Source organism: Dongia sp. (assembly GCF_041918875.1).
Lineage (GTDB): Bacteria > Pseudomonadota > Alphaproteobacteria > Dongiales > Dongiaceae > Dongia.
The window spans coordinates 228,084-285,754 of the sequence record NZ_JAYRUV010000001.1 but is presented as its reverse complement, the minus strand read 5'-3'; the positions used below and the strand labels follow the sequence as shown (position 1 = coordinate 285,754).

General features: G+C 60.9%; 38 protein-coding genes and 1 tRNA gene (2 of these 39 cut by a window edge). 20 read left to right on the top strand and 19 right to left on the bottom strand.

Features of this window, described 5'->3' with window-relative positions:
- A protein-coding gene (locus ACE3TY_RS01210) for a PAS domain-containing sensor histidine kinase (RefSeq protein WP_374650124.1) crosses the window boundary here: on the top strand, positions 1 to 1,096 show its end. The gene continues 1,829 nt to the left of window position 1, outside the view; only the last 1,096 of its 2,925 coding nucleotides appear in the window; the start codon falls outside the window, past its left edge; its stop codon occupies positions 1,094 to 1,096.
- On the opposite strand, the gene ftsH is transcribed toward ACE3TY_RS01210, so the two are convergent.
- The 3 genes from ftsH to glmU form a co-directional block, all read right to left on the bottom strand.
- Positions 1,093 to 2,934, bottom strand: coding sequence for an ATP-dependent zinc metalloprotease FtsH (ftsH, locus tag ACE3TY_RS01205; protein WP_374650123.1), 1,842 nt, complete (start codon positions 2,932 to 2,934; stop codon positions 1,093 to 1,095). The two genes, ACE3TY_RS01210 and ftsH, sit on opposite strands and share 4 nt — an antisense overlap.
- Positions 2,935 to 3,007: 73 nt before the next feature.
- Positions 3,008 to 4,828, bottom strand: coding sequence for a glutamine--fructose-6-phosphate transaminase (isomerizing) (gene glmS / locus ACE3TY_RS01200; RefSeq protein ID WP_374650121.1), 1,821 nt, complete (start codon positions 4,826 to 4,828; stop codon positions 3,008 to 3,010).
- 29 nt (positions 4,829 to 4,857) lie between these two features.
- Positions 4,858 to 6,225 (bottom strand): bifunctional UDP-N-acetylglucosamine diphosphorylase/glucosamine-1-phosphate N-acetyltransferase GlmU, encoded by a 1,368-nt coding sequence (gene glmU / locus ACE3TY_RS01195; RefSeq protein ID WP_374650119.1) that lies wholly within the window; start codon positions 6,223 to 6,225, stop codon positions 4,858 to 4,860.
- Between the two features lie 149 nt (positions 6,226 to 6,374).
- Between glmU and gph the strand changes: the two genes are divergently transcribed.
- Positions 6,375 to 7,055 carry a phosphoglycolate phosphatase gene (gph, locus tag ACE3TY_RS01190; RefSeq protein WP_374650117.1) on the top strand — a complete coding sequence of 227 codons (681 nt, stop codon included), beginning with the start codon at positions 6,375 to 6,377 and terminating at the stop codon, positions 7,053 to 7,055.
- On the opposite strand, the gene ACE3TY_RS01185 is transcribed toward gph, so the two are convergent.
- Positions 7,046 to 7,873: a DUF3108 domain-containing protein gene (locus ACE3TY_RS01185; protein WP_374650116.1), complete on the bottom strand. Its 828-nt coding sequence runs from the start codon at positions 7,871 to 7,873 to the stop codon at positions 7,046 to 7,048. The two genes, gph and ACE3TY_RS01185, sit on opposite strands and share 10 nt — an antisense overlap.
- A gap of 194 nt (positions 7,874 to 8,067) precedes the next feature.
- On the opposite strand from ACE3TY_RS01185, the gene ACE3TY_RS01180 reads away from it, so the two are divergent.
- Positions 8,068 to 8,142 (top strand) — tRNA-Val (locus ACE3TY_RS01180).
- Between the two features lie 1,109 nt (positions 8,143 to 9,251).
- Here the strand turns inward: ACE3TY_RS01180 and ACE3TY_RS01175 are convergent.
- Both ACE3TY_RS01175 and ACE3TY_RS01170 read right to left on the bottom strand, forming a co-directional pair.
- Entirely contained in the window at positions 9,252 to 10,313 is a 1,062-nt protein-coding gene (locus ACE3TY_RS01175; RefSeq protein ID WP_374650114.1) for an ImmA/IrrE family metallo-endopeptidase, read from the bottom strand.
- Position 10,314: 1 nt separating this feature from the next.
- Positions 10,315 to 10,635, bottom strand: coding sequence for a helix-turn-helix domain-containing protein (locus ACE3TY_RS01170; protein ID WP_374650112.1), 321 nt, complete (start codon positions 10,633 to 10,635; stop codon positions 10,315 to 10,317).
- Between the two features lie 145 nt (positions 10,636 to 10,780).
- Between ACE3TY_RS01170 and ACE3TY_RS01165 the strand changes: the two genes are divergently transcribed.
- The 4 genes from ACE3TY_RS01165 to ACE3TY_RS01150 all read left to right on the top strand — a co-directional run bounded on the left by ACE3TY_RS01165 (position 10,781) and on the right by ACE3TY_RS01150 (position 13,585).
- Positions 10,781 to 11,497, top strand: a complete 717-nt coding sequence (locus ACE3TY_RS01165) for a multiubiquitin domain-containing protein (protein ID WP_374650110.1) — start codon at positions 10,781 to 10,783, stop codon at positions 11,495 to 11,497.
- Complete coding sequence (locus ACE3TY_RS01160) at positions 11,472 to 12,638, top strand: ThiF family adenylyltransferase (protein ID WP_374650109.1); 1,167 nt, start codon at positions 11,472 to 11,474, stop codon at positions 12,636 to 12,638. The genes ACE3TY_RS01165 and ACE3TY_RS01160 overlap by 26 nt, the downstream gene beginning before the upstream one ends.
- Entirely contained in the window at positions 12,635 to 13,099 is a 465-nt protein-coding gene (locus ACE3TY_RS01155) for a DUF6527 family protein (RefSeq protein WP_374650108.1), read from the top strand. Before ACE3TY_RS01160 ends, ACE3TY_RS01155 begins: the two co-directional genes overlap by 4 nt.
- A gap of 105 nt (positions 13,100 to 13,204) precedes the next feature.
- Complete coding sequence (locus tag ACE3TY_RS01150; protein ID WP_374650106.1) at positions 13,205 to 13,585, top strand: hypothetical protein; 381 nt, start codon at positions 13,205 to 13,207, stop codon at positions 13,583 to 13,585.
- 279 nt (positions 13,586 to 13,864) lie between these two features.
- Here ACE3TY_RS01150 and ACE3TY_RS01145 read toward each other — a convergent pair whose 3' ends face one another.
- The 4 genes from ACE3TY_RS01145 to ACE3TY_RS01130 are packed head-to-tail and all read right to left on the bottom strand — an operon-like array spanning position 13,865 to position 17,559.
- Positions 13,865 to 14,488, bottom strand: a complete 624-nt coding sequence (locus ACE3TY_RS01145) for a hypothetical protein (protein ID WP_374650104.1) — start codon at positions 14,486 to 14,488, stop codon at positions 13,865 to 13,867.
- On the bottom strand, positions 14,463 to 15,653 hold the full coding sequence (locus tag ACE3TY_RS01140; protein WP_374650102.1) for a helix-turn-helix domain-containing protein: 1,191 nt from the start codon (positions 15,651 to 15,653) through the stop codon (positions 14,463 to 14,465). The genes ACE3TY_RS01145 and ACE3TY_RS01140 overlap by 26 nt, the downstream gene beginning before the upstream one ends.
- Positions 15,650 to 17,005, bottom strand: a complete 1,356-nt coding sequence (locus tag ACE3TY_RS01135) for a 7-cyano-7-deazaguanine synthase (RefSeq protein WP_374650100.1) — start codon at positions 17,003 to 17,005, stop codon at positions 15,650 to 15,652. Before ACE3TY_RS01135 ends, ACE3TY_RS01140 begins: the two co-directional genes overlap by 4 nt.
- On the bottom strand, positions 17,002 to 17,559 hold the full coding sequence (locus ACE3TY_RS01130; RefSeq protein ID WP_374650099.1) for a hypothetical protein: 558 nt from the start codon (positions 17,557 to 17,559) through the stop codon (positions 17,002 to 17,004). The genes ACE3TY_RS01135 and ACE3TY_RS01130 overlap by 4 nt, the downstream gene beginning before the upstream one ends.
- Before the next feature lie 193 nt (positions 17,560 to 17,752).
- Here ACE3TY_RS01130 and ACE3TY_RS01125 point away from each other — a divergent pair, with 193 nt between their 5' ends.
- From ACE3TY_RS01125 to ACE3TY_RS01110, 4 genes are all read left to right on the top strand, one after another.
- Entirely contained in the window at positions 17,753 to 18,580 is an 828-nt protein-coding gene (locus tag ACE3TY_RS01125; RefSeq protein ID WP_374650097.1) for a type IV toxin-antitoxin system AbiEi family antitoxin, read from the top strand.
- The gene (locus ACE3TY_RS01120; RefSeq protein ID WP_374650095.1) at positions 18,577 to 19,449 is read left to right on the top strand and encodes a nucleotidyl transferase AbiEii/AbiGii toxin family protein; all 873 of its coding nucleotides are present in this window, start codon (positions 18,577 to 18,579) and stop codon (positions 19,447 to 19,449) included. The genes ACE3TY_RS01125 and ACE3TY_RS01120 overlap by 4 nt, the downstream gene beginning before the upstream one ends.
- A gap of 64 nt (positions 19,450 to 19,513) precedes the next feature.
- Entirely contained in the window at positions 19,514 to 20,398 is an 885-nt protein-coding gene (locus ACE3TY_RS01115; RefSeq protein WP_374650093.1) for a phage exclusion protein Lit family protein, read from the top strand.
- Between the two features lie 757 nt (positions 20,399 to 21,155).
- Positions 21,156 to 21,575 carry a hypothetical protein gene (locus tag ACE3TY_RS01110; RefSeq protein ID WP_374650091.1) on the top strand — a complete coding sequence of 140 codons (420 nt, stop codon included), beginning with the start codon at positions 21,156 to 21,158 and terminating at the stop codon, positions 21,573 to 21,575.
- A gap of 1,224 nt (positions 21,576 to 22,799) precedes the next feature.
- Here the strand turns inward: ACE3TY_RS01110 and ACE3TY_RS01105 are convergent.
- Complete coding sequence (locus tag ACE3TY_RS01105) at positions 22,800 to 23,213, bottom strand: hypothetical protein (protein ID WP_374650089.1); 414 nt, start codon at positions 23,211 to 23,213, stop codon at positions 22,800 to 22,802.
- 302 nt (positions 23,214 to 23,515) lie between these two features.
- Between ACE3TY_RS01105 and ACE3TY_RS01100 the strand changes: the two genes are divergently transcribed.
- From ACE3TY_RS01100 to ACE3TY_RS01070, 7 genes are all read left to right on the top strand, one after another.
- Positions 23,516 to 24,892 carry a MobA/MobL family protein gene (locus ACE3TY_RS01100; protein WP_374650087.1) on the top strand — a complete coding sequence of 459 codons (1,377 nt, stop codon included), beginning with the start codon at positions 23,516 to 23,518 and terminating at the stop codon, positions 24,890 to 24,892.
- A 239-nt stretch (positions 24,893 to 25,131) separates the two neighbouring features.
- On the top strand, positions 25,132 to 26,748 hold the full coding sequence (locus tag ACE3TY_RS01095) for a hypothetical protein (RefSeq protein WP_374650085.1): 1,617 nt from the start codon (positions 25,132 to 25,134) through the stop codon (positions 26,746 to 26,748).
- A gap of 261 nt (positions 26,749 to 27,009) precedes the next feature.
- Positions 27,010 to 27,453 (top strand): hypothetical protein, encoded by a 444-nt coding sequence (locus ACE3TY_RS01090; protein ID WP_374650083.1) that lies wholly within the window; start codon positions 27,010 to 27,012, stop codon positions 27,451 to 27,453.
- A gap of 101 nt (positions 27,454 to 27,554) precedes the next feature.
- Positions 27,555 to 29,084, top strand: a complete 1,530-nt coding sequence (locus ACE3TY_RS01085; RefSeq protein WP_374650081.1) for a hypothetical protein — start codon at positions 27,555 to 27,557, stop codon at positions 29,082 to 29,084.
- A gap of 181 nt (positions 29,085 to 29,265) precedes the next feature.
- Complete coding sequence (locus tag ACE3TY_RS01080; protein WP_374650080.1) at positions 29,266 to 30,147, top strand: hypothetical protein; 882 nt, start codon at positions 29,266 to 29,268, stop codon at positions 30,145 to 30,147.
- Positions 30,148 to 30,217: 70 nt separating this feature from the next.
- Complete coding sequence (locus ACE3TY_RS01075) at positions 30,218 to 30,769, top strand: hypothetical protein (protein WP_374650078.1); 552 nt, start codon at positions 30,218 to 30,220, stop codon at positions 30,767 to 30,769.
- Between the two features lie 446 nt (positions 30,770 to 31,215).
- A complete protein-coding gene (locus ACE3TY_RS01070) occupies positions 31,216 to 32,493 on the top strand; it encodes a tyrosine-type recombinase/integrase (RefSeq protein WP_374650076.1) in 1,278 nt (425 codons plus the stop codon).
- Between the two features lie 505 nt (positions 32,494 to 32,998).
- On the opposite strand, the gene ACE3TY_RS01065 is transcribed toward ACE3TY_RS01070, so the two are convergent.
- The 7 genes from ACE3TY_RS01065 to ACE3TY_RS01035 form a co-directional block, all read right to left on the bottom strand.
- Positions 32,999 to 44,581 carry a calcium-binding protein gene (locus ACE3TY_RS01065; protein ID WP_374650074.1) on the bottom strand — a complete coding sequence of 3,861 codons (11,583 nt, stop codon included), beginning with the start codon at positions 44,579 to 44,581 and terminating at the stop codon, positions 32,999 to 33,001.
- Between the two features lie 53 nt (positions 44,582 to 44,634).
- Positions 44,635 to 45,240, bottom strand: a complete 606-nt coding sequence (locus tag ACE3TY_RS01060) for an imm11 family protein (protein ID WP_374650072.1) — start codon at positions 45,238 to 45,240, stop codon at positions 44,635 to 44,637.
- A gap of 129 nt (positions 45,241 to 45,369) precedes the next feature.
- Positions 45,370 to 46,182 (bottom strand): DUF4261 domain-containing protein, encoded by an 813-nt coding sequence (locus ACE3TY_RS01055; protein ID WP_374650070.1) that lies wholly within the window; start codon positions 46,180 to 46,182, stop codon positions 45,370 to 45,372.
- Positions 46,179 to 46,685, bottom strand: a complete 507-nt coding sequence (locus tag ACE3TY_RS01050) for a hypothetical protein (RefSeq protein ID WP_374650068.1) — start codon at positions 46,683 to 46,685, stop codon at positions 46,179 to 46,181. Before ACE3TY_RS01050 ends, ACE3TY_RS01055 begins: the two co-directional genes overlap by 4 nt.
- 82 nt (positions 46,686 to 46,767) lie before the next feature.
- Positions 46,768 to 48,186 carry an HlyD family type I secretion periplasmic adaptor subunit gene (locus tag ACE3TY_RS01045; protein WP_374650066.1) on the bottom strand — a complete coding sequence of 473 codons (1,419 nt, stop codon included), beginning with the start codon at positions 48,184 to 48,186 and terminating at the stop codon, positions 46,768 to 46,770.
- Between the two features lie 303 nt (positions 48,187 to 48,489).
- A complete protein-coding gene (locus ACE3TY_RS01040) occupies positions 48,490 to 50,715 on the bottom strand; it encodes a type I secretion system permease/ATPase (RefSeq protein ID WP_374650064.1) in 2,226 nt (741 codons plus the stop codon).
- Positions 50,716 to 51,587: 872 nt separating this feature from the next.
- Entirely contained in the window at positions 51,588 to 54,932 is a 3,345-nt protein-coding gene (locus ACE3TY_RS01035; RefSeq protein WP_374650062.1) for an Ig-like domain-containing protein, read from the bottom strand.
- 345 nt (positions 54,933 to 55,277) lie between these two features.
- Here ACE3TY_RS01035 and ACE3TY_RS01030 point away from each other — a divergent pair, with 345 nt between their 5' ends.
- A complete protein-coding gene (locus ACE3TY_RS01030; protein ID WP_374650060.1) occupies positions 55,278 to 56,147 on the top strand; it encodes a LysR family transcriptional regulator in 870 nt (289 codons plus the stop codon).
- Between the two features lie 20 nt (positions 56,148 to 56,167).
- Here ACE3TY_RS01030 and ACE3TY_RS01025 read toward each other — a convergent pair whose 3' ends face one another.
- Positions 56,168 to 56,560, bottom strand: coding sequence for a GFA family protein (locus ACE3TY_RS01025; protein WP_374650058.1), 393 nt, complete (start codon positions 56,558 to 56,560; stop codon positions 56,168 to 56,170).
- Between the two features lie 243 nt (positions 56,561 to 56,803).
- Between ACE3TY_RS01025 and ACE3TY_RS01020 the strand changes: the two genes are divergently transcribed.
- On the top strand, positions 56,804 to 57,671 hold the beginning of the coding sequence (locus ACE3TY_RS01020) for a VTT domain-containing protein (protein ID WP_374650056.1). It continues 1,325 nt past the right edge of the window; the window shows 868 of its 2,193 coding nt (coding positions 1–868); it begins with the start codon at positions 56,804 to 56,806; its stop codon lies off the right edge, out of view.

Genomic DNA, 57,671 nt, shown 5'->3' with positions numbered 1-57,671 from the left:
GCGCATCGCCCATGTCGGCAACTGGTCGCGGATCATGGCGACCGGCGAGGTCAGCTGTTCGGACGAGGTCTATCGCATTTTCGGCCTGGAACCCGGCAGCATCCCCTTCACCGTCGATCTGATGCTGTCGCGCGTGCATCCGGAAGACCGGCCCAAGGTCGTCAAGGATATCGAGCGCACGGTCGCGAACCCGGCGCCTTTTCTCGTCGAGCACCGCATCGTCCTTGCCGACGGTTCGACCAAGACCATACGCCAGCAGGGCGAGGCGATGCTGGACAGCGACGGCAGGCTGGTGCGCCTGGAAGGCATCGTACTCGACATCACCGACGTGAAGGCGCGCGAGCAGGCGCTCAATCAGGCGCGCATCCGGGCCGAAACGGCCGACCGGGCCAAGACCGAGTTCCTGGCCAACATGAGCCACGAACTGCGCACGCCGCTCAACGCCGTGATCGGCTTTTCGGATGTGCTGGCGCAGCAGATCCTGGGGCCCATCCCCACCGTCTATACCGAAAGCATCGACGCGATCCGTAGCAGCGGCCATCACCTGCTGGAGATCATCAGCGACCTCCTCGAAATGTCGCGCATCGAAAGCGGCGAACGGTATCTGCAGGAGTTCCCGTTCGACGTCCGCTCCGCCATCCACGAGTGCGGGCGGCATTTCTCGGCCCAGGCGCAGCGCGACGGCATTGCGTTCACCATCGACGATACCGGCATGCTGCCCACTCTGCTGGGCGAGGAGCGCGCGTTCAAGCAGGTTCTCGGCAACCTGCTTTCGAACGCGCTGAAATTCACGCCGCGCCACGGCCGCGTGACCGTGACGGCCGCCAACGATTCCGACGGCGGATTGCTGATCGCCGTTTCCGATACCGGCAAGGGGATCGATGCCAAACTTCTACCCAAGCTCGGCAAGCCCTTCGCGCAAGGCGAATCGAGCCTGTCGCGCCGCTATGGCGGCGTGGGCCTGGGCCTTGCCATCAGCCGCCGCCTCATGGACATGCATGACGGCCGGCTCGAGATCACCAGCGCGCCCGGCGCCGGCACGCGCGTCATCATGATCTTCCCGCCCGAACGCGTCCTCTCCGACAATACGCGCTAGGAACTGGTTTCAGCCGGCAGCGACCTGACGGCAGCGACCTGGCGGCGCAATTCATCGCCGCTCAGCGTTTCCTTCTCCAGCAGCAATTGCGCAATCCGCTCCAGCAGCGGGCGCTTCGCCTGCAGGATCTGCAGCGCGCGCTGGAAGGCATTGTCGACGATGCCGCGTACCGCCACGTCGATCTCCCGCGCCGTCTCCTCGCTATATTGCCGGGGCGTGCCGAAGGGCGATTGCCCCTGGCCAAGATAGGTTTGCGGCGTCTCGTCGAGGGCCACCTGCCCGATCCCCTCATGCATGCCGAAGCGCATCACCATGCTGCGGGCGATATCCGTGGCCTTGACCAGATCGTCCGCCGCCCCCGTCGACAGCACGCCGAACACGAGCCGTTCGGCGGCGCGGCCGCCCAGCAGGACGGCCATGCGATTCTCAAGCTCCTCGCGCGTCATCAGATAGCGGTCCTCGGTCGGCCGCTGGATCGTGTAACCGAGAGAGCCGATACCGCGCGGGATGATCGAGACCTTGTGCACCACCTCGTTCCCCGGCAAGGAAAGCGCCAGCAGGGCGTGGCCGATCTCGTGATGGGCGACGATCCTGCGCTCCTGCGGGTTGAGGAGGCGGTTGCGCTTTTCGAGGCCGGCCACGATGCGTTCGATCGCCGCGGTGAAATCGGCCATGGTGACATTGTCGCCGCCGCGCCGCGTCGCCAGCAAGGTCGCCTCGTTGACGAGATTGGCAAGATCGGCGCCCGTGAATCCCGGCGTCAGGCCCGCGATCTCGTCCGCCACGACACCGGGCGCGAGCTTGGCCTTCTTGAGATGCACGTTGAGAATCTGGACGCGCCCGACCCGGTCGGGCCGGTCCACCAGCACCTGCCGGTCGAAACGGCCGGCGCGCAGCAAGGCGGGGTCGAGGATTTCCGGCCGGTTGGTGGCGCCCAGCAGGACCAGGCCCTGGCTCGGATCGAACCCGTCGAGTTCAGCGAGGAGCTGGTTGAGCGTCTGCTCCTTTTCGTCATGGCCGCCACCGAAGGGAAAGGCCCCGCGGGCCCGGCCCAGCGCATCAAGCTCGTCGATGAAGATGATGGCCGGGGCATTGGCGCGCGCCTGTTCGAAGAGGTCGCGCACGCGCGCGGCCCCCACGCCGACGAACATCTCGACGAATTCGGAACCGCTGATGGAGAAGAACGGCACGCCGGCCTCGCCGGCAACCGCCCGCGCCAGCAAGGTCTTGCCCGTGCCGGGAGGCCCCACCAGCAGGATGCCCTTGGGCATGCGGCCGCCGAGGCGGCCATACTTGGCTGGATCCTTGAGGAAATTGACGATCTCCTCCAGCTCGGCCTTGGCTTCGTCGACACCGGCCACATCGGCGAAAGTCACCTTCGTGTCGGTTTCCACGAAGACTTTGGCGCGGCTCTTGCCGATGGTCATGAAGCCGCCGCCGAAGCCGGCCTTGTCGGCGAAGCGGCGGAAGATGAGCGCCCAGATGCCGAAGAAGATCAGCGCCGGAGCCACCCAGGAGATGATCGTGCGCAGCAACGAATTCTCGGTGGCGCCGGTCACCTTGACACCTTGGGCGGCGAGTTCGGCGGCTATCGCCGGATCGACCCGGGTGGTGACGAAGGATTGCGCCTTTCCGGTCGCATCGGCCCGCAATGTGCCCTGGATATAATTCTCGGTGACCGTCACCTCGGCCACCTTGCCGTCGCGCACGAGTGTCTGAAATTCGCTGTAGGGTAGCACCTCGACAGCAAGATACTGCGCCAGGAAATATTGCAGGGCGAAGACACCCAGGATGGCGACGACGAAGTACCAGGTGTGAAGCTGCGTCTTCTTGTCCATGCTGCCGACCGTCTCCAGGATAGCTGTGCCGGGGCAGCATGGTGCCCCGGCATGGTCCGGTCAAGCGGCGCCCTTATTCGACCGTGACGCTTTTGGCCAGGTTACGCGGCTGGTCGACATCCGTCCCCTTGGCGATCGCCGCATGATAGGCGAGGAGCTGGACCGGAATGGTGTAGAGGATCGGCGATACGAAGGGATCGACCTTGGGCAGTTCCACGACCGCCATGGCGCGGCTGCCCAGCTTGCGAACGCCTTCGGCATCGGACAGGAACACGACCCGGCCGCCGCGCGCCATCACTTCCTGCAGGTTCGAGAAAGTCTTGTCGAACAGCTCGTCCGTCGGCGCCACGACGATGACCGGCACGCTCTCGTCGATAAGGGCGATAGGCCCGTGCTTCATCTCGCCCGCCGCATAGCCTTCGGCATGGATGTAGGAGATTTCCTTCAGCTTCAGCGCGCCTTCCAGCGCCACCGGATAGGAGGTGCCGCGCCCAAGGAAGAGCACGTCGCGCGCCTCGGCGACCTTGAGGGCGATTTCCCGGAGATGCGCATCGTGGTTGAGAATCTCGGCCACCCGCGCCGGCACTTCAGTCAGCGCCGAGGAAAGCTCGGCTTCGCGCGCCGCGTCGATGGCGCCGCGCGCGCGCGCCGCCGCCAGCGCCAAACAGGCCAGGACCACCAGCTGCGTCGAGAAAGCCTTGGTCGACGCAACGCCGATTTCCGGACCGGCCAGCGTGTGCAGCACCAGATCGCTTTCCCGGCCGATCGTGCTTTCGGGCACGTTGAGGACCGAGATCACCTTCTGTCCCAGCGATTTGGCGTAGCGCAAGGCAGCCAGCGTGTCGGCGGTCTCACCCGATTGCGAGATGACGAGCATGGCGCCGTCCGGGTCCATCGGCGCCTGCCGATAGCGGAACTCCGAAGCGACATCGAGATCGACCGGCAGGCGCGCCACGCTTTCCAGCCAGTATTTGGCGACGAAGCCGGCCAGATGCGCGGTCCCGCAGGCAACGATGGTGAGGCGGCCGACCTTGGCCAGATCGATCGGCAAGGACGGTAGTTGGATCCGCCGTTCCAGCGGATTCATGAAGGCCTGCAGCGTGTCGCCGATCACCGTCGGCTGCTCGGCAATCTCCTTCATCATGAAATGGCGGTAATTGCCCTTGCCGATGAGGGCACCGGAAAGAGCCGTCTGAGTCACCTCGCGGTTGACCCGGCGGCCATCGTTATAGATGACGGCACCATCCATCGAGAGAACGGCCCAATCGTCCTCCTCCAGATAGCAGATGCGGTTGGTGAAAGGCGCCAGCGCCATGGCGTCCGAGCCTAGGAACATTTCGCCGTCGCCGTAACCCACCGCCAGCGGCGAACCGCGCCGGGCGCCGACGATGATATCCGGCCGCTCGGCGAAGAGGATCGCCAGCGAGAAGGCGCCGTGCAGGCGGTTCATCGCCCGCTCCATCGCCTGTTCCGGCGTATGGCCATGTTCGAGATAGTGCGTGAGCAGATGCGCCACCACCTCGGTATCGGTATCCGTGCCGAACTTCTTGCCGAGCTGCGATAGTTCGTCGCGGAGCTCCTGGAAGTTTTCGATGATGCCGTTATGGACGATGGCGACCTTGTCGGTCGCATGCGGATGGGCATTGTTCTCGGACGGGCGGCCATGGGTGGCCCAGCGCGTATGGCCGATGCCGATCGTGCCGGTCAGGGGCTGCTTCTCCAGCACGGCGCCGAGATTGCCGAGCTTGCCTTCCGCGCGGCGGCGTTCGATGCGACCGTCCACCAAGGTGGCGATGCCGGCGGAATCGTAGCCGCGATATTCCAGACGCTTGAGGCCGTCGAACAGCAGGGGAGCCACTTCCGCCTTGCCGATGATGCCGACGATACCGCACATGGATGCTTAACTCCTGCTGCAGCCGCCGCTTATTTGCGGCCGGCTTTTTCCTGTTTCAGTTTCTGCCGCTGGGCACGGAAATCGCGCGCGCGGCCAGCGCGCGAGATCTGTTCGGCGCGGCTCACGGCGATGGCATCGGCTTCGACATCGCGCGTGATGACGCTGCCGGCGCCGACGATGGCGCCGTCGCCAATCCTGACCGGCGCCACCAGCGCCGAGTTCGACCCGATAAATGCCTCGGCCCCGATCACGGTGCGCGCCTTCAGATAGCCGTCGTAATTGCAGGTGATGGTGCCGGCGCCGATATTCGATTTGGCGCCGATATCGGCATCGCCCAGATAGCTGAGATGATTGGCCTTGGCGCCCGCGCCGACGATGCTGTTCTTAACCTCGACGAAGTTGCCGATATGCGCGCCCTCGCCGATTTCGGCGCCGGGGCGCAATCTGGCGAACGGACCGATGACGGCGCCGCTGGCGATCCTGGCGCCTTCGACATGGCAGAAGGCACGGATCTCGACATCGTCGGCGATCTCCACGCCGGGCCCGAAGACGACATTGGGGCCGACGATCACATCGCGCCCGAGTTTCGTATCAGCGGCGAAGAAGACCGATTTGGGATCGGTGAGCGTCGCCCCCTCCTCCATCGCCAGCGCCCGGCGCTGGTCCTGGAACAGGGCTTCCGCAATGGCGAGTTCGGCACGGCTGTTGACGCCCATCAGCTCGGCTTCGGGGGCTTCGACCACCGCGCAGGCACGGCCGTCGCGGCGCGCCAGTTCGACGATGTCGGTAAGATAGTATTCGCCCTTGGCATTCTTGTTGTCGACGCGGTCAATGAGCGGCCACAAGGACTTGCCGTCGATCGCCATGACGCCCGAGTTGCAGAGTGTGACGGCGCGCTCTTCCTCGCTCGCTTCTTTCCATTCGACAATGCGGTCGAGACCGCCTTTCTTGTCGAGGATGAGGCGCCCATATTTCGCCGGATCGGCCGGCCGCATGCCGAGCACGACCACGGCCGGATTGTCGGCGGCCGCGCGACGCGCGACCAGGGCCTGAAGGGTTGCCGTCGAGATGAACGGGCTGTCGCCATAAAGGACCAGCACCGTGCCGGCAAAATCCCCCAGCCGCGCGCGCGCGCAGCCGACGGCATGGCCGGTGCCCAGTTGGTCGGCCTGGATGGCGATGGGCAGCGGCGCCACCTCGGCAGCGACCCGATCCATGCCGGGCGCCACCACCACGACATTGAGCGCACTGCCGAGCGGTGCCAGATTGGCCAGGACATGGCCCACCATGGTGCGCCCGGCGATGCGGTGCATGACCTTGGGCAAGGCCGATTTCATGCGCGTCCCCTTGCCGGCGGCAAGGATGATGGCAGCGGTCGGTTGCGAATTTCCGGACATTGATCCTGTCGATCCTAGATTTGCCGGCACCCGAAGCCGCCGGCCCCCACTTGCGATGCGGGGGAAAATGCCATATCCACCGCCGGCAATCCAATCCCCTCTCATCGACCTCATTCGAGGCCCAAAATACGGGCGAAAAGGGCGGAATTATGGCGTGGCGGCAATTTCTGGTGTTCGACCTCGATGGGACGCTGATCGATTCGGCCCCAGATATCGCCGATGCCGTCAACGTCCTGCTGGGCGAACTGAACCGGCCGCCGCTTGCCCTCGACGCGGTCAAACCGATGATCGGCGACGGCGCGCCGGTCCTGCTGGCGCGCGCCCTGAAGGCGTCGGCCATCGAGCTTGACGCAGCCGAATTGATGCCGCGTTTCAAGGTGCATTACGAAGCGGCTTCCACCAACCGCACGGCGCTCTATCCCAAGGTGCGCGAGACGCTCGAGGCCTTTCGCCGCGAGGGCCGGCATCTGGCGCTCTGCACCAACAAGCCCAGCGCCGCCACCATGATGGTGCTGGATCATTTCGACCTGTCGCCGCTGTTCCACGCGGTCATCGGCGGGGATTCCATGAAGGAGCGCAAGCCCGCCAAGGAGCCTCTGCTGGCAGCGATCGCACGTGCCGGCGGCGACGCCGCGCGCGCCGCGGAGATTGCCGTGATGATCGGCGACAGCCACACCGACCTCGCGACCGCCAAGGCCGGCGACGTGCCGGCGGTGATCATTCACTCAGGCTATGGCAGGCCCGCCGACCGCGTCACGCAAGGCGCCTATCATGAAATCGCGCGCTTTGCCGATCTCCCCGCGCTGCTGGGTGAGCTCGATCAGAACTGAACGTCGACCAGGTCGAGCACCATCACGCCCAGCGCATTTTGCGCCTCGATCCGCACGGGGATCGCCGGCAGGCCGGTGACCGCCGGCGCCAGCCACAGGCGCGCCGCCTGCGGATAGAATTGCGATTGCCGGGCCGCCGCCGAAAAGCCCTGCAGCAATTGCGGCTCGGCGCGGCATTCGGTGGCGGAGCCGTCGTAATAGGATTGCTGCATCGGATTGAGATCGACGAAGCCGCCCTGGGCCAGGATGAGGTCGTAGCGCCGCACGCCGTCGAACAGTTTATAGGTCCCCTGGCATCGATGCGTCCTGGCGAAGTCGGCGACCATGGCCACGATCGCGCTGGCCGGGTCCATCGTGCCGTCGGCGAAGCCCTGCGCCGCCGCTTCCTGCGCCTGGCGGGTGAGCGGCTGGGCGTCGATACCGACCTTGCCGCCAGCGCCATAGGTGAGCGTCACCGCTTCCTGCCTGCCCATGATCTGCGAGACGGAGCGGAACTGCCTGGGTGCCGCCTTCTGGTTCTTCAGCGCACCCGAGGCGTTGATGCTGGCGGCATAAGGATAGAGCAGGCGGAAATTGCCCGCCGTCTGCCCATCGGCCGCGATGCTGTAGCCGCCATTGCCAGGCACCGTGCCGGCCGGCAGCGTCACCGTCGTGTTGAAGGAGAAGACCGGCAGGCCCGCCATGTAGCCGGCATAGGTCAGAGTGACCGGCCTGGCGGCGCGGGCCGGGCTGAGCGCTCCGGCGCTGAGGGCAAGACAGCCGGCGGCAAGGCCCAGGAGGACCAATCCGGCGAGCACCGGCTTCGAAAGGTAACGCATTGACTGACCTCGACGATCGGCGCGGGAGAGATACCATCAACTCGGGCGGTGGGAGGCATCTGTCAAGCCCGCCGTCGCTTCCTCACGCCAGCGTGACCGGGTGCCCGGATTGAATTGACATGGGATGACGCGGCAGCTAAACAACGCGCCCAGACGCCAGCGGCCAGCTCTCGACAGGCCGCGTCACGGCAGGCGGGTGCGTAGCTCAGCGGGAGAGCACTACCTTCACACGGTAGGGGTCACAGGTTCAATCCCTGTCGCACCCACCATAAAATTCGCAGAAATCTGCCGTTTTTTAAGATCCCCACGCTCCGTCGAACTAGAACAAAATGTGCCCAAACGCCCGCAAACCCCGGTGCACGCCAGTATAATCCGTGCAAAATCCGTGCACCCACCCTGCTCGTTCCGCTCTTGTTTGCGACAGCCACTGCACGCTCGCGACTTCCTAATTTCTCGTTGGCACGAGGCTGAACGCGAAGCCCAAGACTGACCATCCAGCCGCAACAGAAAAGCCGTCCACCGACTTTCCGAGGCGACTTTCGTGGTGACTAGTGTGGGGACTTGCGCGTAAACGGTGCAGACGGGTTGGCATAAAGGTGGCTTGTGACACCACCGTCAAAATTGCCGGATGTCCCGAATCCGCAGCCGATTCTGCTGCGCCGCAACAAAGACCAATTTTTCGCTTGGAATTGGGGTCTTGTGTGCGAGATTCCTTTAAAGATGAGGCTCTGCCACATGAATGAGACTGAGTAGTGAAGGTATGGCGAAATCGTGCGGTCACCTCGGCAGTAAATTGGAACAAATCACGAATTCCATTCTGTCATCCCAATGAGGGTTAGGCTGCATGCTCGCGGATCTCCGCCAACACAGCTTCAGCAGCGAGCCACGTCCGATCGAACATTTACGATCTCCGTAAAAGGTGAATAGGTTTGCTAAACCGTTATAGGGGTTAAACCCTGTCGTGGGTTCGAATCCCATCCCCTCCGCCATTTTCCTTTTAAATCAATGCATTAATTGCCGCATCAATGTCACGAAACGTGGCGCTGTGCGACGAAGAACCGTTGCAGTGTGACGATTTTTGTGACGATTCATTTCGCTTTTCGTTCCTCAGAATAAGCAGCCGATGGGGAAAAACCGGGCGATATCGTCACTGTTCGTTCTTGCACGTGCCTGCCGACACCTTACTCATTGGCATACGTTTCCTTGGGTTTTGTGGCAGTTGTGTGCCTAGTTGATGAGGTCCGGCAGATACGCCGAAAGCACGCAAGCGAGAGCATGGATGGCCAGTTCCGATGTGACGAGATTTGTGCTGACCAACGTCGAAGCGCACCAAAGTGCAGCGGTTTCTAAACGCTCGAATTGACGCTGTAGTACAGCATCAATGGTGGCGACAGCCTGCCGGACAAGCCGGTCTCGCGCGCATCCCGTCTGTCGGAGCGGGGCGCGGGCGGCGCGGTAGGGATGATGATTTTGCGTGAGCGCTAATCGTTATGGGATAGGCCGTGCAAATCGGCATGTCCGCGCCTGACCAATTGCGCCAGCGGCTCGTCGCCATACGCTCAGAGAGCCGCTGCTTGGAAGTGCGGTTCTCGTCCAGGTCTGCGTCCTCGTCTTCTTCGGCAAGCTCCGGCCAGAGCAGGATGAGCGCATATCCCCTCTGCTGATGAAGGACCTGTTCGAAGAGCGCGGGAAGGGGTTTGCCCCAGTCGAACTGGAGCCACTGGCCGGCTTGTGTTTCGACAAGACCCGATAAATCGTCGCCGCCCGCGGGCCTGCGCCAGTAGATTGACAGGTGGGGGACGGCGTCGCCTTCCGCAACGGAGAGGCGCGGAAATTTCAATCCCTTGTAGATGCGCTGAACTTTTCCCTCGTGGACGACCGCAAGCGCGATCGGTTCCTCGTGGAACTGCGCGTAGGCGCGGGCGGCTGAGTCCTTGCTGACCTCAAAATCATCATGCAGGGCGAGGACGTGCTTGAGGTCGGGGTCGCCCGTGCGGGCGAGATAGGGGCGCAGGAGCGGGGGCGGCATCAGCATCAGGGCGGAAAACTTGTTCGCCTCGACTTCCATGCGCGCATAAGCATTCTGCTCTGCCGTTGACCACAGGCGCATGTCGTCGCGCGAACAGAGGAAGGCATCGCCCTTCACCGGCTTGTGGGTCGGGATCAGGAAATGACCAAGCTCGTGCCCGATCGTGAACCGTCGCCGGCCGCTGCGCGCATCCTTGCTGACGAGGATGATGCCCTTGGTCCGGTATTGATCCATCAAGAGGCTGCCCTCAAAGCCCGCCGTTTCGAGGACGGCGATCTCTTTGATGTCGAGCGCAGCGGCGAGTTCTTCGATCGGCACGGGATAGGTCAGGTCCGGCTCGGCCTTCAGGATCTTGGTGACCAGACCCTCGGGCGATCCGGTGCCGTCGAGATCGAGCCTGGTCACCTTCATCTCAGTCGTCCTTGACCTTCAGACGCTCAATCATGTGCTGAATCATATCGAGGTCGCGCTCCGAGAGGTCCTTGAGTTCGCGGTACATGCCGAGGACGCGCGACCCTTCCTCTTCCGCTCCGGGGTTTTCACCGACGAGATCGATCACCGCGACTTTGAGGTGGTCGGCGAGCTTCGTCAGAAGCTCTAGCGATGGGTTTTTGCTGCGGTTCTGTTCGAGATCCCAGATGTGGGCTTTCGATACGCCCGCCGCGTCGGCGAGCTCCTGCAAAGACAGACCTTTTTTCAGTCGGAACGTCCTGAGCCGTTCGGCCAATGACATATGCACCTCTAAGGTATTGATTCTAGCCGTGGATCTTTCCGTATACGATTTTGTACCAGAAGAGTTGACAAAGGGCAACATACAACTTAATCTGTACGAAAGCGTCGTAATTCGCGGCGCGTCTCAACAGATTGGGGGGACCCCCATGACCATCGCCGATACCGCAGAGAATCCCGCCACCACTGCCCGCAGCTCCTTCACGGCGCAGATCGCCGACGAGTCGTTCCAGTTCCGGGACGTCGAATTCGACGACCGCAAGGTGACCGGGGCGCAGATCGCCGCCGCCGCCGGGGCCTACCTGGCGACCGACTACGTCGTCCTGCTCCACCTGCTGAACCACGAGATCGAAACCGTCCGGCCGAACGAGCTGGTCGATCTCCAGATCGGGCCGCGGCTGTTCGTCATCAAGGGCGACGGCACCGAGCGCTTCTTCGTCGACGGCCTCGCGCTGGAATGGCCGCGCAAGTCCCTGACCGGCGGCGGCATCAAGTTTCTGGCGGGCAAGGACGAGGATCTCGACCTTCTGCTGGAGCGCGAGGACCAGCCCGACAAGGTGATCGACGACGATGATGAGGTCCGCATCGGCGCGCCGGGCGTCGAGAAGTTCCACACGCGTCCGGCCCAGGTGAAGGTGACGATCATCGTCAACACCCGCCCGAAGCCCTGGACGAAGAAGAGGATCTCGTTCGCCGAGGTCGTGGCGCTCGCCTATCCGACGCCGCCGGCCGGCGAGAACATCGTCTACACCGTCGGCTATTTCGACGGCCCGCCCCACCGCCCCGAAGGCTCCCTGACCGACGGGGAGTCGGTCCGCGTCCGCGATCAGATGGTGTTCGATGTCAAATTCACCGATAAGTCATAATCCCGACCTGCAGCGGCTGGTCGCTGAGGGTTACGAGATTGAGATCGTTGCGGACCACCTCGCGGTCCGCAACGTTCCCTTCGTGAATGCCGAGCGGCAGGTCCGCCGCGGCACGCTTGTCTCGGAGGTCAACAACACGTCACGGACGCCGGGCACGCACGTCATCATGTTCGGCGGCGGCATCCCGTGCGACAAGAACGGGCGGCCGCTCGAGAAGATCATCAGCGACAAATCGCGCCGTGCGATCTCCGAGGCCCTGTTCGTCGATTGCTCCTTCTCGAGCAAGCCGCCGGGAGGCCATCCCGACTACTATCAGAAGGTCATCGCCTACGTCGCGATCCTGCAGAACGAAGCGCAGGCCATCGACCCCGATGCTACGGCGCGGACGTGGCGGGTCATTCCCAACGAGAATACGGATTCGCCCTTTGCCTACCTGGACACGGCATCGAGCCGGGCCGGGATAACGGCGGCGGGGCGCAAGCTCAGGAAGGACAAGGTCGCGATTCTCGGCCTCGGCGGCAGCGGCTCCTATGTTCTCGACCTGATGGCCAAGACGCCCGCCGCCAATATCCACCTGTTCGACGGCGACAAGTTCGGGCAGCACAATGCCTTCCGGTCTCCGGGCGCGCCGTCCCTTGAACAGCTGCGCGCCATCCCTTTCAAGGTTGACTACTGGGCCGAATTCTACGGCTGGATGCACCGCGGCATCATCCCCCACCGGGTGGCGATCACGGCGGCCAATGTCGATCTGCTGCACGGCATGGATTTCGTGTTCATCTGCGCCGATGCCGGCAAGGACAAGGAAGCCATCATCGAAGCGTTGGAGCGGGAACGGATTCCCTTCGCCGATACCGGCATGGGGCTGGAGCTGGCCGGGGACACGCTGCACGGCATGCTGACCGTCACGACGAGCACGCCGGAAAAGCGCGACCATGTCCGCAAGCGCGTCTCCTTCGTCGGGGACGGGCACGAGAATATCTACGCGCAGAATATCCAGGTCGCCGATCTCAACATGATGAGCGCGGCCATGGCGGTCATCAAATACAAGAAGCTGTGCGGCTTCTATGAGGATCTGCGGCACGAGCATTTCACGAACTACACGATCGCCGGCAACTCGATGATCAGCGAGGACCGGACATGAAGCCGCCGGTCGCGCTAAAGCATGCCTTTGTAGACTCCGCGCCCGAGGTGCTGGAGGAGGGCGTCATCTACGTGTCGATCCGCCACCGGACCGCTATGCACAAGTGCTGCTGCGGCTGCGGCAGCGAGGTCGTCACGCCGCTCGGGCCGACGGACTGGGTGCTGATCTTCGACGGCTTGTCGGTGTCGCTCGACCCGTCTATCGGCAACTGGAGCCTGCCGTGCCAGTCCCACTACTGGATCAGGAACAACAAGGCCTATTGGGCGGGCGCATGGTCCGAGGAGCAGGTCGCTGCCGGACGCCGAAGGGACAGTCTGGTAAAGCATCGTTATTACGAGAAGGCTGCCGATCCATCGCCCTCTGCGCCGGCGCGCGCGCCGGAACCCGCGCCCGCGCCCGTGCGGCCGGGGCTGCTCGCGCGTGTAAGCGACTGGCTCGCCGCGTGGGGGCGGGGGAACTAGGGAAGGCGTCATGGGCGAGGGCATAATTTCAGGCAGCTGCGTGATGCGATCCTCGCCCTGAGCCGCGCGCGCGAATGGGAGGTTGCCCGCAAGGAGTGGAGCCTCGTGGACATCAGCGAGGCGGACGAGCCGGGAACCTGCCTGTGCGGGCACTTCCCGATCATCGAAATCTGCACGATCGCCAACCGCGTCACCGGAGCGCGGGCCGAGGTCGGCAATCGCTGCGTCAAGCGTTTCCTTGGCGTGCGGTCCGACCTGATCTTCACGGCGATCAAACGCATCCGCAAAGACATCACGAAGAGCCTGAATGCGGACGCCATTGCCTTCTTCAACGAGCGCGGCCTGTTCACCGGCTGGGAATACGTGTTCCTGCAGGACACCATGGGCAAGCGGCAGCTTCCGCCGGCTCAGATCGCCAAACGGCGCGCCCTCAACGAGAAGATTCTGAGCGCTGTAGGAAAGCGCGGTTTCCAGGGACCGGATTGATAGGTGGCTTGAGCGCCTCCCGGCGGGGCCGGGCTCTACAGCGCTGAGCGCCGCGGAGCCGATGTCTTCGCCCATGCGGGTGACGATCCCTGGCGGAAGAAGGCAAGGGACCGGGGGTGCTGCCCCCGCCCTTAGCACGCGTTCTTCCGGCCGGGCAGGACCGCGGCCGGCTGCAGGGCGGTACGCCCCGCCCGGCCGGCAGTCTGGCCCGCCGCTAACGCGTACCGACCCGGCTCCGGTTCTCGGCGAAGGCCAGCGGTACAGGGGCCTGCACCTGGCTCATGACGAGACCGCCGGCGTGGCCGCCTGCCGCACGACGCGCGGCAGGCTGGGGCACGCCCCGGCTGCCTCCGAGCCGATCAACGCCACCACGTCGTTCAGATACTCAGACGGAACGCGCATCCGGCCTTTCTGCAGTGCATTGAGCATCGCCTCAGCGTGGGCGGGCCGGCCCAGTACCGCAGCTCCCAGGAGCCATTGCGCAGTGCATCCTTGGACAATAGCGGGGAAATGCTCGGCGCACATGCGCCGCGCCTTCCGTTCATCAATGACGGCTACGCCGCCGTGCCGGACGGCGATGGCGATCGTCGCGGCTTCGCCGTCGTCGAGCGTGCTGCCATAGGTGCCGTCGATGAGCGCCTCGTAGGTTTTCATCGCCACGGCGTCGAGCGTCATTCGTTCGACAAGGCCGGCAGCGACCAAAGCATCCAGCTGAGTGCCATCGTCGTGGCCGAATTGGGCGCCGAGCGCCAGTTCGTTGCCGGCATTTTCCGGAACGATGATCCGGCGTTCGGTAAGTTCGATAATCCGCCGCGCATGGCCGCTCGCGTTGAGACCAATCACAACGCTCGCATCGGCAATCAATATTGCGTCCGGATCAGCGGGGAATGCGGACAAGCTCATCAGCTTCGCTCTCCTCGCGTTCCGCGCCGTCCAGAACTTCCCTTATACCGTGAAGGTCGAGCTGAAGCATGCGGGCAAGCTGGCCTTCGCTGTAGAGCTCTTTCTTCCATGCTTCGCGCGCTAGAAGAGCAAGGCGCGGCGGCACCGAGCCTCCAGACAGACTGTTGTACGACGGGCGTTCCGGCGCGTTGCCCAACACCTGAACCATATCCTTGTCGCTGATCCCGCCGTTCGAGACGAACCAGTCCCACGTTCCGCGCCGTGCAAGGCCCAGCTCTTCGAGGCGGCGCACGATGGCCTCGCGCGAGACGCCGAACGCGTGGGCGAGCAAGATGACATGACGGCGGGTCAGATGCGTTTGACCCGCAGTGATTTCGGCAAAGCGCTGGCGCACTTCGCGGCCGGGCGTCAGAAAGCAGCGTTGGAAGATATTGGCGTAGCGCTCTTCGCGCGATGCAAAAAGCTCATCTTCAGTCAGCACTTCCGCCTCGCGCCGGGTCGATATGAAATGAGCTGCCTCATGCGCGCCGCTTTGCGTCAGGCGTTCGTGCGGGTGGTTGGCGTTCAAGAGGATGCAGGCACCGGCCCGCTCGTCATAGGCAAACAGGCCTGCGATCTTGCCGGGGAGCCGCCGAACATACACGCGCACTCCCAGCTGGAGTTCGAGAATGGAGACGATGTCCGTGACAGGCCCCGGACCGAGACCGAGCCAATCCCGCAGTTCCTGGGCATGCTGTTCGGCCTGGGAATAGAGATCGCCGGGCAGAATCGGACGTTCGGGAGGATAGCGGCGCTCGCGCACGACACCTAGTGCGTCCTCCAGTTCAACTTCCGCCCGCACAAGGTCATTGAGAAGCCGCGTTGCCTGTTCGACTGCGTCGTTCTCGCTTTCGTGCAGCTTGCGAAAGCGCGGCACCATATCGAGATGCACGGCGGCGCGGCGCAGAATAGCATTGGCCGACGTACCATAGGCCACCGCAAGCTTTTGCAGCTCGTCCATCTGGATTCGCCGTTTTCCTTGCTCAATAGCAACAATCGTCGTACGCGCGACACCAATGAGGGCGGCGGCGGCGGCTTGCGTAATCTTCCGGCCTTCGCGCGCAAGCCGGAGGCGTTCACCGATCTCCGCGTCCGAAATGCGCCCTTGTGATTCAATCATGTTCATGCTCGCGTCCATTGCCTCAGGAAGGAACGCGCTCCCTTATCCTGCAAAAAGTCATTCCACTCTGCGGCATGTCGTCCGAGTACATCTCGCAGTGCAGCCTCTGCAGCGGCAGGCTGCATATTCAGCGACGGACCTAAAAGCAGGGCGTGGCGACGAAGGACGGACTGGTGAAGTGGCAGAACGAGATCAGCCATGTGGTCAAGATGTTGCGTGCCCGCTATCGCATACTGGCGTAAAGCCCGGCCCCGCAAGGGGAAGCCCGGCTGGACCGAATCCTCGAACGTCGCAGCGCGCAAATCGCTGCAGGCATATATGCTGTCATCATCAGTCAGCCCGGCGGCATGGATGCTCATTCTGCGCAGCATGCAGGCGGCGCAGACCCCGCACTGAACGAGCCGTCCATTAAGGGAGCAATGCCGGGCATTCTGCCAGCATGAGTGCGTTTCCTGCCAGTCGTCGCTGCCTGGCAGCGCCGCATAAGCCTTCAGCGTCTCGCCCTTCGTGTGCCAAATTCGCGGAAAGACAAAATGGACCGGACGTTTCAGGAGTGCGGCCAGAAACCGCTCCATGCGCATCGTGAAGAGGGGATGGCTGCGAAAGTCCGGATAGGCCTGCGCCGAAGACGTGACGAGCGCGGGCCCGAATATGCCTTGGCCGCTTTCGGGAAGGACAATCTCGGAAGCGTGCGCCAGATAAGCGGCAATGCCGCTGATAAGCGCGAACTTGAACCCGCGGCTACGGGCGCTCGTCTCGCCGGATGCTTTCACGTTGTAAGGCACAGCAGTGAACGGAAGCGGTTCGCCCGGTTCGGGGCATCCGCCCGCCTTGGAACCGACCCGCACGCGGACCAGCCGGCGGCCGAAGGCCTTTGCGGTCAGCCCGGCTACGGCGCGGGAATCCATCCCGTCACTGAACGCGATGACGGCATCAGTCGTGATGCTGAACTGGAGGCAATCCTGCTGCGGTCTCGGCGTTTCACCGGTTCTTTGAACAAACTCAAACGTCCAGTCGTCGCCGGTCAGGAAGGAGGCGGCGTCCCGCAGGGCGTCCCAGACGGCACGGTCGCTCCACCGCGCCGGTTCCAGCACCGGCACGCGCAGCGTGAACTCACGTCCCCAACCGAGTTTTGGACGCAGGAAACTGCGGTCCGCGTATTCGATGGACGCAGCGACAACCATCGCGTCGTAGATCACCGGTTCCCACTGCGCGAAGGCGTAGGACTCTAGGGCTGCCGTCGAACAGGTGAAATTCTCCTCCAGATTAAAGGCGGACCGGCCCTGTCGCGCCCAGCCTGAAGGGATGACATCAATGGCGTGTGCAGGCACCCGTACCTTGTAAGCAGCGGCCGTCATAGGGATGGGCCCTCGTCAATACCAGTCTGTCGAGGTAACCCTACCCCGCTTCGCGACGGCGGGCCGGCAGGCGTTAGAAGCGCAGCGGCGATGCCGCTGCAATCCAGCCTTCCGAGCGCCTCATCAAGGCGCGTGCGTACCGTGCGGCTCGCCTGTGCGCCCGCTTCACGCTGGTAGTGTTCGTCGATCCCGCGCACCGGAGCGCGGGCGATGTCTTCCAGCGCTGCGGATACGGCAAGGGCCGTCCCGGCTTCGCCGTTCACACCGCTTGCCGTCGCCTCGATGGCGCAGTCGATCAGGCTGTTTGCGGCGGCGGAGCGGGGATGACGCGCGCGTAGCGTTTCGAGTTGTTCGATGCGCATGCCGGGGAACAGCGTGTCGCTGTTCATGATGTCCCGAACAGCGGCAATGGGCGCTCCCTGAATGTCTTTCTTGAGCGCGTGTGCGAGTGCGCCGCACACCTCATCGGCCGTATGAGCGAGGTTTGCCGCCCACCGGGCGGCAGTCTTCCAGTGGGGGCGCATATTGAGGCTGCGGTGGGGGCCATCACTCATGTCGATTCTCTACGTCAGAAGTATACTTCAAAAATGCTGACAATGTCAAATCTTGTAGTTTGATCTAATGGAGGCCGTTCCTGTTGAGGAAATCATGCTGTGTTTTCCGCGTTATAAGCGGATTCTAAGAAATGAATTTCCAAAATTACGCATTTCATGTTGATATATCCGCGCTAAAAGCGGATAATAGGATATGGTTCACGATCAACGATCAGCCCTGTCCACCTATATGTCCGGCCTGTTGTCGCGCGGCGGGGTCGTCTTCACGGGCAGCGAGGCGACGCAGACCCTCAATGTCGGGAGGGGCGCTTTCCTCGACGCGGCCGAGCGCCTGCAGAAGCGCAAGGCGCTGCTGAATCCCCGCCAGGATTTCTATGTCGTCGTGCCGCCGCAGTTCGCATCGTGGGGGGCGCCGCCGCCGCCCTGGTACCTCGACGCGCTCATGCGTCATGTCGGCGAGGCCTACTATGTCGGTCTCCTGAAGGCCGCCGAGCTGCACGGCGCGACGCACCAGGCCGTAATGGAATTCCAGGTCATCACGGCGCGGCGTCTGCCGAAAATTCGCGCCGGGCGCAACCTGATCGCCTTCTATTACCGGAAGGACATGGACGGCGTCGCCGCCGGCATCGAGGAGCGCAAGACGGACACAGGGATGATGCGCGTCTCCGGCGCGGCGCTGACCGCCCTTGATCTACTGCGTTATCCGCAGGCAGGGGGCGGCCTTGATAACGTTGCCACCGTTCTCAAAGACCTTGGCGAAAAAATCGACGACACGCTGCTCGCCACACTGTCGGCGGCCACCGAGCGCCCGGTCATCCAGCGGCTCGGGCACCTGCTGGACCGTCTGGGCCATAGCGCGCGCGCGGAAGCGATGCACGCCGCCGCCGCCGCGCGCGGGCCTTTCAGATGGACTGAGCTTGATCAGGCCGCCGCGCGCGATCCGGACTTCGCGCCGTCCATACAGGAACGGGATGAGCGCTGGCGTATCCTTGTCAGGCGCGCCCCGGAGATCGACGAATGATCCCCGCCCAGAACATCGTCGCCTGGGGCACTGTCGCGCCATGGGCCGACCAGCGACAGATCGAACAGGATCTGATCATCAGCCGGGCGCTCGTGGATATATTCAGCGATCCGGCCTTGCGCGCGGCGCTGCGCTTTCGCGGCGGGACCGCGCTGAACAAGCTGCATTTCGCAGCGCCGCTGCGCTATTCCGAAGACATCGACCTCGTGCGCACCTCAGCAGGACCGATCGGGCCGATCCTCGACCGGCTGCGCGCGGTGCTGGAGCCCTGGCTCGGGCGCGCGCAGTTCGAACAAAGCCCGGTTGCGCCCAAGCTCCGCTTTCGCGTGGAGCCCGAGGATGGCAGCGGCGTACCCATCCGCCTGAAGGTTGAGATCAATACGCGCGAGATCGAGGCTTTCGACGCCGTCGCGGGAATGCCCTTCAGCGTCACCAATCCCTGGTTTACGGGCACGACGACCATTCCGACATTCTCCCCGGAGGAGATGCTGGCGACGAAACTGCGTGCGCTCCTGCAGCGGGAGAAAGGCCGCGATCTCTTTGACCTTTCCCATGCACTGACCTCGTTTGCTGGGCTCAGTGAGGAGCGCGTCGTTGAGTATTTCGGGCGCTATCTAGCCCTCTCGGGGCAGGCGATTTCCCGCGCGCAGGCGCAGGAGCGCATGTTCGCCAAACTCGCCAATCCACGCTTCCTTCTGGATATGCGGCCCCTCCTGCCTGCAGAGCAGGCGCAGGCCCTTGATGACGCCGCCGTGGCCGCTGCCTTTGCGGCTGTCTATATGCGCTTCATAGACCGGCTGCCGGGTGATACGTGGGCGAGGACGGATGAAATGAAGAAACGGTTCGGGCTTGTCTCGGAGGCGGGATAACGGGCTTTGCGAATGAAGCACGCGGGCTCAGGATTGCGGGCACCGCAAGATAAGGAAATACCCTTTGCCAACTACCAAGCAGATCACCGAACCGTTCTTTCGCCGTACCGCGCATGCGCCGCTCAATATTGCGCCCGAGCGCGGCCCGCAGCTTGCGGAAGAGATATTCGGGTCGGGAAGATGGGATCTGCTTCCGAGCGAGACGGAGGCGAACTTCTATGCCGTGCCTGCCGACAAGGCCATCTATCTGTCGTATGCGGGCCTTGCGAGCCTATGGTGCGTTGCCTATGCGGCTTACCATGCAGCGGACATTGCCTCCCGGTCTCAGCGCCAACCAACTGCCGGGCGCACTGAGATCGATATCGGGGCGGAGTCTGCAGAACGCAAGATTTCCGCGCATGTTGCCTATGCGAAACTGCTTTTCCGCACGGACCGGGATTGGCCGGAAGACCTTCCCGCGCCGGCACCGGAAGCCGATTTCAGTAGTCCCGCCGGGCGCGTCAACAATGTGTTCTATGGCGCCCTTAGCTGGATCATGCTCCATGAGATTGCCCACGTTCACCAGCAACACTCGGCACTGATCCCGGCCCACCTTCGTGTGCGTCAGGAATTTCAGGCGGACGACTTTGCCACGCGCTGGATTCTCGACGACGCCGGCAACGGGCTCTATCGCGAGTTTCGCGTCCTGATGATCGTTGTCGCCCTGACCTGGCTATTCCTGCACGAGGACACGGTGGGCATCGGTAAGGACCATCCGGCCACAATTCTGCGCTTTCGCGATGCGGGCGCCCTTTTCAAGATGGGCGACCGGAGCGCCGGGCTTGAGAATGCCGGCTACGTCCTGAAGGCTCTGCTCGATCCCGCGACGCCGGCACCCTCGTTCAACACTTCGACCGAGGTTTTTGAATGGATCAGTGACCGGCTGGAAATCCTGTTTCCGGCGGCATGAGGCCGGACGGACAGACGGCCCAAACTCTTACCAGCGCAATGGAAAATAGCTTCGCTCGCCGGAGGCCCTCGATCCCGTCGCTATACTCCTCCTCCGGGTGCCTGCCCTCGGGCGGGCCGGTCTCGCTCATGCGCTCTTCCCGTCGCTTTGCTCCTCCTCAGGGCGCACTTTGGTTTTCGGGTCCTGAAGCCTGACTGTGGTCAGGTTGGAAAATTATAGCGGTCCCGCAATCAAATAGCGGTGCCCAGCTCCATCCTCTCCGGTGCGCCATTTTATCAATAAGTTAGATACGCCACCGTCTTCGGCCTCACCCCCAAAATACTTACTGGTATGGAAAGGGTTGCCTCCCTGTGTAGATGGGAGGTTCATATTCGCGTCATGCGCAATGATATCAAGGCGATGTCGCGGCTATGCCGGAGTCAAACCGGCGCTCTCCATAACGCGGATTATCAGGTCCGGGCCCTCACCCGCTGCATTACGGGCAAGCAACTGGACCCCAGCCTCCTATTCAAACGCAAGATATAAGCCACGGGTGAGGCATTGTTCCCCAGAATGCCGGCATGGCGGCGTCGATCCGTAGAAACTTGCGGACTTCACTCCAGAAAACCACCTTGTCCCCATTGATCCAATATCCGGATGGACTGAGGAACGGATTCTGGCTGACCACCGGCTTCATACTCCCTGTCCTGGTGTGATTTTTCATGCCTGAAGACCGTGCCGGCGGCCCCGGCAATTGGTCGTCGCATGGAGACACTAGATGCGAATACAGATTGCTGAACACAACAAGACTGCCATTGAGGAACGGCTCCTCGCCGTCAATGGCAAGGCGACAAGCTTCACGGTGACAGCCTTTAGCGATGTGCAAGATGTCGTGGAAGAAGCCGAGGCGCTCCTCGGCGTCTTGCCCAAGGCGCAGCGCCTTGGAGCCACTTGTTCCTACCAGCCTGCGGGCCCGACCGCAAAAAGCTATCGATTCAGTGCCAAATCCACGCGGCTCCATCTTGTCCGTGAATCGGCAGGCTGGTATCTGCTTGGCGTCACCGAAGCCCTGGTCTATCCGCGTTCCGGGCGCAAGCTTATTGTCGAGATTTCGGCTGAGCAGGCCAGTGAGATCCAGCGCCGCGTTGTTATCGGATTTGTGGTGCGGGAGCCGGTGACGCCAAGGCTCGCGGCCTGATACCGCCCCCATTTGGAGGAATTTGGCCGGCATGCCACCGTCGGCCAAATCTTCGCTCTCTGCAGATTCATTTGTGAGTGCAGCCCGTCATCCAGGACCCATCCACCCATGCACTTCATTTACGTCACTGTGGCAGTCCTATGCGGCAGCAACGCTCCTCCTTTCCATCACGCGGCAATTGCACGAAAGCGTCGGCAAGCTTCTTGACCAGCGCTGAGAGTTCGTGAATCAAAGTTGCAGCATCGTACTGACCCGGTATGGGGCCGGTGGTGATGCAATGCTGCGAATTTCCGCTGTTGCGCACTTTATTACACTGAGATCGCTGCACAGATCCTGGGGTTCGCGGGGCCCCTGACCTCAACATCTTAAACAGCCAGTGCCGTAACAATGACGTCCTGGACTGTTACGTCCTCTTCCAGTGCCCGCAATTGAATCGCCCGCCGCTCCTTGTCGCCCCGACTGACCTCAGCTCGTTATCAAGGACGCGACCATGCCGGCAAGGATCCGCGTGACCTCCACGGTGCCATTGCAGCAGCCGAAATTCTGAGGAGAGGAACGATACTGCCGAGTCGTTTCGCCGGCCGGTCGTTGCCGCCCACCGGCTCGAGCATACTCCGGCGATGGCGTCGATAACAACCCTTGTGCAAGCAATGCGCGATAGACGAGGACCTGAACATCCGTGTCAGCATCGATCGCGCGACGATGCAGTTCCGCTCGTTCCCAAGGCCACACTCGGATGGCGAGCTGCACCCTCTCCGCGCCTTGCGAGGTCGGCCGTGCTGCTTCCGATGGGCGCTCCCTTTCCTGGCGAGGCGACTCACCCAGCTTCCGTTGTTTCCCTTTTCTCGAGCTCCCTCTCGGTCGCGTTCCCTTCGCCCGCGCAGATTTCGAGGGATTGCACTTCTCTCCTTCCTTCACTTTCAAAGCCATCAATCTCTCTCCCATTGCAACCGCGATCGGTGAGAGTGATCTACGGCACAAATTGCAGATCCCAACAGGAATTTTTTGTTGTTCGTCGCTCCATTGATCGCTTCTTGAGTAGATGGACGTTGCTGCCATAGCACCCTTATGGTAGGCACTGGGTAACGCCCTTGACCCGGAAAACGCTAACGAGGCCATCGGCATTGCAGCCGCGGATTTCTGCAGCGAGATCTGCTGGTACTGCTCTGCCACGCCAGACCCTCACATCGGGGTCGTACCGGAATTTGAACGCGCTCTTCAGTTTCAGGCGCAAATCCCCTGCGGAATCTGTGCAAAAGCGAGCTCGATCGATTCCATTTCTGACGGGGCGGCTGTCAATGCGTACGTCGATTGCGAGCTCGCCTGAGGATTGTCCGTATCGACCGGCACCGTCTCATTTCTGCGCTTTCGGAGGCCCGCATCGATCATGGCGGCATCGATCTTCGGAAGCTCCGCGCAGTCCTCGGCTAGGAGCAGGTGGAATTCAGCGAGGGAGATATCACCACGAGCATAGCAAATTGCATTTCCGGCAATTCGGTACTTCAAGAAATTTTCTTTGCCCCGTGCCGACTGCTGAACGCGCGCGCCGTGTCTCGCCCGTCGAAGTGCGGTCTGCTCCGCCTCCACTGCAGCTTGTTCCGCTTCGCGAATGAGTTTTTTGAGCGCTTTTCGAGTCATGAAGATTGATATAGTCGCGCAATTCCGCACCACAGAATTATTTCCAAATAGGGCAGCATTGCCAATGCACCGGCCACCCCATCGACCCGCCAATGATGGGTCCAGCGTGGAATTGCGCCGCCTGACTCCAACCGTATTTCATGGCGCGATCGCGTTACAAACGTGCGAAGTAGCGGATAGTCTCGCCAGTCCGGTTCTTCAGGATTTTGAACGCAGCGCCAGGGCCGAAGGCAAGTTTTTTCCCCAATTATCGGCGCACTGACGATTTCGTAGCTGAAGCGGAATTGCGCTTGGCGACATCCATGGCGCTGATCCCAAGCCAGTTCCTGCACCCCGATTCGCCCACGCCTGCCTTCCCCAGCTTCTCCGAGCCCGGCCCCTTGATCGGCGCGCCAGCGACGAGCAAGCGCAATCACATTCTGCACTGCGCGCAGAATGTGATTGCGTCATTTCACGATCGGCCGGCAAAGCGGGTTTCCACGAATATATGTCTTCGGGCGTTCCAACTAGCTCGTGACATGCCCATGGCTATCTGCTTCTTCCGAATCGACATCCTGAAGGCCGCCAATGGCGATTTGCCCACCGGCATGGCTGCCTACATTTCCCGCTCCAATCTCCGGAGCGCCGTGACCGGCGAGCACTTCCGGCACCGATCGAAGAAAGAGGATTTGGTCTTCAGCGACATCATGCTTCCCGCCGGCGTTGATCCGGCCTTCAGGAACCCAGAGCACTTGTGGTCCGCCATGGAGCGCGCAGATATCCGCTCGACTCCCAAACGCACGGGCTCCGGGAAACAGACCAAAGCCGAGTACCAGGCGCTTCTTGGCCGGATCGACAATCCGGCCAAGAAGCGCTTGTCGCGCGAAGAGATGGTGCCAGCCTGGTGCGACAATTCCCAACTCGCCTACCACCTCACCCTGGCCTGTCCGCATGAACTCAGTGAGGCGCAGAACGTTGCCCTGGTCCAGAAGTTCATCGGGGAGGAACTGCTGCCTCTGGGCCTCATCGTGCAGTTCGCAGTGCATCGGCCGGATGAGTCTTCCCCCCTGAACTGGCATGCTCACCTGCTGGTCGGCACCAGAGAAGTTTCCGGTAGAAAGGTGGGCAACAAGATCCGAGGCGTCTTCGCCAACTTCGCAAACAAGACCGATGGCAAGGGCTTTGTTTCCGAAGGGGGCGGCTGGCCGGACAGATGGGCGGCGTTCCAACTCGACTACGCACGCAAGCTCGGCATTGAGGTTGAAATTCCCGAGAAGGCGGCAATTCCAGAGCCGCATCGGGGCAAGACTGTGCATTTACCGGAGAGCGATGCCGCCACCGCTTGGGCCGAGACGAAGGCTGATTCCAGGAACGCGGTCCAGCAATCCGACGTCCTCATCGAGCTCCTGGTAGAGACCCGGGCCACCTTTACGGCCGACGATGCTCGTGCCGTTCTGCAACGGCACAGCATCGCTGAAGAAGCGGCAGATGCACAAATTGCAGCGTTGCAGGAGTCGCCTGAACTCGTCCCGCTGTTCAATCGCCGGGATGGTCGCTTTTCCGGCCGGTTCACGACTCAGACTGCGCGCAATCAGGAGATGAGAATCCGAAAATTCGCCAGACCTTGGCCTGGCAGACTCTCTCCGATCCCAGCCAGTGCCAATTGGCGCAAGGGGCCATCGACCTCGCTCGGCGCCTAATTCGCCCGAAGCGGCAAGAACTCAAAAAGGCACTCCGCGATTTGGCCGAGCCAGCCGGGCTGACCGTCTTGAAGACGTCAAGGATTGCGGATTCTACCTTGCTGGGCCTCGACCGGCTGGCCCGACGATCCGGCGCCCGGGTTGTGAATCTCGCGCCAAAGCGGACCGGTACAGGGCGATTCAGGCGTCTCGTGACCCTGATTGCGTCGGCATTGCGAGGGCAGACAGTCGGGACTGACTTGACCTGGGACAAGAAGACATTGGTGTTCGTTCATGATGCCGACCTAATCGGCGCCGCGTGCGCCGACCGCCTCCTGTGCAGGGTCGCTGAGACCGGCGCGCGTCTCATTCTTCTGGGGCGATCAGCCCCTCGCCATGCGCTTGGTCGCAACGGAGCATTTGCCATTCTGGGTGATATCTTCATGCCGAGGCTAGAGCCGGATGAAGGCCCGATCGATGAGATCGACGACTGGCCGGTCTGGCTCCAGCCCTTGCCCTCAGACCTTCGCCAGCCCTCGCTGGCGCTGGCGGCGCTTGGTGACCCGCCGCCGCACAAAAGTCAGAAAGCGGTGACTTCAGTCCAATATCACGCCCCTCGGCCTTGGCGCTGGCCCGGCGCCGGCATCGGCGACGTCCTCAATCTCTCCTGCCGGTCTGACTGCGACCATATTTTCACACGCTTGACATCCATGGCCGCCGAACAGGCTTTTGCCGTCTACAGGGGTCTCCCTAGTGTCACTGACTCGTCCGCAAAGCCCAGTTCCCATCCGCTAGCCGCCTTGCGCCGCTCCCTGCATGGGCATTTCCGTAAAGTGGGACTTGAATCCATTCGCGGCGGGGTGGACCTGGAATGTTTCAAGCTTCTTCCGCTCAAAAGCGAAGACAGAATGCGACATCTCAATGAACTCGCGCCTTCTCGGGGGCACGTGGATGTCCGCGCCCTGCTCGCCAACATCGATGCCATTGATCTTGCAGATTGGCAGGAGATTGCCGCGAGGATGGCGCATTTCAGCCGAGGCACATTTGCCGCAATTCGCGATAGCCTCCATGATCTTGCATCAAATCACCCGCGCGAGAACATCCAGCACGCTGTCTCCGTTGCTCTCGCGCAGATCTACGTTATCGCCAAGGACGCCGGTCAGGATCTCGAACCCGATACGGACCGGAATGACATCTGGTCACTGATTCCGGCAGCGAGCCGAATCCTGAGTGCTTTGCGCTACGACGACCATGACGGCACTATCGCACCGTCCCTCGCCTTCTCACTGCCAACCTTTATTGAGCGCAATCCGCAAGCTCAGTGCACGGAGGCACGCCGAGTTTCGCAACCGCTCCAGTATCCCACGCCACAATCCACATCGCAGTCCATTGCCAAAAGCAGCGCGACCCCGCAGATTCGCAAATCGGCGCTCCAACCATCTCCGGATCGTCGCCCTACGACGGCAACACCCAACGCGCCTGCCAGCTCCCAGCCGGCGCTCCTGCCGTTCGCTACCCGCCTCGCCGATCTGTGCCAGAACCGCATCGTGGCCAAAGACAGGGCCTTGCAGTTGCGCTTGGCCGAACAGATCGCCTCGTTGCCGCAGTCCGACGACACGCAGAGGAAGGACACGTCACTGCATGACGCTGCCGTGTCCGCCGCCACTTACCTCCGGGTGACGCCGCATCTAAGTCCGATGGTGCTCGCTTCGTATTTCGAGCTCATAAGGACGGAGCTTCTCAAGATGGGACTTATTCCTGTCGAAAACGACGCCAACGTGACAGATGTGGATTTCCCGCAGGAACCAGGAGCGGTCCGGACCGCCACGGCTCGGTCACAGTCTCCCCAGCAGAGGATTGACAGCAGGAAGCTCTAATCGCCGTTTCGGTCATATGCGATATGCGGCAATGGTCGCTGCTCACGGGGCCACGATTGGTGCTGCAGGCCGAAAGTCAAAGGCATGCTGCCGCCTCTTGGATAAGCATCGATTCCGCTCGTTCAGCGCCAGGGGAGGAACAGCGAGAAGGCAGCGTCGCCGCCGCCGCGGGATGCGCGGCGGCGAGCACTGCCCAATGGCAGAAGCTCGGCAAGAGATTCTCAACAAGAGCATTTCTGGCGCGCATACGAGGACAATTGTATGCAGCACATGCAACGCATCACTCCCGAAAATTCTGGAATCACCCTCCACAAGACTTGGCATGACCCGAACGGCCGCATGCGAGTCGTCTGCTCCGCGGTTGACGACGCAACACTTATGCGCCTTGCCGCCGGCGCCGACGAGATCGAGATTCGGCAGGCTCCCGGCGCCAACCCGGTCAGCCCAGACATGGTCGCACAACTGAACTTTGCACTCGTCGCGTTGCCTCTTCTCTTGGGCGACACGATGCAGAATTCCGGCGCAGCGTTGAGGCGCCTCAGATTGGTGCTAAGTGATAGGCTCGCTCGCATTCGCATCAGACACAATCGCCACGTTCTCGCCCGCCGCATCCGGCGACCAAGCGAAAATGGCGACATCCTTGTGCTTGTCTTAGTGCTCGTAAGCCGCCGTGTCAGCGGCTGTGACTGGTATCTCGACTTCTAACCGGATGGCGCGCCGCCGTCACTCAATCCGACGGCGGCGCCTCGCCGTTCCATCACCACAACAGGCAGCGCGGCCATAGCCGCGCCCCAGAAGGTCCGTTCATGGCATCCCAAGTCATCAATGTTTCGGCGGCAACGATCGATGATATCCGTCGGCACCGCACCTTCCCCCGCGCCCACGCTTTCGGCATTCGCGACCAAGAGCTCCAGACTGTTCTCGCACCAAATCGTTCGCCGGCTCTACGCGTACATGTCGACCCGCTTGTCCATTTTCCTGAACTGCGTTCGCATTACGTCGACGATTTCTATGCGCTGCTCCTGACCAGCTGCGAGAAGACCGGCGAAGTGGCGCTACCCCAGATGCTGCCACAGCCGCTGGTCGCCCAACAGCTCAACCTTGCCGAGGCGGCACTGCTTGAACTGCCGGATCTCAGCGGCCACGACAGGCTCGACATCGCTGCGGGTTTCGCGCGGGCGCGAGATGCACAGCCGGCTATTCGCATACCCCGCACTCGCCTGCCTGTGGGCGCGGAGATTGAGGTGCTGGCAGAAGCACACGGGTTGCAGAAGCTATTGGCACCGGCACTCCGCCCGCTCGATCGGAAGCTCACACGACATCATGCTCACTTGCGAGCAAGCGGGCTCGAGGCAGCGGTCTTGCGCCTCGGTATGCAAGCCGAGTTGGGCGCCAAGCTGCAACTGGATCCAGTGGGAAACACCCTCGTGCCCAGCCTCAAAGGCGAGACCCGGGGGCGCCTGATCGATCTCTGGCGGCGGACAGGGAACCGGCTTTCAGCCTTCCAGGAAATGATGGAGAGCCAACACGAGGCTACCATCGAGAACCGAAACTGGCTGAACCTTTCTCGCCTCGAATTTGTGCAGCGAGCGCTGCTGGACGGATTGCCGGGATGTGAACATGCTGGCAAGTTGCGCACCAACGACGTCGAGATTCGCTCCGCCTATGATGGGCAAAAGCGATCGTTCTCTCTTGACGACGCAGGTGTCCAGCAGCAGTACGATGCCTTCACCCAGATCTTCGACAGCGCGCTGTGGCACGGAGTTCATCCGCTGGTCCGCGCTGCCATGGCGCAGATAGCTTTCCTGCGGTTGCGGCCCTACGCGAAGATGAATAGCCCTTTCGCCCGGATGCTGCTGCAGGGCTTGCTCCTGGAAAGCGGCCTGCCGGCGCTGCCCCTCGACGCCATACTGGTGTGGCAACGGGACCGGTACCTGGAAGCTCTCGATCGCGGCAGCGCCCAAGGCGACCCGCGTGCCTACCTGACTTTCCTGCTGGGGGCCTGCGATCAGGCAATTCGCCTCGGTCGACGTATACTCACAGCCCTGACACCGGAATGCGCCGCCCTCCGGGAGGCATTTGCCCCTGACGCGGGGCAACGCCTTGCCATCAAGCTCGCCGAGTTCGCGGGTTCGATGGTCTTTGGACCGGATCCGCAAGCTATCCGGCGTACGGTTCATGGCACGGAATTTTCCTGGCGGATCGGCGTCCTCGACCAGTTCGATGAGGTCGATGTTGCGCGCTTCAGTTTCGATCTCAGCGGGTTCCCGAGCGAACGCGCCTGGTCGAACAGGGCGGCCCGCACCTTGATGTCCGCGCCGATGGCGCAGTTCTAACCGCCTATTCGGCTTCAGCCAGCTTGTTCACTTGTGAACTTGCCCACAAGCCGGGCAGCGCCCATCGCCGCACCATCGAACGCAACGGGCATCCAGCCATTTTCTGTACCCAGCGCCAGGCGATACCGCCCAGACGCCGGGCAGCATCTGTTTCAGTTCAGTCCTTTCCGGGAGTTGTCCAATGGCCAACCAGATTATTGCCTGTCCCCATAGCCTGCTCGCGGCATTGCGCCCCAACATGCGCTATCAGAAGGTAGAGGGAACAGGCATTCTACGATTCAATCCCTTCGGCCCATATCAATCCGCCCGAGCTTACGCAATCCAGGTCGAGGATCCGCGGCTATGGATGTCCGAGACTCGCAGCGGCAACTGGGAATCTTTCGTTCTGCTATTGACGGCCGACGAGAAGCTGGATCCCGCTTGCCAGCCAATCCCATTATCGGAAGATCTCGTGCTCGAGTTCTTGGACCGTATTGTGCCGGAACTCGCCACAATTGCTGACCTTCAATGGCATGACCTGCTGGCCTTGGCCGCGGCCGTCGACGAGGCAAGGAAGGCAGCAAACCAGGTGCCGCTATCCCGGCTGGAGCGGCCAGCGTCAAATTCCTACGAAGAGAATCTCTGCGTCGTGGCCGCACTCGCGCAGGCGCAGCTTGGAGCTCGTCTCGCGCACTTTGATGGAGCCTACACCAACTTGCGCGATGACGCAGTCAGGCAGGGGATGATGCCCATACTGCGCATCCATGGCACGCAAGGCGCTGTTGCCGATTCACTTGATCTCGAAGCCAGTGGACGTAGGGCAGAATATGCCATGCGTGACGATCTCGATCTCCTCAGGCTCTTCCGACACCGACGGATCGCCGCGGGCAATTGCCGTGCACTCGATATCGTACTGAGCGGCGGCTGGGACCACGAAGTTCCGGCCACCAGGATGGCGAAGCCGGACTGGCCGCGCTGGTTGTTTCGGTTGGCCGAACAGCGCCTGGGTCGAGATCTGTCAGAGTTCTGCTGCGGAACACCCAAGATGCGATCGGTTCCGATATTCCGCCGGCTGTGCCAGTAGAAGAGATCAGCGCGGTTGTCGGTGATTTTTGTACGGCCTTCGATCGCCGGCTCATGGGGCGTGCCATCCAGTGATCCGTGCCGCTCTTGGTCTCTTTGAGGTCACCCGCATTCAACCCTTTCCGAAGGACAATGCGCGGATGGCTAGGCTCGTCTTCATTGCATTGCTTGACAGCATGGGATTCTGGGCACTCCCACTGCCACTGGCCTTGCACCGTCAGCGCCACGCCCTTGCATCGATGCTCGAGGGATCTGCCGCGATCGGCACACCGGACCATCTCATCGCGTTCATGATGACAGTCTGCGAGGAGGCGCTTGCAGCCGGAAAACTCATGCTCCACGACGCTATGCAGGAGCGTCAGAGGCTGCATGACGCTCTCACGCGGGCTGGCGTGCCAGGCGATCGAGCGGTTTGTACGACGCTTGAGCTGTTGGCCAACGCCTTTGTGAACACTCGACACGATACTGACTTTTGGAATGCGGCGTTTCAGGAGGATGCAGCCGAGCTGCATCGCCTCGGTCTCATCGATCGGCTTCGTCTCGGATGGAAGACCTATTGGTCGTCCCCAGTCGCGCGCGAGCTGGCTGCCTTCCGACCTTGGCGACAGGTCTCGATGGACTGACTCTGAGGGGGCCGCAACGGGCCTTTGGGATGACAGCACATGTGGGGGCTACGATCATCACGGCGCAGCATCATTTAACCAATCGATACAATGGCAGTATTTTGCGCGACCAACCCGCTCAGGTCACTCCGGCGCAGACATAGGCCGATGCGTTTTCGGAAATCCAATATCCGGGGCATGAAGCAAATGGCCCACCCTGTTTTGACTCAAAATGACGCCCCGTCGGAGAACTTTCGCGGGGCGGTGATCACGCTCGCCGGAACCGGGTTTCGATGGCCGCTCACCCAGGTGGAGCTCGCCATGACCCTGAAAATGGGGCCTTCAACTCTTCGCAATCACCTTCGTCGGCTTCGAGGAACTTTCCCAGACGCCGATCTCTTCACCGGTACCGATCGCTCCAAACGCTTTGAGCACCATCATTATCTTCTCATTATCGGACTTCTATCATGTCACTCACGGTCTGTGTCCCGCCAAAGCGCAAGAAGTTCTACATCCGCGGCACGGTCCGTATTGGCACCCAAAGCAGATATATATACGAAACTACAGGCATTGGCGTTCAAGACCCCAACGGCCGGCAACTCGCGGAAGAACTCCGATTCCAGACGGAAGCGCGGATCCGGAACGAACTAACCTATGGTTCGAAGACGGTTGTCACTTGGCGACAAGCTGTTGAGCTTTATGCTGAGAAACGAACGACGGAACGACGTGATCGCGATGCATCTCTAGTCGATGAACCGGACAAGCAAATCGAGTATGTTCTGAAATGGACCCAGTGGTTTGACAAACGCGGCAAGCTCGATATGCCACTGCATTCGATTGATAAGGAAGACTTGAAGCAGTACTTCCGGGAGCTTCACGAAATCAAGAGGAACAAACTCTCCACGCAGCGGAGAGAGGCAAATGTGTATCTCGCCATCATGAACTTCGCTCATAATGAATGGAATATTGGCAACTTCCCGAAACCGGATCTTCCGAAAGGCAATACGTACCCTAAACCCGTGAACAAGTGGCTTTACGTTGAAGAGGTCAGCCTGTTCATTCGCTTGGCGCCGGCACGCCTAACGGAATACGTCGCAGGCATCTTCGCGACTGGATGTCGTGGCGGCTCCATTCTTCACCTTCCAAGACACCGACCCGTCGAAGGCAAGTATCGTGGACAGGGCCTGATCATGGATCGGGGCAAAGAGCAGTTCTATCTTGGAGAGACCAAAGGTGGCTCAGATGACATTCGAATTCTACCCGACTGGTATGCCGATCGACTGCGGGTGTACCTCAACCTTCGTACGGATGATCATGACGCCTTGTTCTTAACGGATAGAGGCGTTCCTTACGTCCGCCCCAAGCGTCAGGAGGGGTTTCAGACCAAGACCGCCTGGAACAACCTTTGCACAAAAGTGGCAAAGGTCATTGATCGCCTTGCGCGCCTGACGGAACATCAGGCATCTGGCCTGCAGGGGCAGGCTTGGTACGACAAGACGGCAAAAGCTCGAGAACTGCGGGACCGGGCGGAAGTCGCTCGGTCCGTGACTCCGCATTGGGCTCGCCACAACATGACCTCTCACGCCTTCATCAAAGGGCTGGACACCGAAAAGGTCAAAAGGCTCGGCAATTGGCGGACCAATGAAATGGTCAGTCGCTATCATCATCTCGCGCCGGGTTATGGCAAGGAATTGGCAAATGCTATTGAGTTCTCGAAAGCTCGGACAAAGGCCCGCAGCAAGTAAAACTTGATGCGGGTTGACCTGCTGACCTGCCCCCGGGGACTCCAGGCCACGGATTGCTGGGGAAAGCCAGCTATGATGAGGAGCCCGAATGAGAAGCCGATCTGCTCGCATAGCTGAAGCCGACCGGGCCCATGCAGGCCGCGACTTGTTATTTCAGCGGTTGGCGGCCGGCCCAATCGTCGGAAGTGCCAGCGTGATGACCAGGCAGACCGTCAGCATCTCCGCAGACCCCGCAAGGCAGGCTTCAAAACCGCGCCGACCGTAGAGCGGGCCGGACAGCTGTGTCTCAGTGCCGAACCGGGACCCCTTCCAACTTCAACGATCTAACAGATCCTTCCTATAGATCTGGATTAGTAGCGATACTGATCGTGAATCTGTATCGTGGGTTGTTGTGCTCTCCCAATTGACAAAAACAGGATCCTTTGGGTAGGGGTCCTGGTTCGGCGCTGAAACGCTGTGGGCCGCTCTCGAACGAAGTGGTTCTTCATATCATCTAATCAGTTTTCTAATGCCAAGCCGCCGCGAGGGTCGGCGTCAGACTCTGCAGCACAGCGGAATCCAGGGTCATCTGGCCAAGTGGCGGCGGACTGAATGACACCATAGCTGATCGCAACTGCTCGACATCGCTCGCTGTCGCGTATTTTCCATCGGACAGCTGGATACGATCAAGCTGCCGATCCGTGCTGCTGTACCAGCCCTGTACAGTCACTGTATCGTTCGTGCCGATGATCGTCATAAGGAGATCATTGCCGGCTTGGCTGAACCAGAGCTGATCTGTCGCTACGCCCGCATCGATTGCAAGCTTATCGGCGCCACCGTCGGTATCATAGGCGTCAACAGTATCTGCGCCGGCGGATAGGCCGAAACGAAACTCGTCGGCTCCCTGGCCACCGGAAAGCGTGTCGTTACCTAAGCCACCCTCCACGATATCGTTGCCATCACCGCCATTCAATGAATCCGCACCAGCTGCGCCATTCAGCGTGTCATTCCCTGCGCCACCCGTCAGGATGTTGACGCCGGAATTGCCAGTGATGAAATTGTCCAAGGCGTTGCCGGTGCCGTTTATTGCGGAAGTGCCAGTTAAGGTCAGGTTTTCGACATTTGCCGCCAGCGTCGAGATCGTGATCGAGCTCTCGATTGTATCGATACCTTCTGCCGCATTCTCAGTGATCGCATCGCCGGTCGCTTGGACGATGTAGGTGTCATCGCCGATCCCACCGGCCATGGCGTCATTTCCGGAACCACCGTCGAGGCGGTCATTGCCGGCCCCGCCTGTCAGCGCGTTGTTTCCGCTATTCCCAGTGATGACGTTGTCGAGCGCGTTGCCTGTGCCGGCGACGCCTGAACTGCCGGACAAGGTCAGGTTCTCAAGATTAGCGCCAAGGGTCCAGGCGATCGAGGACTGAACAGTATCGATTCCTTCGTCGGCACTTTCCGTAGTCTGGTCACCGGCATTGTCCACCACATAAGTGTCGTTGCCTGTTCCACCCACCAGAGTATCAGCCCCTGTGCCACCGTTCAGTGTGTCGTTGCCATCACCGCCGGTCAGCAGGTTGATGCCGGTGTTGCCTGTCAAGATATTGTCGAGAGCATTGCCCGTACCATTGATCGCTGAAGATCCGGTGAGGGTCAGATTCTCCAGGTCGGCGCCAAGCGTGTAGGTCAACGAACTCTGCACGGTGTCCGTGCCCGCATTTCCAATCTCGCTCACCGCATCCCCTGCATCGTCCACGACATAGATATCGTTGCCGAGGCCGCCAATGAGTGTATCGGCACCCGCACCGCCATTCAGCGTGTCATTGCCATCGTTCCCGGCCAGTGTGTTAGCACTCGTATTGCCGATGATGACATTGTCGAGAACGTTGCCAGTGCCATCGACAGCGGCGGCGCCAGTAAGAGTGAGGTTCTCGATATTGGCACTCAGTGTCCATGTAATGGCACTCTGAACCAGGTCCGCATTGCCTTGGTTGGCTGCCTCGATCACCACATCATCAGCGTCGACCACATAAGTATCGTTGCCGGCGCCACCCACCAGCGTATCCGCGCCCGCGCCACCATTCAGCACGTTGTTTCCGCTGTTCCCGGTGATGACATTGTCGAGCACATTACCTGTGCCGTTGATTGCGGAACTCCCGGTCAGAGTAAGATTCTCAAGATTGGCACCGAGGGTCCAGGTAATCGAGGCCTGGATCAGATCCATGCCCTCATCCGCATTCTCCGTCGGCACATCGCCGGCATTGTCGACCACATAGGTGTCGTTGCCAGTTCCGCCGAGCAGCGTATCCGCCCCGGTCCCGCCGTTCAAAGTGTCGTTTCCGTCGCCGCCTGTCAGCGTATTGACGCCCGTATTTCCGGTAATGACGTTGTCCAGCGTGTTCCCGGTACCGTCTATCGCAGCACTTCCAGTCAAGGTGAGGTTCTCGAGATTGGCACCGAGCGTAAAGGCGATAGAACTCTGTACGGTGTCCGTCCCTTCATTCTCCGCTTCAGCCGCCACGTCACCGGCATCGTCGACAACGTATATGTCGTTCCCCAAGCCACCGGACAATGTATCGGCACCGGCTCCACCACTCAGGGTGTTGTTGCCAGCGTTGCCGGTGATGGTGTTAACGGCCGCATTGCCGGTGCCATTGATGTTCCCGGCGCCAGTCAGGGTCAGGCTTTCGAGATTTGCGGCGAGCGTCCAGGTGATCGAGGATTGCACCGAATCCGTGCCCTCACTTGCTGCTTCCGTCGTGGCATCGCTGGCATTGTCCACGATGTAAGTATCGTCGCCGAGCCCGCCGATCAGTGTATCCGCCCCAGCGGCACCGTTCAGGGTGTCATTGCCGGCGCCACCCGAAAGCGTATTGACGCCGCTGTTACCGGTAAGCGCATTGCCGAGGGCGTTACCGGTCCCGCCAATTGCTCCTGTGCCGGTCAGAACGAGATTCTCGACATTGTCCGAAAGGGTCACCGTGACTGAGCTCTGGACTAAGTCAATTCCTTCTTCCGCCGCCTCTGTCACAGCATCGCCAGCATTGTCCACTACAAAGATGTCGTCACCGAGGCCACCGATCAGGCTGTCAGCGCCTGCTCCACCGTTCAGCGTGTCATTGCCGGCACCGCCGGACAGCACATTGATCCCGGCATTGCCCATTACGAGATTGTCGAGTTCATTTCCTGTTCCATCGATTGCGGAGCTTCCGGTAAGGGTCAGATTCTCGACATTTGCCGAGAGCTGGAAGGTTGCCGATGCCTGGACGAGATCAACGCCTTCGATAGCGTTCTCAATGACCAGGTCGGCACTGTTGTCGACGATATAGGTATCATTCCCGGTGCCACCGGCCAGTGTATCTACACCAGCGGCCCCATCCAGCACATTGTTCGCGCCATTCCCAGTGATCATATTGTCCAGCTCATTGCCGGTGCCATTGATCGCCGCCGCGCCGGTCAGAACCAGGTTCTCAATGTTGGCGGAAAGCGTCCGCGTGACAGAAGACTGGACCAGGTCGACACCTTCTCCGTCGACCTCCGTCGTCACATCACTGGCATGGTCGACAACATAGATATCGTCACCCTGACCACCCAGCAGCGTATCGGCGCCTGCGCCGCCATTCAGCGTATCATTGCCCAACCCGCCCGTGAGCGCGTTTGCACCACCATTGCCGGTCAGAATGTTGTCGAGTTCGTTCCCGGTACCGCTATAACCGGAGCTGCCAGTGAGTATGAGGTTCTCGAAATTGGACAGCAGCGTATAGCTCGCCGAGATTCTGACCGTATCGGTCCCCTCATCGAGGCCCTCGGCAAGGGTGTCAGTTGTGTCGATGATGTAAGTGTCGTCTCCGGTACCGCCGGTGAGACTGTCGGCACCGGAACTGCCGTCTAGCGTGTCGTTCCCACCACCGCCGAAAATACTATCGTTCGAGGAGAACCCTGTAATTACATCGTCGCCAGCTGTTGTCGCTCGCGACATATACTCACTGCGAAGTATCGCTTGTGTCCAAGTCACTCCATCGGCAAACGATATGTATTCGATGGAATTCCCGATCAGCCCATATCTAAGATAGATTGAACCGGCGTCACCTGCGCCCGGGAGTGTTTCTGGTATAACAATGGTGACATGGTCGCCGTTTCGCACCATGAACACTTCGGATGATTCTACATCGGAAAGGACAAGATTGTCATAACCGCCACCGACGAGGGTATATTCGTTTATAACATCATTGCCATCGCCTCGTGCATAGAGATAGGTATCCCCACCGCTGTCACCCGCAAGCGTGTCATTGCCCTTGCCGCCGGAGATCGTATCTGCGACGCCGCCGAATCCGATGATGGTATCGTCGCCGGCTGTCGTTGAATCGGCGATAGACCGGATTCGAAGATCTGCCTGTGTCCAAATAGTTCCATCGGCGAATATTACCTGTTCAATGGAATTTCCGGCCAGGCCGTATCGCAGATAGACAGACCCGGCATCACCGGCACCGGCGCTGCTCTCACCGATGACTATGGTTACGTGGGAACCGTCCCTCACAAGCGACACATCTTCCGGATTGATGTCCGAGAAAATGAGTTTGTCGGGGTTACCATCGACTAGGGTGTACTCATTGATGACATCATTGCCATCACCCCGCGCATAAAGATAACTATCTGCCCCACCGTTGCCAGCAAGAACGTCGTCTCCGCCACCACCAGTTATGACGTCATCCAATCCACCGAATCCAGCGATGGTGTCATTGCCTATTGTAGAAGCATCGGCGAGAACGCGGACACGGAGATCTGCTTGCGTCCAGATCGTCCCATCGGCGAAAAGGATCTGTTCAAGACAATTTCCGTTAAGACCATATCGCAAGTAGACTGATCCTGCATCACCCGCACCAGGGCTGCTTTCACCAATGACAATAGTTACATTGTCACCATCCCGAATGAGCGAAATTGCCTCGGGATTGATATCAGCAAAGATCAGCTTATCGTAGCCACTACCAACCAGTGTATATTCGTTAATGGTGTCGTTCCCATCGCCTCGCGAATAGAGGTATGTGTCACCACCAGCGTCTCCTGCGAGGACATCATTGCCTAGGCCGCCAGAAATGATGTCGGCTGCAGACGATCCCGACACAGTATCGTCGCCGGCAGTGCCGGCCGCAGTGATTAACATGGTACGCAGCGTTGCCTGAACCCAGGTTGTCCCGTCGGCAAACACAATCTGTTCGATCGAATTCCCATCCAACCCGTATTTAAGAAGTATGGATCCGGCATCTCCGGCTCCTGGCGCACTCTCGCTAATAACAATGGTAACGTCGTCGTCAACTCTCAACAGCGACACGTCGGCTGGGTTGATATCAGAAAGGATCAGCTTATCGGTGCCGCCGCCGACAAGAGTGTACTCGCTAATAATGTCATGGCCGTCGCCTCTGCTATAAAAGTAGCTGTCGCCACCACTGTCACCGGAAAGTGTGTCGTCGCCTTCTCCACCTGTGATCTGGTCGCTTCCGCCACCCGCACTAATAGCGTCGTTACCGGCACCGCCCGAGATAGTGTCCGCGACACTGAACCCCTGTATGGTGTCATTGCCCGACGTCATGGTCGGGGCCAATACCATTGTCCTGAGGTCTGCCTGACTCCAGATTGTGCCATCGGCGAAGACAATCTGATCAACGTAGTTTCCATCGAGTCCATTCAACAGCAGGATCGAGCCGGCATCTCCAGCGCCGCTGCTACTCTCCCCAATGGCAACTGTCACGTCGATCCCGTTCCGTACCAGCAACACTTCACCTGGATTGATGTCGAAGAACACCAACTGGTCAGTTCCGTAGCCGTAATAATACTCGCTGATTGTGTCGGATCCGTCTCCTCTGGCGTAGACGTAACTGTCTCCGCCATTGCCACCGGTCAGGGTATCGTCTCCCTTACCGCCGGCGATCACATCGGCAACATTGAATCCAACGATCGCATCGTTGCCGTTGGTGGCTGCCTGCGCGAGGACCAGCGCCCGAAGATCTGCTCGTGTCCAGATCGTTCCATCGGCGAACTCGACCTCCTCCACGCCACGTGCATCAGCATCATCAAGAGTAGTCTTAAGAAGTACTGAACCGCCGTCACCGGCACCGAGGCTGCTTTCGTTGACGACAACTGTTAAATCAAGGCCATTTCGCTGCAACGAAACATCGCTTTGATTGACATTTGAGAACTTCAGTCTGTCGATGCCGCGTCCATGGGAGTATTCGGTGATCGTATCGTGACCATCGCCCCGCGCGTAAGCATAGGTGTCACCATCCTGGTCACCCGCGAGCTGATCATCCCCCTTTCCACCGGTTACAACCTCGCCATATTCTGAACCGGTGATGCTGTCATTCGCGTCCGTGCCGGTCGCCAGGATGTTGAAGAGCGTCCATTGCGTCACTGTGCTGCCATCGGAAAAACGCAACGCCTCAATACCGCGCCAGTCCGGCCCGATACTGTTCTGAGCCGCCTGATGGGCGATCGTGATCGACTCACCCGTGTCCGCGATCGTAATGACGACATCCATGCCGGAGCGGGACAGCACCAGATCGGCAAAGGTGATGCCTTCGCCAAACTGAATGACATCGTTATCGCTCGAAAACACCTTGTCACGATAATCGTCCACGATGTCATGACCATACCCACGATCAAAAACATAGACGTCCGATCCATTCTCGCCCTTCAGCAAATCATTGCCGGCGCCGCCATCAAGCCAATCGCCACTCGAGAACCCGGAAATGACATCTTCGCCATTCGTCGATTGCAGAAGCACGTTCTGGATCTCTGTGCGGCCCCATACAGTACCGTCGGCAAAGCGGAACTTCTCGATCTCATGGTCGCGGTTGCCAAGCTGACCCGACCATACCTGGTTGCGGATCGTCAGGCTGTCATCTGTATCCAGCACCGACACTATGACCGAATTACCCGACCGCCAAAGCTTAATGTTCGCTGCCGATATTCCTTCGCCAAACTGGATGGAATCTTCGGTGTCGCCGAACACATTCCACCACATGTCGTAGACCGTATCCTGGCCATAGCCGAGCCCGAAGACATAGGTGTCACCATTGTCGCCGCCGGCCAGATAGTCATTGCCAGCGCCACCATCGAGTACGTCATCGCGGTCAAATCCATAGATAGCGTCGTCGCCATCGGTTCGGGACTGCTGGATGAGGCGATCCATGAGCTGATTAGCAGTCAGCGTCGTGTCCTTGAACGCGATGTTCTCGATCTGATTCATAAAGAAGGGGTTGCCGACACCGAGATAGCCGCCGTCAAACTGGTCGTTCAACGTGACGGTGCTGCCATCGCTCAGCGAGATCGTCACGTCATGGGACGTCGTCGTCCGTTGGAAGGTGGCATCGGCCAGGTTTACGTCCTTGATTTCCAAGGTGTCGTCATGGCCGCTGAAGAGGTTGGTCCAGTAGTCACGGATGACATCCTGCCCATAGCCCAGGCCAAAGACGTAGGTATCGTTCTCCTCGCCACCGGAAAGATAGTCGTTGCCAGCGCCGCCATCCAGCCGATCCTGCCGGTCGAATCCATAGATGGTATCGTTGCCATCGGTCTTAGACTGGGTGATCAGGATATCCATGATCTGATTGGCCGTCAGGTCGAAATCCTTCTCGAAAGCGAAGACCTCGATCCGATCCATCCATTTGACATCGAACAAGCCGGAATAGGAGCCATAGAACTGACCCTGAATGGTCAGCTGATCCGTTGTATCCTTGAAGCCGATCTTGAGATTTTTGGAATTGCCATCACGCGAAAAGACCAGGTCGCTGCGCTTGATCCCGGGGGCAAATGCCAGGATGTCGGTTGAGTCGACCAGAATATCTGATTGCGCCTCTTGAATGGAATCCTGGCCATAACCGCGCCCGAAGATGTAGACGTCCCCCCAGTCACCGCCAGACAGGTGGTCATTGCCCGCCCCGCCATCCAGATAGTCGATAGTATCGGTGCCGATAATCGTCTCGTCCGCGGCTGAGGTATGTGACACGGCCTTGGCCATATCGCCCATATCCCACGACACGCCATCGACAAACACAATGTTGGTGACCCCGGTGTCGTCCGAATAGTCGCCGCCGAGCAGGGCGGGAGCAATGCCTTCGAACTGGCGCTTGATGCGCAGTTCGTTGTCGCCGACCTTGGTGCGGATGATCAGATCCGTGCCGTCGCGGAACGCCTCGACATCGGTCGACTTATATTGTGCGAAACGGATGATGTCCTGGCCGCGGTTGGAGAGGACGCCCTCGATGTCCTGAATCTCGTCATGACCGAAATCCTTGCCGATGACATAGGCATCGTCATTGGCCTCGCCGATGACGGTCTGGTCGCCGGCACCGAGATAGAAGATCTCGGCATCGCCGGTGCCGTTGACGGTTCCGGCACCCGTCTTGATACCGCTACGGTCGATGCCGAGGAGGCCCGCCGCATCGACCAAGCCGAAGCTCGGCTGCACATTCTCGTGGGCGGCGACGATGTTGGCGAAGAGATAGCTCGCCGTGACCTGCAGGTAATCCTCGCCGCGGTCGAACTCAGACACGACGAAGGCCAGAATTTCCTGCCAGGATTTGACGGTCGCAAGACCGCCGCTGGCATTGGCCTGCGTGAAGACCTGTTCGAAAACCGGCACCAGGCCGCGATCCGTCGTCGGGTTGAAATCGTCCTCGACGGGATCATAGGAGATCCCGGCAAAGGTCGTCCCCGCCTGTGGCCCCTGCACGCCAAGGCGCACGACGGCGCGGTTGAACTGGCTGAACAGCTGTTCCAGACCGGCGATGGCCGGGGTGAGCGCGCCCGTGATGTTGGCCGCTGTCGGGTCGATGTCAAACGCATCGCCCAGGAAGCGCTCCAGAAACTGGATCTGCACGCCCGTCACCATGTCATAGGATTCGTTCGTCCCCAGCGGCGTCGCCAGCGCTTCGGCAAGGCTCGGATGCGCGATGGTATTGCCGCCCGCATCCTTCACCGTCCGGCCGCTGGCGAAGTACCAGTAGTCGCCCGACATCTGGGTCGGAACGCCGTTCACATCCTCGGTCCAGGTCACATGCTTGCGATAGGCGAAATCGACCACTTTGGGCGCGTTGCTGTCGTCGGTGCGGGTGATGACGTGAATGTCGGCGCGCGGCTCTGTGCCGAGGTCGGCAGTGACCGGATCGGCATTGGCCGGCAGGGGCATGGCCGCCATCCAGCGCGTGAAGATCGGCATCGCCGCCGCCCGCCACGCGCCGAGATTGCTGCCGGTGAAGTTCGCCATCAGGCCGGGCAGATCCTCGATGAGGTCGGCGACATGGCCGGGTTGGCCGGGGGCCGGGTTGCCCGGGTTGGCGGCGGACGTCGCGGCCTCGTCCAGCGTCAGCGCGACGCGGAGATCCGCCAGCGTCCCGCGCCCGGTGAGGTTGGGGAGCATCGCCGCGCGGGTGGAGACCGTCTTGTCGCCGAGATAGGTGGTGATGAAATTGTCGATGCGGAAGCGCACGTCGCTCACCGTGCCGGTCGTGCCATCGGCGCGCGTGAACTGGGCTTCGCCGGCGATGGCATTGGTGACATTGGTCTTGCCGGGCGTTGCCGTCACATTGAGCGAAATAGAACTGATGCCGGCGGCGGCCAGAGACGTCAGCTCGTTCGCCTCGGAGATCTGGTTCTGGTTGAGGTCCCGCCAGACCTGGAGGCCAGCAGCCGCGGCCTCCGTTGCGTCGATGATCTGATCTGCATTGGTGTCAAATGCCGATAATTCGGCAAAGCCGTTCTGGCTCGGGCTGCCGATGAGGTCACCGATGCCATCTATCGTGCCATTGGCATTCTCGTCGCGCACTAGGAAGCCGTCATCGGACTTCACCCAGCCAGTCGGCTCGGCGAAGCCATCGCCGTCCATGTCGAAGCGCGTTGGGCCGCCATAGCTGACTGAGGAGAGTTCGAGGCCGTCGCCATCAAGGTCCAGCACCAGCGGGTCGATGCCCTCCCAGAAGGACGTGCCGGTAAGAGACTTGGCCATATGGCCGACGATTGTGCGCCAGCTTTCATTCCACCAGCCGTGCGGAAAGGTGTTGCCGATGAGGTGCTGTACTTCAAAGGTGTACTCAAATAGGTGAATGCCGGCTGTCGAGGCGCCGTTCAGGCTGTCTTCGAAATTGTCAATCCACAGAGTGCGGTCTTCCCAATTGTCGTAGACCAACCGCAACGGATCGACGATCGCCAACTGATGGGCGCCGTTCTTGGCATACTGAAAGAACCCTCCGGCACCACTCATCCAGGGGCTATCGGAATCGCCGTGTCGGAAGCCGCCGGTTAGCTCGATACCGAACCAGGAAACGACATCATCGGCATCCATATCATGAACAAGCACATCGCTGGAAAAGTAGACCGTGTTCGCACCACTACCGACCCAGATTTCGGAGCCCGAAGACACGCCGGGAAGAATGATGTCGTCTCCCAGCCCGGCATCAACGAAGATCCAATTGTCGCGCGAATTCCCTTCGCCGCCGGACAGAACGCTGCCCCACGCCCCGACAAGGTCGTTGCCGGCCCCACCTTTCACGTATCGCACGCCATGTCCAAGGACAAACAACCAATCCTCGCCATCGCCGCCATCGATGACGCCACCATCGCCCCCGGAATTGAGCAGCCCACCTGCTGCAACGATGAAGTCGTTGCCGGCCCCGCCGTCGATTTTGCCAAATCCTAGATGCGCCAGAATATCATTGCCTTCATTCCCGAAGATTTCGGCGGCATCGAAGCCAACCATATAGTCTTGGGTCGCGGTTCCGCGCCCGGTCATTAGGCCATCGACAATCATGGCCTCTCGGAAGTTGCGAATGAAATCGGGAGTGATCGACTCAATGACGCCAGCGACTGTGTCCGACGTTTCATCCATCAACGCGATGATCGCAGATAGCTCTTCTGATTCTGGATAGACTTCATCCCTGAGCTCATGCAGGGACTCTCGCAGCGACTCAAACGAGAAAGCTACGCCGGCCGCGAGCAGCATGCACATCCCCACCTCTCCAAAAAGGAGGGATACTGTGCCCGCCGCCAGCCCAGACATCGCCATGCCGTAGGCCGCCGACTCCAAGTTCTCAACAGTCAATCGAGACGAGAAGTCGTTCCAGATCTGCTTATAGGCTTCCTCTTCGTTTGAGGGGAGATTGTGGACGTAAGTGATTCCGTTGGCAGCCAGGGTTGCGCCACCCGTCGCAAGGCCGACCACACCGAACATTCTAAATTGCGCCTTTACAGTAGAGCTCCCGGAATCATCGGGCAGGAGGTTCTTCATCAGGTTTGCGAATTGCGAAAACTCCTTATTGCTGAATACCGCCAGTCGAGCTGCCGTATTGTTCTCCCCAACTGCCGTATGAAAAGCCAGCGCGCGTTGAAACGGCGAGATTTTCTCACCCGCCGCACCGATGTCATACCACGCCGAAGTCGAAAGCAGACCAGCGCGGTAATTGGCATCCGTGTATACTTTGCTGGTAAGGAACCTCTGATAAGCCGCCTGCGCTTGTGCAGGACTGGCGCCCCCATTGTTGATTCCGTAGTCGTTCCAAACGTCGGCCTGCGACGTAAGTTCGGTTGAAAGGATCTGTCGGAGAAAGTTATCTCTGCCATTCAACAAGAACGCAGGAGCAAATCGCTGCCTGTCCGGGTCCCACTGCGACACCATTCCCGACTTCAAGAACAATTGGAGCTTGTCAATTTCTAGCTTGGCGGAACCGAATGCCGCTCGTATCGCTTGATCCTCACTCACACCATTCGCAACATCGATGGCAATTTGTGCTCTGACCGATGTTTCCATTTGGTCAAGAATTGCCATCACAAATTTGCTATAGGCTGGGTGCTCGCCCACGTGTCTTGAGATGCCCGTGCTGTAGGCATCTGAAGCTTTGCTGGGAAGCCAAATTCCATTCGTCTGGAACGAATTCTGATTGTAACCGGCGCCCTCAATAATCGTCATTGCTTTTAGGAGCCAAGAGCCGGACGCAACCTCGTTGGGAATCAAATGATGGCCTTGGACCGCCATTGAAGTCGGTCGGGGTTCACCGGTAAAGCTTCCGGTGAACCCCGGCAGGCTCACTACCGCTTCAGTTAAGCTTGCGATCGAGTAGTCCATCTAACCCCCCGGTAGAAATCAAAACTGAGAACGCAAATCAAGCCGTGCGCGAACTACTCTTCGGCCGCTGGAAAGACGGTGAGTCTCTTAAGCCGTGCTGTCTCAACAGCTCTCATCAGTTCGTCAGAAAAGAACAGCAAGCGGGGAAGCACGTTTGATGTGCGCCACATGTGTTTCCCCTCCACGAGATCCTTCTTCAGGACTAAGCCACCTGGCGACTTAATCGCAACGCGGGAGTATCGTGTCATCTTTCCGCTACCGGACATCGCCTCCCACTCATGCAGGTAGACGGACGACTTTTCGACTACGACTGCGTCAAGTGCATTTACAGCGTTGAAGACGAAGCACTTCGGATCGCTCGCGCCTCTTCCATTCCCTTCGAACTCTATCGGGAAGAATTGATGAACGTTGGGTTCGAGTTTCTCCACGATTGAGCGGAAAGTATCCGAACAGACTGGCAGAATCCCAACCCTGAAGAAGTCTGGCAACACCTTATGGGAACTCACCTGCACAACTCGTAGAACTTGGTCCGAATAGCCTTCAACGAAGGCGCCGCTCTCGAGATCCTGGCCTTTAAACCAGTTCGTCGAGGGGACGACGTTGAATTGTGGGCTGTAACGCCTCTCCCACTCGCTGAAATCCTCAACATACCAAGCCATTTTGGCCACCATCTTACGAGTATGATCGGACGATATTGTCCAACTAAGTCGCGTCACGATTTTGAGCCGTCGAACTATCAACTTTGCGACAATTTGTTCTGTTCTGCAGTGAGCGAGCGCGCCCTACCATCACTCGAGCATGAGGTGAAAGACCGGGAGACCACGCACCCGCGCACTATTGACAAGATGGATCCTGAACTTCTCTTGTCCGGTTACGCCCGCTGTCTCTCCGTCCTTGAGGACCGGGCCATTTTGGAGAAGGTAATTGGATAGAGAGACGGCTCGCGCACTTACATCCCTCGGCTTCATCCTCACGGGATCGATTTCAATCTCTCGTCCAGCAAATGGGATCAGGCCTTTCGTCATCGCTCCGACTGAGGAGTCGTCTCCGCCGTGGATGAGATAGAGGCGCAACCAAAGCTCTGTGGGGATCACGCCTCTTGCCAGCTCGACACCAAGTTCCTTGGCGCGACTGGCGGGAATACCGACGCCCGCCCCGATCCAATGGAGGCCAATAGCGGACTCTAACAGGTGCACGAGAGAAATACCGACGAGCGTCATTGCCAGAGCACAGCTGAACGCTTCTTTAGGTTTGGTAAAGCTGTCCAATGTCGTAACAAGAGCGTGCGCGCGCTGGGGCGCCAGGGCCTCTTTTGCTTCGGGCCAAACAGGATCCGGACCATTCGATAGGGAAATTGCGTCCTCTGAGGCAGGCTGATCAAAGAACACTACCACAACAACGACACCGTCGATGTAGAGGAGAAGTGCGCCGTCGTCGTCGCGAACGCTTGCACGAATGGAATTGCGTTGGCTGGGCCAAATCCTTCCAATCTCCCGAGCAATTTCAAAAGCAGAAATCCGCTGAGACTCACCGAGAGTGACCAATGCTGTAAATCGTTTTTGCGCGGACATTTCTTCAGAAATATTGGATGTGGCGTTCACTGCCCTGCCTCCACTTCACTCGTCGGTTGGAGTGAGGTCTTTACACGAGTAAGGAGCTCACGCAGGGGTTCGGCGGCGCCAACGCCCGTCATGATGTATGGCGTCTTGCCGCTTCTCCACTCGGGGGGGGCCAACCGCGCCACTTGGCCAGCCTTCTTCTGAGTATCGAGTTTCTGCTTTACCTGCTCAGACACCATTGCCCAGGTAACCATCGCGACCGCCACTGGCACTGCGCGCTGCTCATCGGCGGTGCCGTTCTGGTCGCCATCTTTTCTGGGCACAGTGCGAGCAAAGGCAAACTGCACTTGGTTGAGAAGAAGGGCCGGAAAGAGAAGCCACTCGAGATCCGCAATACTATAATGTTTGTATGGATCTGTTCGCATGAACAGTCCGACGGCATCAGCTATTGAAGCTGATGCAAGTCGGACGGACGTCCACCTGTCCGCGGCAGACATGGCTTGAGTTCCCATTTCTCGTTCAGCTTTTGGTTTCACTTCCTGCATATCTCACTCTATTGAGCTAGAATGGGGTTCTTCGGCATGATGCCGCGCCCCAACGCGTATACTAGTACAATTTCGCTCCACGTCACCTCTCCCTCCCCGCCTCACCACTCATCTTCAGCAGCGGTGAGAGCACGAACTTGATCAGTTTCCTGGTCCCGGTCTTGATCTCCGCCGCGGCGACCATGCCGGGGGAGAGGTGGACCATCCTACCATCGACATTCATTGTGTCCGTCTCAAGGCGGATGCGCGCGAGATAGGTGAGGCGCGGTGGCTGGCCGTTGCCGCTCTGCTGCTCGACCGCATCCTCCGAGATCGTGACGACATGGCCGATGAGCGTGCCATAGCGGGTGAACGGAAAGGCATCCAGTTTCACGACCGCCTCCTGGCCTTCGCGCACGAAGCCGATATCCTTGTTCTCGATCTCGGCCTCGATCTCGATGCCGGCGTCTTCCGGGACGATGACCATGATCTGTTTCGCGGGTTCGACCACACTGCCGATCGTGTGGAGCTGCAGCTGCTGCACCGTGCCGGCGACCGGCGCCATGAGACGCTGGAGCGACTGGCGCTGGGTGGCTTTCTTCAATTCCTCGGTCAGTTGGCCGACCTTCTCTTCCGCTTCGGTCAGTTCCATGAGGCGGTCGCGGTCGAACTCTTCCTTCACCTGCGCCATCTGGCGCTGGGTGCCGGCGATGGCAGTGCGGGCCTCGTTCATCCGCGCCGCAGCCATATGGCCTTCGCCTTCGAGGGCAATGAGCTCCTGTTGCATTTCGAGGAATTGCTGCTTCGGCGTCAGGCCCTTTCCGAGAAGCCCGCGGCGGGCATCAACCTGTTCTCGATTCAGCGGCAATTGCGCCTGGATTTTTGCGATCTCGGCCTGCGCCGCGACACCGCCGGCGCGCTGGCGTTCCAGTTCGCGGGCGAGGCCGGCTAGTTTCTCCGCCTGCTCGCCCAATTGCGTCGCGCGCAAGGACCGGGCGAGGGCCAGGGTCGCGGGATCGAAGCCGGTCAGGGCATCGTCGGGCGCGTCCAGCACCTCGCCGCCGGCCAACCCCAGGATCGAGCGCAGGCGCGCCACCAGCAGGGCCTGGCGGGAGAGATCCTTGGTGAGACGGTCGGTGTCGGCGCCGGTCGAGGTTGAATCCAGTTCCACCAGCAGATCGCCTTTGGCGACCTTCTGCCCCTCCTCGACCGCGATCGTGGTGACGACACCGGTCTCGAAGGCCTGGATGACCTTGGTGCGGCCGGAGGGCACGATCTTGCCCTGGCCCACGGCGACGATGTCGATCTCACCCACGCAGGCCCAAAGCAGGGCGATAGCGACGAAGGCTGAGATGGCGAGGGCCACGGCGCGGCCCAAAGGCGAAGGCGGCGTTTCCAGCACCTCGACCGCGGCTGGCAGGAACTCCCGCTCATGGTCGTTGCCGTTGAACATGCCCCCAAGCTTGCCCATGGCTTCGCGCACGCGGCCAGGGGGGAGTGCGATGACGTTGTCAGTGGACATGGCGGTCATCCGCTGGATTCTTTCCTGCCGGATGGAAGCGCCCCTCACCCCCGCCCTCTCCCCGCAAGCGGGGCGAGGGAGCCTTGAGCGAGCCTGTTCCAAAGCCCCTCTCCCCATAAAATGGGGAGAGGGGTTGGGGTGAGGGGATGGCGTTGTCAGTGGCCATGGTGACCGTCCATTCGAACCATGACGACGTAACTAATATCGTCATCCTCCGCGAAGGCGGAGGACCCACGAGTTACTTTCTTCAATGGCTGGCAAATTCGTGGGTGGTCCGCCTGCGCGGACCATGACGGTTTAGGATTACTGCGCGACATGCAGGCCTCCCGGGTTGTTGGCACTCGTCGCATTGGCAGGCGCTGTAACCGCGGCGCCGGCATCGGCGATCTGGTAATTGTAGAGCTGGGCGTAGCGCCCCTTGCCACGCATCAGCTGTTCATGGGTCCCATCCTCGACCAGCCGCCCCTTCTCGATGGTCAAGATTCGGTGACACGAGCGCACGGCCGAGAGCCTATGGGCGATGATCAGCACCGTGCGGCCCTTGGAGATCGCCACCATGTTGTCGCGGATGATGCGTTCGGATTCATAGTCCAGCGCCGAGGTGGCCTCGTCGAAGATGAGGATCTTCGGGTTGGTGATGAGCGCCCGGGCAATGGCGATGCGCTGGCGCTGGCCGCCGGAGAGGGAGGCGCCGCGCTCGCCCAGCACGCTGTCATAGCCCTGCGGCAGTTCCAGGATGAAGTCATGGGCGCCGGCGAGCTTGGCGGCCGCCACCACGCGTTCCATGCTCATGCCGGGGTCGGTGAGCGCAATATTCTCGCGCACCGTGCCGCTGAACAGCACATTCTCCTGCAGCACGACGCCGATCTGCCGACGAAGCCAGGCCGGATCGATGAGGGCGAGGTCCATGCCGTCCACCATCACCCGGCCGCGTTCCGGCACGAACAGGCGCTGCACCAGCTTGGTGAGCGTGCTTTTGCCGGAGCCCGACGAACCGACGATGCCGATCGACTGGCCGGGCTGGATGTCGAGGCTGAGATCGCTGAGCACCTCCGGCCCGTCGGTCCGGTAGCGGAAGATCACATGATCGAAAGTGATGCGGCCGGCGAGGCTGGGCGGGGTCGCCTTGTCGGCCCGGTGCAGCGGTTCGGTGGGCGCGTTGAGGATGTCGCCCAGCCGATTGACCGAGATGCGCACCTGCTGGAAGTCCTGCCACATCTGCGCCATGCGCAGGACCGGGCCATGCACCTGCCCCGCCAGCATGTTGAAGGCAACGAGGGCACCCACAGTGAGATCGCCGGAGAGTACCGCCTTGGCGCCGAGATAGAGGGTGAGCAGCACGGTCACCTTGTTGATGAGCTGCGCCGTCTGGCTCGCCGTGTTGCCGAGCTTGGTGACGCGGAAGGCCGCGGCGACATAGCCCGCGATCTGCTCCTCCCATTTCCGCTGCATGCGCGGCTCGACCGCCATCGCCTTGCAGGTCTCGATGCCGGTCACCGATTCCACGAGGAAGGACTGGTTCTCCGCCCCGCGCGCGAACTTCTCATCCAAGCGGCGCTTGAAGATCGGGGTCACGAACAGCGACAGCGCGACATAGAACGGAATGGCCGCCATGACGACCAGCGTGAGGGTGGCGCTGTAGTACCACATGACGGCGAGGAACACGGCCGTGAACACGAGATCGATCACCAGGGTGAGCGCATTGCCGGTGAGGAAGGAGCGGATATTCTCCAGCTCACGCACCCGCGCCACGGAATCGCCCACCCGCCGCGCCTGGAAATAGGCCAGAGGCAGCGACAGCATGTGCCGGAACAGCTTCGCCCCGAGCTCCACATCGACCCGGTTGGTGGTGTGGCTGAAGATATAGGTGCGCATGCCGCCCAGCAGCACCTCAAAGAGGGTGATGACGGCAAGGCCCATCACCAGCACATCCAGAGTGGTGAGGCCGTGATGCACCAGCACCTTGTCGATGATCACCTGGAAGAACAGCGGTGTTACCAGCGCAAAGAGCTGCAGCACGAAGGAGGCGATTAGCACTTCGGCCAGGATGCGCTTGTATTTGAGGATCGCGGGGATGAACCAGGCGATGTCGAACTTGGTGAAGGTGTCGGCAAGGCTCGCCCGCTTGGTCATCAGCAGCAGGCGGCCGGTCCAGATCCGCTCCAACTCGGGCCGCGAGATCGCCATCGGCCGGTTTTCTTCCGGGTCGTGGACCAGTGCCTTGGCCTCGGTACCGTTCTCGCCATCTGCTACCTTGGCGAGAACGAAGTAGCGCCCATCCCTGGTTTCCGCGACCGCCGGCAGGGGCGTTTTGGCGAGCCGGTCCCAGTTGGTGCTGACCCAGCGCGCCTTAAGACCCGATTCCCGTGAGGCCCGCAGCAGGTCCGCATCCTCGAGCCCCTTGGGACCTGGCGCAAAGCGATGTGAGAGAGCCTTCGCGTCCACGGCCAGACCATGGAAGCGCAGCATCAAAACCAGGCAAAGCAGCCCGGTATCAATAGGTTCTGCTCTAGTGGTTTCGCCGCTCATGGGCTTGGTAGCTGTCTCATCTTGGACCAAGCTAAATCCCCGCGACGGCTACTATCTAGTCCGCAAGTATCTTACGGCTATTCCTACGAAATATGTCTGAAGACCTAAGTGTGGGCAAGCAAGATTCTACTGACGCGCGCTCTGACGAGCTACAATCCCTTCACAGATGTACAATTGGAGAACTACCAAAGGTTTATTATTATTATCGTACAATTCTATGAAATAGCTGCCGCCTTGGTGACCCGTCCCCTCAATTCTTAACCCACTTTGAGCGGGCAAACTTAGAACTGGCGCAATTGGCCAGCGACGCCCCGGATGAAGCCGGAATTTGCCAGCCGAGGTGAACAAACATTCGGGAGCGGAGCATGATCACGGCGCCCTCATATCCTTCGTCTCAAATGGCCGACAACTGCGATCGTCGCCCTTTATGAGATCACGCTATAGAGCAGGCACGCGTAACTGAAACCGAGCACTCATCCATTTGATCACCAGTAAATGACGGAGGCGGAATGGTCATGCGCCGAGGGATGTCGCCATCCAACTCACTGCTCCAATTGGGGGCTAGGGCGTGCAATTTCCGTGCACAGCATTCTACTTTTATAACAACTATTTGATTTAACGTGAATTTTTCCGTTTACCCATTACCTTCACACGGTAGGGGTCACAGGTTCAATCCCTGTCGCACCCACCATTTCCACCGCAAGAATATCGACATTCGGGCCGTTTTCCGCAGAAGTCGCGACTGGAACAGATCGGCAACAAAACCAGCGAAACGGCAGCCAGAGCCACTGCCGCTCCACGGCAAGACGGGAGCGCCCTTTCGGACGCTCCCGTGCCACCGACCGTCCCGTTCTGGCGGGACCAGACCACAATCAGACGAAGCTGAAATTGTCCTGGTGCAGGGCCGCCAGCTTGGTCCCTACCAGGGTCAGCGAGTTGTCGCCGTCGAGCGTGATGGTGACATCGTCGCCAACCTGGGCGGCGTGGGCCATCACGTCGGCGAACCCGGCGAAGAGCCCGTCGGCGAACTCGATCACATCGGCACCGTAATCGCCGAAGTCGCCGATCGAGTCCTGGCCGAAGCCGGCAGCGAACACGAAGGTGTCGGCGCCGCGACCGCCGGTCAGCAGGTCGTCGCCGACACCGCCGGCCAGCACGTCGCTCCCATAGCCGCCATCGAGCACATCGTCGCCCTCGTCTCCGGCAAGGGCGTCGTTGCCATAGCCGCCGATAAGCGCGTCGTCGCCGCTGCCGCCGTCGAGCGTGTCGCTGCCGTACCCGCCGTCGAGGCTGTCGTCGCCCGAGCCGCCGACGAGGCCGTCATTGCCGTAGCCGCCATCGAGCACGTCGCTCCCCGCCTTTCCAGTCAGGACATCGTTGCCGTATCCGCCTTCCAGCAGATCGTCGCCGGCCCCGCCGGCAAGCGTGTCCGCGCCTGCGCCGCCGACCTGATGCTGGTCGGGCGCATCGCCGACGAAGGCGAACGACTCCTCGCCCAGCTCGCCCAGGTTCACGCCGACCAGGGTGATGGCGTTCCCTTCGTCCAGGGTGATGACGACGTCGTCGCCCACCTGCTCGGCATGATCGAGCACATCTTCGGTGTCCCCGAACAGCGAACGATCGAAGCCGAGCTTGTCGCCGGCCTGGAGGTCGGCGATCGTGTCCGCGCCGAAGCCGCCCTGGTGATAGAGGAACATGTCGCCGCCCTCGCCGCCGGCAAGCTCGTCCTTGCCGGCACCGCCGTCAAGGGTGTCGGCCCCGTCGCCACCGTCGAGAACGTCGTCTCCCTCGCCGCCGGCAAGGTCGTCGATTCCGGCATTGCCCGTCAGCGTGTCGTCGCCAAGGTCACCCTTCAGCGTGTCGTCATCCTCGCCGCCCTCGACAATGTCGTCGCCGTCGCCGCCTTCGATGATGTCAGCTCCCTCGCCACCGATGAGCACGTCGTCGGCGCCCAGGCCCTGGATCAGGTCGTTGCCAGCGGCACCCTCCAGCACGTCGTCTTCCGGCGTGCCGACGAGAACCAGGTCGCCCGGCCCGTCATCCTCGACCGTGAAGTTCCATGCCGTCGGGTCGTCAATGCCCGCAAAGGGATTGCCGGTGCCGGCACCGTTGTTGCTCGTCCCCTGGACGGCGATATTGTCGATGGCCCACCACCAGTCGTTGCCACCGTCGATCACGGCGAAGCTGATCACCGCGCTGGTCGCACTCTCGGGATTGTTGAGGGCGATGGCGAGGCTCTCGTTGGTTGCGTCGGCCTTGAAGTCCGGGTCGGTGGGATCCGAGGTCCAGCGCAACAGCTCTATCGGCGCACCACCGTCGTAAGATACGGTCAAGACCGCCTTCTGGTTGTCCTCGCGCCGCCAGCTGGAGTCGAAGGTGACAGTGGCCGTGCCGGCCACGATGCCGGTGAGGTCGATCGCCGGCGTCTTCATCTGGGCGTTGAACAGATTGGGATCGATATCTGTGGCGCCGTCGTCATATTCGTCGGGATCGGCCACCATCACCGTGCCGCTGGCCTTGGTGAAGCCCGCCCGGCCCTGATTGCCGGCCGAGCTGATCCAGGAGTTCTTGTCGAAGAAGGTCCAGCCATAGTACTCGATCGGGCCGCCGGCGGGCGTCGCGTTCTCATGGGTCCAGCCCTCCGGCGGGGTCGCGGTGAAGTCGGTGCCGTCGCCGCCGCTCTCGCCGACGAAGGGCTGCAGGGCAAGCCCTTCGAAGTCCTCGGAAAAGAGCGTGGTGCGCTGGGCGGTATCGCGCAAGGCGCCCGGCTCGATCGCGACATAGTATTCGACGCCCGGCTCGAGGTCGGATGCCGGATCGATGGTCACGATATTGCCGTCGATGGTGACCTGGCCCGACGTCACATCGATGGTCTCGGCAATGCTGCCATCGTCAACCCGCTTGATCAGGATGTTGCCGGTGCCGGCCAGCACATTCTCGTTGAACGCGATCACCAGATTGCTGTCGGGGGTCACATCGACGCTGCCGTCGGCCGGCTGCAGGGCGACAATTTCCGGCGCCGTCACGTCGGCATCGGTGACGAAGTTCCATGTCGTCTTGTCCGAAATGCCGGCGAAGGCGTTGACGCCGTCGGTGAAGGTACCCGGCTCGATCACGACATAGTAATTCGTCTCCGCGACGAGATCCTCCGGCAGGTCGATGGTCGCGACATCGCCGGATATGGTGACATGGGCCGAGGTCACGTCGATCGTCGCCACCACGCTGTCGTCCGACGCCAGCTTGACGACGATGTTGCCGGAACCTTTCTGGATATCCTCGCTGAACCGCAGCGACAGGTTGGAGTCGATGGCAACGCGCGCGGCGTCGTCGACCGGCGCCAGAATCGCCTCGAGTGCCGGGGGAATGGGATCCGCGGCGCCTTCCAGGAGGGAGCCGCTCGCCAGTCCATCCGGCGACACCGTGAACGGGATGTCGAGGTGGTCGAGGATGGTCGCCACGATGGAGGTCTGCGGGACCGGGTCGGAGAAAGAAGCTAGATTCTGGTTTGAAGCGATGAAGATGCGGCGCTCCGATGTGGTCTGCCCGCCATGGCTGCTGCCGGTCGCCGGGTCGCGGCCGTGATCGGTGGAAACGATCACCAGCCAGTCCTCATCCGGATAGGCCGCCTCGCGCGCGGCGACCGCAGCCAGAATCTCGCCCACCTGATTGGAAGCAGTGATCATCGCGTTGTCGTAGGTCTCGCCGAAGCCGGCAGAGTGGCCGGCGCCATCCACGTTGTCGAGTTGCACGAAGGTGAAGTCCGGTGCCTCGGTGTTGATGAGGTTCACGGCCGTGTCGGTGACGGCTTGGTCCGAAAGGCCGCTCGACACATAGTCGACGATTGCGGGATCGCCCAGCAGGCCCATTTCCCGGGCGAAGTGACCCGTGTTGATCGGCGACCAATGGACGATCGAAGCCATCGTGGCATTGGGGGAGGCATTGTTGATATACTCAAAAATGCTGGTCACCTCGCTGGCGATCGGCTGGTTGTTGTTGCTCGAAACGCCGTGCTGATCATCCCACACGCCGCTCAGCAGGGTCGACCAGCCGGGGCCGCTGGAGGTGCTCTGCTCCGACGCCGTTCCCTGGACGCCGCCCGCATAGCCCTCCACGATGTCGAGGCCGAGGATTTCCTCTCCTTCACCCTGCAGGCCTAGCAGCATCAGCTGCTCCAGTTGCATACCATCGATCCCGATAAAGATTGCCTTCTGTACCATGGCTTCCTCTCTTGCCTGAAACTCGACCGCCGGCTGGCGAACGCTTCGACCCGCGATGCGGACGAACCGGATGCTAGGAAGCGACGATGACAGCTCGACGAGGCGCGCGTTGCATCGGCCATTGAAACTTGCGATGCCCGGTATCGCGGGTGGCGATAGCCTGTCGCGAAGAATCCCAATTCAGCCGGCGCCGGCAGGTGCAGTGCGCTTGGAAACGTCACGCTGCCGCAACCGAACGGAGACATAGTCCAATTACATTTCAAGTATGAGCGCCAGGTGGGCGCTCCGCCCCGGCCATGATCGGAACCTGGAATGGTCGGAACCTGGAAATGGGAACCCTGAAACATGTCGATGATTCAGCTTCGGGCCTTCCACTTCGTCGCCGTGGCGGGCGGATTCTCGCGGGCGGCTCGCGAGATGGCCGTCAGCCAGTCCTCGCTTTCCGCCCAGGTTCGGCAGTTGGAGGCAAGTTCTGGGTTGAGTCTGTTTGAAAGGAAGCCACTCGGAGTCAACCTGACACCCGACGGCCATGTTCTTTTCGATGTGACCAAGCGTCTGTTCGCGGCCGAGGCGGAGGCGCGCGCCATCCTCCGCAGTCGCCGCCAAGGGGGTGGCCATCTTCGCGTTGCCGCCGACGCAGCGTTCCATTCCGTCCAGATTCTCGCCAGTCTGAAATCCAGCCGGCCGGACCTCACCTTCACGCTGTCGATCGGCAATTCAGGCCATGTGATCGAGCAATTGGTGAACCATCGCGCCGACGTCGGCATCACGGCCCGGCGGCCGCCGGATCCGCAGCTGCACGTCCGGCCGATATTGTCGATGCGGATCGGGATATTCGTTCCAGCCGGCCACGAGTGGCGCGCGCGGGGCGAGATATCCACCGCCGAACTCGCAGGCCTCACGATCGTCGTCCGCGAAAAGGGATCCGTCACCCGCGAGACCTTCGAGTCGACCCTGGCGGACCATCATGTAGCACCGGGGAGCATGATCGAGGTCTCGTCGCGAGAAGCGCTCTGCGAGGTCGTTGCGGCGGGCCTCGGCATTGGTGTCATAGCGGATCGTGAGATCGGCCACGACTCGCGGGTCTGCTTCCTGCCGCTGACGGACAGCGAGCGTACGGTCGACGAGTACGCGGTCTGTTTCGTCGAGCGGTGCCGCATGCCGATCGTGCGTGACTTTCTGACGAGCGTGTCTTCGCTGTCCCACGCGCCGTGAGCGGCGGTCCATCGCGCGACCTACCCCTCGAAGCGGCCCGTGCCTTCGCGATCGCGCTCGTATCGTTTCTTCAGTGGAAAGGGTGGCAGCCAGGACTCGCGACGGATGGTCCAGAGTTCGTAGGTTGGTACAAGTTGGTCAGGAGCGTCCAAGGACCCCAGGTTCACTTCGATCTCGTCCGCCGTGCGTGCGAAAACGGACGAACCGCAGCGGGGACAGAAATACCGCCCCGCATAGTCGCGCGTCTCGCCGTCGATCGTCACCGCATCCTGAGGGAATATCGCGGATGCGTGGAAGAGGGCTCCATGATGCTTGCGGCAGTCTAGACAGTGACAAAGGCCGACCCGATAGGGGCGTCCCGACGCCACAATTCGGACATTGCCACACAGGCAACCGCCGGTGAATCGCTCCATGCTGCGTCTCCTCGGAAATCAAGCGGTCGGAGTGTTTAGAACGAACAACGCTGTCCTGACAACCAAGCCACGCCTGTTCGGTAGACACCAACAGGGCCTCATCCTGGAACGGGCGCGGAGAGCGTCTCCGCCGTTAACTGGCTGAGAAACAGCCATATTCCCACCAGCACCGGGCAAACAGGGCACCATCGGCCACTTCTTGTGTTGAATCATCGACGCGCCGTCCAGGATGGAAATCGATGAATGAGCCAGGCGATCCGGTGCAAGGATGCGAAACCGGCTGAAAGCGGAGAATGGATCCGGACGCGCACGCGGCTGTTCAAGCCGGGGCAGAATGTCTGGCGAACGGAAACAGCCCACCGCGCATCCGTGCTGATCGATGGCGCGGCCTATTTTGCGGCGGTCCGCGATGCGATGCTGGCGGCCGAGCACACGATCCACATCGTCGGCTGGGATGTCGACAGCCGCACGCCGCTGGTGGGCGAAAGCGGTGCGGCCGATGACGGATTTCCCGTCGCGCTCGGTGATTTCCTCGATGCGCTTGCCCTGCGCAGGCCGCATCTGCGGATCCGCATCCTGTTATGGGATTATTCGGTCTTCTTCGCCGACGAACGCGAGCCCCTGCCATCGCTGGCGCTGCGCTGGAAGAGGCTGCCGCAGATCGATCTCTGTTTCGACGCCACCGTGCCCCTGGGCGCGGCGCATCACCAGAAGATCGTCATCGTCGACGACAGCCTGGCCTTCTGCGGCGGTCTCGACCTGACCATCCGGCGCTGGGACGATTCCCGGCATTGCGTGCGGAACGATCTCCGGCAGGACCCGGCCGGCAGGGCGTATCCACCATTCCACGATGTGCAGGCGATGGTCGACGGGCCGGCCGCCTTTGTCCTGGCCGAGCTGGTGCGCGCGCGCTGGATGCGGGCAGCCTGCGAAACGCCCGCGCCGCCGCCGCGAACGATGCCGGCATGGCCGCGACATGTCGTGCCGGATTTCGTCGGCATCGACGTAGCGGTGGCTCGGACCGAGCCCGCCTTCGAGGGCCGGCCCGAGGTGAGGGAGGTGGAGCGTCTCTTCATCGACATGATCGCTTGTGCGGAGCGCACGATTTATG

Coding starts and splice junctions, on each gene's coding strand:
- ACE3TY_RS01145 (WP_374650104.1), bottom strand. CDS start 14,488: ATGAGCTTGTCCGCATTCCCCGCTGATCCGGACGCAATATTGATTGCC.
- ACE3TY_RS01050 (WP_374650068.1), bottom strand. CDS start 46,685: ATGCAGGAAGTGAAACCAAAAGCTGAACGAGAAATGGGAACTCAAGCC.
- ACE3TY_RS01085 (WP_374650081.1), top strand. CDS start 27,555: ATGGCATCCCAAGTCATCAATGTTTCGGCGGCAACGATCGATGATATC.
- ACE3TY_RS01160 (WP_374650109.1), top strand. CDS start 11,472: ATGTCAAATTCACCGATAAGTCATAATCCCGACCTGCAGCGGCTGGTC.
- ACE3TY_RS01025 (WP_374650058.1), bottom strand. CDS start 56,560: ATGGAGCGATTCACCGGCGGTTGCCTGTGTGGCAATGTCCGAATTGTG.
- ACE3TY_RS01070 (WP_374650076.1), top strand. CDS start 31,216: ATGTCACTCACGGTCTGTGTCCCGCCAAAGCGCAAGAAGTTCTACATC.
- ACE3TY_RS01185 (WP_374650116.1), bottom strand. CDS start 7,873: ATGCGTTACCTTTCGAAGCCGGTGCTCGCCGGATTGGTCCTCCTGGGC.
- ACE3TY_RS01120 (WP_374650095.1), top strand. CDS start 18,577: ATGATCCCCGCCCAGAACATCGTCGCCTGGGGCACTGTCGCGCCATGG.
- ACE3TY_RS01170 (WP_374650112.1), bottom strand. CDS start 10,635: ATGTCATTGGCCGAACGGCTCAGGACGTTCCGACTGAAAAAAGGTCTG.
- ACE3TY_RS01045 (WP_374650066.1), bottom strand. CDS start 48,186: ATGTCCACTGACAACGTCATCGCACTCCCCCCTGGCCGCGTGCGCGAA.
- ACE3TY_RS01090 (WP_374650083.1), top strand. CDS start 27,010: ATGCAGCACATGCAACGCATCACTCCCGAAAATTCTGGAATCACCCTC.
- glmU (WP_374650119.1), bottom strand. CDS start 6,225: ATGTCCGGAAATTCGCAACCGACCGCTGCCATCATCCTTGCCGCCGGC.
- ACE3TY_RS01060 (WP_374650072.1), bottom strand. CDS start 45,240: ATGGCTTGGTATGTTGAGGATTTCAGCGAGTGGGAGAGGCGTTACAGC.
- ACE3TY_RS01065 (WP_374650074.1), bottom strand. CDS start 44,581: ATGGACTACTCGATCGCAAGCTTAACTGAAGCGGTAGTGAGCCTGCCG.
- ACE3TY_RS01105 (WP_374650089.1), bottom strand. CDS start 23,213: ATGACTCGAAAAGCGCTCAAAAAACTCATTCGCGAAGCGGAACAAGCT.
- ACE3TY_RS01035 (WP_374650062.1), bottom strand. CDS start 54,932: ATGGTACAGAAGGCAATCTTTATCGGGATCGATGGTATGCAACTGGAG.
- ACE3TY_RS01100 (WP_374650087.1), top strand. CDS start 23,516: ATGGCGCTGATCCCAAGCCAGTTCCTGCACCCCGATTCGCCCACGCCT.
- ACE3TY_RS01130 (WP_374650099.1), bottom strand. CDS start 17,559: ATGAGTGATGGCCCCCACCGCAGCCTCAATATGCGCCCCCACTGGAAG.
- ACE3TY_RS01175 (WP_374650114.1), bottom strand. CDS start 10,313: ATGAAGGTGACCAGGCTCGATCTCGACGGCACCGGATCGCCCGAGGGT.
- ACE3TY_RS01155 (WP_374650108.1), top strand. CDS start 12,635: ATGAAGCCGCCGGTCGCGCTAAAGCATGCCTTTGTAGACTCCGCGCCC.
- ftsH (WP_374650123.1), bottom strand. CDS start 2,934: ATGGACAAGAAGACGCAGCTTCACACCTGGTACTTCGTCGTCGCCATC.
- ACE3TY_RS01040 (WP_374650064.1), bottom strand. CDS start 50,715: ATGAGCGGCGAAACCACTAGAGCAGAACCTATTGATACCGGGCTGCTT.
- ACE3TY_RS01125 (WP_374650097.1), top strand. CDS start 17,753: ATGGTTCACGATCAACGATCAGCCCTGTCCACCTATATGTCCGGCCTG.
- ACE3TY_RS01080 (WP_374650080.1), top strand. CDS start 29,266: ATGGCCAACCAGATTATTGCCTGTCCCCATAGCCTGCTCGCGGCATTG.
- glmS (WP_374650121.1), bottom strand. CDS start 4,828: ATGTGCGGTATCGTCGGCATCATCGGCAAGGCGGAAGTGGCTCCCCTG.
- ACE3TY_RS01135 (WP_374650100.1), bottom strand. CDS start 17,005: ATGACGGCCGCTGCTTACAAGGTACGGGTGCCTGCACACGCCATTGAT.
- ACE3TY_RS01110 (WP_374650091.1), top strand. CDS start 21,156: ATGCGAATACAGATTGCTGAACACAACAAGACTGCCATTGAGGAACGG.
- gph (WP_374650117.1), top strand. CDS start 6,375: ATGGCGTGGCGGCAATTTCTGGTGTTCGACCTCGATGGGACGCTGATC.
- ACE3TY_RS01165 (WP_374650110.1), top strand. CDS start 10,781: ATGACCATCGCCGATACCGCAGAGAATCCCGCCACCACTGCCCGCAGC.
- ACE3TY_RS01140 (WP_374650102.1), bottom strand. CDS start 15,653: ATGAACATGATTGAATCACAAGGGCGCATTTCGGACGCGGAGATCGGT.
- ACE3TY_RS01030 (WP_374650060.1), top strand. CDS start 55,278: ATGTCGATGATTCAGCTTCGGGCCTTCCACTTCGTCGCCGTGGCGGGC.